Source organism: Paenibacillus sp. GM2FR (assembly GCF_002803325.1).
Classification (GTDB): domain Bacteria; phylum Bacillota; class Bacilli; order Paenibacillales; family Paenibacillaceae; genus Paenibacillus_AQ; species Paenibacillus_AQ lautus.
Window position 1 is genome coordinate 692,058 of the sequence record NZ_MKZM01000009.1, and the last position, 57,671, is coordinate 749,728.

52 protein-coding genes and 1 riboswitch (2 of these 53 cut by a window edge) are annotated in these 57,671 nt (G+C 51.1%); of the genes, 38 read left to right on the forward strand and 14 right to left on the reverse strand.

Annotated elements, in window-relative coordinates; genetic code table 11:
* A protein-coding gene (locus tag PAEVO_RS24110) for a hypothetical protein (protein WP_100540045.1) crosses the window boundary here: on the reverse strand, positions 1-396 show its 5' end (the start). It extends 453 nt beyond the left edge of the window; the window shows 396 of its 849 coding nt (coding positions 1-396); it begins with the start codon at positions 394-396; the stop codon falls past the left edge of the window.
* Positions 393-911: a sigma-70 family RNA polymerase sigma factor gene (locus tag PAEVO_RS24115; RefSeq protein WP_100540046.1), complete on the reverse strand. Its 519-nt coding sequence runs from the start codon at positions 909-911 to the stop codon at positions 393-395. Before PAEVO_RS24115 ends, PAEVO_RS24110 begins: the two co-directional genes overlap by 4 nt.
* A 325-nt stretch (positions 912-1,236) precedes the next feature.
* Between PAEVO_RS24115 and PAEVO_RS24120 the strand changes: the two genes are divergently transcribed.
* The 5 genes from PAEVO_RS24120 to PAEVO_RS24140 all read left to right on the forward strand — a co-directional run bounded on the left by PAEVO_RS24120 (position 1,237) and on the right by PAEVO_RS24140 (position 5,283).
* Positions 1,237-2,490 carry an MFS transporter gene (locus PAEVO_RS24120; protein ID WP_100540047.1) on the forward strand — a complete coding sequence of 418 codons (1,254 nt, stop codon included), beginning with the start codon at positions 1,237-1,239 and terminating at the stop codon, positions 2,488-2,490.
* 380 nt (positions 2,491-2,870) lie between these two features.
* Positions 2,871-3,191 carry a PadR family transcriptional regulator gene (locus PAEVO_RS24125; protein WP_071222099.1) on the forward strand — a complete coding sequence of 107 codons (321 nt, stop codon included), beginning with the start codon at positions 2,871-2,873 and terminating at the stop codon, positions 3,189-3,191.
* Between the two features lie 70 nt (positions 3,192-3,261).
* Positions 3,262-3,603 carry a DUF1048 domain-containing protein gene (locus PAEVO_RS24130; protein ID WP_100540048.1) on the forward strand — a complete coding sequence of 114 codons (342 nt, stop codon included), beginning with the start codon at positions 3,262-3,264 and terminating at the stop codon, positions 3,601-3,603.
* A gap of 168 nt (positions 3,604-3,771) precedes the next feature.
* Entirely contained in the window at positions 3,772-4,533 is a 762-nt protein-coding gene (locus PAEVO_RS24135; protein ID WP_100540049.1) for an ABC transporter ATP-binding protein, read from the forward strand.
* Positions 4,534-5,283 carry an ABC transporter permease gene (locus PAEVO_RS24140; RefSeq protein WP_100540050.1) on the forward strand — a complete coding sequence of 250 codons (750 nt, stop codon included), beginning with the start codon at positions 4,534-4,536 and terminating at the stop codon, positions 5,281-5,283. It begins immediately after the preceding gene.
* Positions 5,284-5,509: 226 nt separating this feature from the next.
* On the opposite strand, the gene PAEVO_RS24150 is transcribed toward PAEVO_RS24140, so the two are convergent.
* Positions 5,510-11,221, reverse strand: a complete 5,712-nt coding sequence (locus tag PAEVO_RS24150) for a WIAG-tail domain (protein ID WP_100540051.1) — start codon at positions 11,219-11,221, stop codon at positions 5,510-5,512.
* A gap of 650 nt (positions 11,222-11,871) precedes the next feature.
* On the opposite strand from PAEVO_RS24150, the gene PAEVO_RS24155 reads away from it, so the two are divergent.
* Positions 11,872-13,377, forward strand: coding sequence for an HD-GYP domain-containing protein (locus tag PAEVO_RS24155; RefSeq protein WP_100540052.1), 1,506 nt, complete (start codon positions 11,872-11,874; stop codon positions 13,375-13,377).
* A 193-nt stretch (positions 13,378-13,570) separates the two neighbouring features.
* On the opposite strand, the gene tatC is transcribed toward PAEVO_RS24155, so the two are convergent.
* Both tatC and PAEVO_RS24165 read right to left on the reverse strand, forming a co-directional pair.
* Positions 13,571-14,341 carry a twin-arginine translocase subunit TatC gene (tatC, locus tag PAEVO_RS24160; RefSeq protein WP_100540053.1) on the reverse strand — a complete coding sequence of 257 codons (771 nt, stop codon included), beginning with the start codon at positions 14,339-14,341 and terminating at the stop codon, positions 13,571-13,573.
* 23 nt (positions 14,342-14,364) lie between these two features.
* A complete protein-coding gene (locus tag PAEVO_RS24165) occupies positions 14,365-14,616 on the reverse strand; it encodes a MerR family transcriptional regulator (RefSeq protein ID WP_100540054.1) in 252 nt (83 codons plus the stop codon).
* 279 nt (positions 14,617-14,895) lie between these two features.
* Here PAEVO_RS24165 and PAEVO_RS24170 point away from each other — a divergent pair, with 279 nt between their 5' ends.
* From PAEVO_RS24170 to PAEVO_RS24200, 7 genes are all read left to right on the forward strand, one after another.
* Complete coding sequence (locus PAEVO_RS24170; RefSeq protein ID WP_100540055.1) at positions 14,896-16,500, forward strand: flavin monoamine oxidase family protein; 1,605 nt, start codon at positions 14,896-14,898, stop codon at positions 16,498-16,500.
* 20 nt (positions 16,501-16,520) lie between these two features.
* The gene (locus PAEVO_RS24175) at positions 16,521-17,072 is read left to right on the forward strand and encodes a RidA family protein (RefSeq protein WP_100540056.1); all 552 of its coding nucleotides are present in this window, start codon (positions 16,521-16,523) and stop codon (positions 17,070-17,072) included.
* 91 nt (positions 17,073-17,163) lie between these two features.
* The gene (locus tag PAEVO_RS24180) at positions 17,164-17,379 is read left to right on the forward strand and encodes a twin-arginine translocase TatA/TatE family subunit (RefSeq protein WP_012818889.1); all 216 of its coding nucleotides are present in this window, start codon (positions 17,164-17,166) and stop codon (positions 17,377-17,379) included.
* 243 nt (positions 17,380-17,622) lie between these two features.
* Entirely contained in the window at positions 17,623-17,826 is a 204-nt protein-coding gene (locus PAEVO_RS24185) for a CsbD family protein (RefSeq protein ID WP_100540057.1), read from the forward strand.
* Between the two features lie 32 nt (positions 17,827-17,858).
* Positions 17,859-18,134 (forward strand): hypothetical protein, encoded by a 276-nt coding sequence (locus PAEVO_RS24190; RefSeq protein ID WP_100540058.1) that lies wholly within the window; start codon positions 17,859-17,861, stop codon positions 18,132-18,134.
* Between the two features lie 155 nt (positions 18,135-18,289).
* Positions 18,290-18,964: an NAD(P)H-binding protein gene (locus tag PAEVO_RS24195; RefSeq protein ID WP_100540059.1), complete on the forward strand. Its 675-nt coding sequence runs from the start codon at positions 18,290-18,292 to the stop codon at positions 18,962-18,964.
* Between the two features lie 68 nt (positions 18,965-19,032).
* Entirely contained in the window at positions 19,033-19,413 is a 381-nt protein-coding gene (locus PAEVO_RS24200) for a RidA family protein (RefSeq protein ID WP_100540060.1), read from the forward strand.
* A gap of 131 nt (positions 19,414-19,544) precedes the next feature.
* On the opposite strand, the gene PAEVO_RS24205 is transcribed toward PAEVO_RS24200, so the two are convergent.
* The 3 genes from PAEVO_RS24205 to PAEVO_RS24215 all read right to left on the reverse strand — a co-directional run bounded on the left by PAEVO_RS24205 (position 19,545) and on the right by PAEVO_RS24215 (position 23,808).
* Positions 19,545-20,309: a tryptophan-rich sensory protein gene (locus PAEVO_RS24205; RefSeq protein ID WP_100540061.1), complete on the reverse strand. Its 765-nt coding sequence runs from the start codon at positions 20,307-20,309 to the stop codon at positions 19,545-19,547.
* 96 nt (positions 20,310-20,405) lie between these two features.
* Entirely contained in the window at positions 20,406-22,022 is a 1,617-nt protein-coding gene (locus tag PAEVO_RS24210; RefSeq protein ID WP_100540062.1) for a response regulator, read from the reverse strand.
* 1 nt (position 22,023) lies between these two features.
* Positions 22,024-23,808: a cache domain-containing sensor histidine kinase gene (locus tag PAEVO_RS24215; protein WP_100540063.1), complete on the reverse strand. Its 1,785-nt coding sequence runs from the start codon at positions 23,806-23,808 to the stop codon at positions 22,024-22,026.
* A gap of 154 nt (positions 23,809-23,962) precedes the next feature.
* Between PAEVO_RS24215 and PAEVO_RS24220 the strand changes: the two genes are divergently transcribed.
* From PAEVO_RS24220 to PAEVO_RS24230, 3 genes are all read left to right on the forward strand, one after another.
* Positions 23,963-24,844, forward strand: coding sequence for a carbohydrate ABC transporter permease (locus tag PAEVO_RS24220; protein WP_100540064.1), 882 nt, complete (start codon positions 23,963-23,965; stop codon positions 24,842-24,844).
* Positions 24,844-25,680, forward strand: a complete 837-nt coding sequence (locus PAEVO_RS24225; protein WP_076326017.1) for a carbohydrate ABC transporter permease — start codon at positions 24,844-24,846, stop codon at positions 25,678-25,680. The genes PAEVO_RS24220 and PAEVO_RS24225 overlap by 1 nt, the downstream gene beginning before the upstream one ends.
* Positions 25,681-25,822: 142 nt before the next feature.
* The gene (locus PAEVO_RS24230; RefSeq protein ID WP_100540065.1) at positions 25,823-27,112 is read left to right on the forward strand and encodes an ABC transporter substrate-binding protein; all 1,290 of its coding nucleotides are present in this window, start codon (positions 25,823-25,825) and stop codon (positions 27,110-27,112) included.
* A 270-nt stretch (positions 27,113-27,382) separates the two neighbouring features.
* Here PAEVO_RS24230 and PAEVO_RS24235 read toward each other — a convergent pair whose 3' ends face one another.
* Positions 27,383-27,595 (reverse strand): PLDc N-terminal domain-containing protein, encoded by a 213-nt coding sequence (locus PAEVO_RS24235; protein ID WP_100540066.1) that lies wholly within the window; start codon positions 27,593-27,595, stop codon positions 27,383-27,385.
* Positions 27,596-27,906: 311 nt separating this feature from the next.
* Here PAEVO_RS24235 and PAEVO_RS24240 point away from each other — a divergent pair, with 311 nt between their 5' ends.
* The 3 genes from PAEVO_RS24240 (at position 27,907) to PAEVO_RS24250 (ending at position 32,884) form a co-directional block, all read left to right on the forward strand.
* Positions 27,907-31,008, forward strand: coding sequence for a DEAD/DEAH box helicase (locus PAEVO_RS24240; RefSeq protein ID WP_100540067.1), 3,102 nt, complete (start codon positions 27,907-27,909; stop codon positions 31,006-31,008).
* On the forward strand, positions 30,999-31,814 hold the full coding sequence (locus PAEVO_RS24245; RefSeq protein WP_243390914.1) for a hypothetical protein: 816 nt from the start codon (positions 30,999-31,001) through the stop codon (positions 31,812-31,814). The genes PAEVO_RS24240 and PAEVO_RS24245 overlap by 10 nt, the downstream gene beginning before the upstream one ends.
* A gap of 191 nt (positions 31,815-32,005) precedes the next feature.
* Positions 32,006-32,884, forward strand: coding sequence for a M15 family metallopeptidase (locus PAEVO_RS24250; protein ID WP_100540069.1), 879 nt, complete (start codon positions 32,006-32,008; stop codon positions 32,882-32,884).
* A gap of 281 nt (positions 32,885-33,165) precedes the next feature.
* On the opposite strand, the gene PAEVO_RS24255 is transcribed toward PAEVO_RS24250, so the two are convergent.
* A complete protein-coding gene (locus PAEVO_RS24255) occupies positions 33,166-33,534 on the reverse strand; it encodes a hypothetical protein (protein ID WP_100540070.1) in 369 nt (122 codons plus the stop codon).
* A gap of 377 nt (positions 33,535-33,911) precedes the next feature.
* Between PAEVO_RS24255 and PAEVO_RS24260 the strand changes: the two genes are divergently transcribed.
* The 7 genes from PAEVO_RS24260 to PAEVO_RS24290 all read left to right on the forward strand — a co-directional run bounded on the left by PAEVO_RS24260 (position 33,912) and on the right by PAEVO_RS24290 (position 43,876).
* The gene (locus PAEVO_RS24260; protein WP_100540071.1) at positions 33,912-34,736 is read left to right on the forward strand and encodes a zinc ribbon domain-containing protein; all 825 of its coding nucleotides are present in this window, start codon (positions 33,912-33,914) and stop codon (positions 34,734-34,736) included.
* A 97-nt stretch (positions 34,737-34,833) separates the two neighbouring features.
* Positions 34,834-35,736, forward strand: a complete 903-nt coding sequence (locus PAEVO_RS24265) for a TrmB family transcriptional regulator (RefSeq protein WP_100540072.1) — start codon at positions 34,834-34,836, stop codon at positions 35,734-35,736.
* 247 nt (positions 35,737-35,983) lie between these two features.
* A complete protein-coding gene (locus PAEVO_RS24270; protein WP_207797522.1) occupies positions 35,984-36,289 on the forward strand; it encodes a hypothetical protein in 306 nt (101 codons plus the stop codon).
* Between the two features lie 122 nt (positions 36,290-36,411).
* On the forward strand, positions 36,412-37,509 hold the full coding sequence (locus tag PAEVO_RS24275) for a metallophosphoesterase (protein ID WP_207797531.1): 1,098 nt from the start codon (positions 36,412-36,414) through the stop codon (positions 37,507-37,509).
* A 141-nt stretch (positions 37,510-37,650) separates the two neighbouring features.
* The gene (locus PAEVO_RS24280) at positions 37,651-41,493 is read left to right on the forward strand and encodes a stalk domain-containing protein (protein WP_100540075.1); all 3,843 of its coding nucleotides are present in this window, start codon (positions 37,651-37,653) and stop codon (positions 41,491-41,493) included.
* Positions 41,494-41,659: 166 nt separating this feature from the next.
* Positions 41,660-41,760: riboswitch (purine riboswitch) on the forward strand.
* Between the two features lie 145 nt (positions 41,761-41,905).
* Complete coding sequence (locus PAEVO_RS24285) at positions 41,906-42,475, forward strand: xanthine phosphoribosyltransferase (protein WP_009593434.1); 570 nt, start codon at positions 41,906-41,908, stop codon at positions 42,473-42,475.
* Between the two features lie 39 nt (positions 42,476-42,514).
* A complete protein-coding gene (locus PAEVO_RS24290; protein WP_100540076.1) occupies positions 42,515-43,876 on the forward strand; it encodes a nucleobase:cation symporter-2 family protein in 1,362 nt (453 codons plus the stop codon).
* Between the two features lie 234 nt (positions 43,877-44,110).
* Here PAEVO_RS24290 and PAEVO_RS24295 read toward each other — a convergent pair whose 3' ends face one another.
* The 4 genes from PAEVO_RS24295 to PAEVO_RS24310 all read right to left on the reverse strand — a co-directional run bounded on the left by PAEVO_RS24295 (position 44,111) and on the right by PAEVO_RS24310 (position 48,066).
* The gene (locus PAEVO_RS24295) at positions 44,111-44,449 is read right to left on the reverse strand and encodes a DUF4870 domain-containing protein (RefSeq protein WP_100540077.1); all 339 of its coding nucleotides are present in this window, start codon (positions 44,447-44,449) and stop codon (positions 44,111-44,113) included.
* Positions 44,450-44,548: 99 nt separating this feature from the next.
* Positions 44,549-46,510, reverse strand: a complete 1,962-nt coding sequence (locus PAEVO_RS24300; RefSeq protein ID WP_100540078.1) for an electron transport protein — start codon at positions 46,508-46,510, stop codon at positions 44,549-44,551.
* A gap of 64 nt (positions 46,511-46,574) precedes the next feature.
* Positions 46,575-46,853, reverse strand: coding sequence for a transposase (locus PAEVO_RS24305; protein ID WP_100540079.1), 279 nt, complete (start codon positions 46,851-46,853; stop codon positions 46,575-46,577).
* A 166-nt stretch (positions 46,854-47,019) separates the two neighbouring features.
* Complete coding sequence (locus PAEVO_RS24310; protein WP_100540080.1) at positions 47,020-48,066, reverse strand: serine hydrolase domain-containing protein; 1,047 nt, start codon at positions 48,064-48,066, stop codon at positions 47,020-47,022.
* A gap of 385 nt (positions 48,067-48,451) precedes the next feature.
* Between PAEVO_RS24310 and PAEVO_RS24315 the strand changes: the two genes are divergently transcribed.
* The 12 genes from PAEVO_RS24315 to PAEVO_RS24365 form a co-directional block, all read left to right on the forward strand.
* Positions 48,452-48,640 carry a hypothetical protein gene (locus PAEVO_RS24315; RefSeq protein WP_006208082.1) on the forward strand — a complete coding sequence of 63 codons (189 nt, stop codon included), beginning with the start codon at positions 48,452-48,454 and terminating at the stop codon, positions 48,638-48,640.
* Between the two features lie 269 nt (positions 48,641-48,909).
* Positions 48,910-49,659, forward strand: coding sequence for a type I methionyl aminopeptidase (gene map, locus PAEVO_RS24320; protein ID WP_100540081.1), 750 nt, complete (start codon positions 48,910-48,912; stop codon positions 49,657-49,659).
* A gap of 436 nt (positions 49,660-50,095) precedes the next feature.
* Entirely contained in the window at positions 50,096-51,145 is a 1,050-nt protein-coding gene (coxB, locus tag PAEVO_RS24325; protein ID WP_100540082.1) for a cytochrome c oxidase subunit II, read from the forward strand.
* 86 nt (positions 51,146-51,231) lie between these two features.
* Complete coding sequence (gene ctaD / locus PAEVO_RS24330; protein WP_371860473.1) at positions 51,232-53,079, forward strand: cytochrome c oxidase subunit I; 1,848 nt, start codon at positions 51,232-51,234, stop codon at positions 53,077-53,079.
* Positions 53,076-53,696: a cytochrome (ubi)quinol oxidase subunit III gene (locus PAEVO_RS24335; protein WP_009590523.1), complete on the forward strand. Its 621-nt coding sequence runs from the start codon at positions 53,076-53,078 to the stop codon at positions 53,694-53,696. Before ctaD ends, PAEVO_RS24335 begins: the two co-directional genes overlap by 4 nt.
* A 3-nt stretch (positions 53,697-53,699) precedes the next feature.
* Entirely contained in the window at positions 53,700-54,023 is a 324-nt protein-coding gene (locus tag PAEVO_RS24340; protein WP_071222061.1) for a cytochrome C oxidase subunit IV family protein, read from the forward strand.
* A gap of 100 nt (positions 54,024-54,123) precedes the next feature.
* Complete coding sequence (gene ctaG, locus PAEVO_RS24345; protein ID WP_100540084.1) at positions 54,124-55,032, forward strand: cytochrome c oxidase assembly factor CtaG; 909 nt, start codon at positions 54,124-54,126, stop codon at positions 55,030-55,032.
* A gap of 24 nt (positions 55,033-55,056) precedes the next feature.
* A complete protein-coding gene (locus PAEVO_RS24350; protein WP_098741840.1) occupies positions 55,057-55,521 on the forward strand; it encodes a DUF420 domain-containing protein in 465 nt (154 codons plus the stop codon).
* 2 nt (positions 55,522-55,523) lie between these two features.
* The gene (locus PAEVO_RS33570) at positions 55,524-55,748 is read left to right on the forward strand and encodes a hypothetical protein (RefSeq protein WP_133120353.1); all 225 of its coding nucleotides are present in this window, start codon (positions 55,524-55,526) and stop codon (positions 55,746-55,748) included.
* 639 nt (positions 55,749-56,387) lie between these two features.
* Positions 56,388-57,089, forward strand: coding sequence for a hypothetical protein (locus tag PAEVO_RS24355; RefSeq protein ID WP_243390915.1), 702 nt, complete (start codon positions 56,388-56,390; stop codon positions 57,087-57,089).
* Between the two features lie 75 nt (positions 57,090-57,164).
* Positions 57,165-57,566, forward strand: a complete 402-nt coding sequence (locus PAEVO_RS24360; protein ID WP_100540086.1) for a GntR family transcriptional regulator — start codon at positions 57,165-57,167, stop codon at positions 57,564-57,566.
* 6 nt (positions 57,567-57,572) lie between these two features.
* On the forward strand, positions 57,573-57,671 hold the start of the coding sequence (locus PAEVO_RS24365) for an ABC transporter ATP-binding protein (RefSeq protein ID WP_100540087.1). The gene runs 804 nt beyond the window's last position; the window shows 99 of its 903 coding nt (coding positions 1-99); the start codon lies at positions 57,573-57,575; the stop codon falls past the right edge of the window.

The window sequence follows — 57,671 nt, forward strand, 5'->3', positions numbered from 1 at the left end:
GCCGTTAAACGTGAAGATCAGACGGTTTGGCGCATCCCGATGATCCACGGTGTAGGCCGGAACGCTGGAAACGGAATGGCCTTCCTGATCAAATTGAATCTTAAATACGTCCTCGGAAGCTTCCGTGCCTACGGTAACGCCGTCGGTCCGTTCGCCTCCGCCCCCGAACTGCAGAACCTGAACGATGCTGCCCACCACGGGGACTTTGGATAAGGCGTTTGCCACCGTCGGGATATTGACCACGAATAACAGGGCAACGGCCGCCGCAACAATGGAGGAGTATCTCATCAAGCGCATGGATCGTTTACGGGCAGCCGCCTTTTTCATTGCTGCGTCCATAACGCCGGTTAGCTGGGCAGGGATCTCAATGTGTTCATAGCGTTCTTTTCCTGTCATAGACGATCGACCTCTCCCTCGATTAAATATGATTTTAATTTTCCGATAATACGATAGAACCTGGTCTTGACCGTGTTTTCGGACAATGCCAGCATATCCGCCATTTCTCTAAAGCGCAGGTCCTCAAAAAACTTCAAAATAATGTAGGTTTTCTCTTCTGGCATCAGTCTGTCCAAAGCATCATATAAATCCATTTTCTCTTCCAGCGGTACGGCATGCTCTGCGGCCGCATAGTCTTGCGTTTGGTCTTCCATATAAGTTACCCGCTTCTTGCGACCGAGATGGTCGATAGCCGCGTTAATGACAATCCGGGTCATCCAGGACTCAAAATACTGCGGCGTGTTCATCCGCTCGTAAGCAAGATATCCCTTATAGGTTGCCTCGGAAACGATATCCAGTGCCTCCTGCTCATTCTTGACATAGCAATAGGCTACCCGGTATAACTTGTTTTTGCATTTCTCCATATTTTCGCTGAACTGTGTTTGCTTCGAGTCTTTCGCTCTCAGTTCACTCACCCCTAACTACTAGCGCTAGTATTTTATGTCATGGCACGAATTCGTTTTGATCTATTCCTGGTTTTAATGGGTTGGATCATGCTCAAGTACTTGAGTGCGCTTGACTGATCATTAGACCGTGGAGCAGGCCAAATAGTTTTAGCCAGGGATAAAAAAGTAACAAATTGGTGAGATATACCATCTGAATCACTTGAAAATAATCCATAATCTTAACAGAAGTCCTTAACGGTGTTACTATATTAACCATATAAAATGTACGGAGGCCAGAACATGTAGGTTTTTCTACCCTAACCAATACAACTAAATACAGAATTGGGGTAGAAAGATGAAGAGGAATTCTTTTCGGTATCTCTGGATAGGTCAGGCGCTCGCCAATAGCGGCGATTTGTTTTACATTGTCGGCTTGATGGCAATAATCCATGGGATGACAGGCTCCGCCATGTTGATGGCCATGATACCATTTGTCACGACGATGGCACGGTTTATAAGCGGGAGCTTTGCGCCCGTGTTGATGGATAAATACAGCCTCAAATCGCTGCTTGCTTCGTCGCAAATCGGGAAAACAGCCGTGTTGTTCCTGTTGTTAGTGACCTACTATGTGCTGGGAGAGCAGGAGGTGACGGTCTATGCGATTCTCGGATTCGTATTCCTCATCTCTTTGCTCGATGGTTGGGCCGCGCCCGCAAGCCATGCCATGCTGCCTCGGCTGGTGGATGCCGCGGAGTTAACGAAAGCCAACAGCTTCGTAGCTCTCGTCGATCAGTTAATCCAGCTGGGAGGATGGGCCGTTGGGGGACTGCTGGTTGTAGCTATGGGTGGCAGCAACGTGATATGGCTAACCTTTTCCCTGGCCCTGGCAGCTGCTGTCTTCATGAAGATGATTGAGGATCGGCATGAAGCTGCCCGGGAACAGAAAGGGAAAGCGGACATTTCAAATTGGAACTCCATTCAAGAAGGGTGGACACTCATTTGGAGACAGCCCTCACTCCGGGCGATACATATCATGTATGTACTGGAGACCATTGCGGGCGTGATCTGGATTGCAGCGATCATCTACGTCTACGTAGCTGATGCGCTGAATAAGGAAGAGGCTTGGTGGGGGTATATCAACGCAAGCTTTTTCCTGGGACTTATGCTGGGCGGACTGTTTGGAATGAGGGGCGCGGGGCTGATCGACCGCAACATCCGTAAATTCGTCATCTGCTCTTCCTTCGGCATCAGTCTTATGACGTTTGGTTTTGGATTGACCTCGGTACCTTGGCTGGCCCTTGTTTTCTCCGCGGGTTTCGGTATTTTTGAACAGCTCAAGTCGGTTTCTCTACAGACCACCTTGCAGCGTAGCGTATCGATTCATCTATTGCCGAAAGTGTACGCGGCTCAGAGCGCGCTGGTTTCGCTGGTATTTGGACTGTCCACACTGCTGTTCGGGTACATTACCGATGAATTCGGCGTCCGGGCCACGTATTTCATCGCAGCCATAGTGTTGTTTATCTCAGGATGTTACGCATTACGGATACGAACGAGATTGCCGGCGTTAGGGGAGGGGCCCGAACAACAAGTACGGATCGGCATCGAATAAAATAATGAATGAACAAAAGGCGAGCTTAACGCTCGTCTTTTTTACATGCATAATTGATCCGGACGCAAGTAACTGCAAGCATCGCAAGACGGTTCATGTCGACTTAAAAATCCAGTTGACAATCCATCTACTATGTATTACGATATACCCGTAGTAGGTCACACTTATTACCACGACCACGGAAAAGTGAGGTTGCGAAAATATTTTCAGGAGAAATGATTGACACTCCCTGCTACTCGGTGATACAATGTACACGTAGTAAGTAATACTTAATAGCATTTTTTTAAATGCTGTTAAGTGAAAATTTCCCTTAGTACTAAGTTATACTGAATATGAGTTATACTAATTAGGGGAGGGACGAAATAGAGGAGGTACTGAATATGGAAAATTTAACTGAAATGCTGAAGGGTTCGCTGGAAGGTTGCGTGCTGGAAATCATCAGCCGCCGTGAAACCTATGGCTACGAGATTACCCGCCGCCTGAACGAGCTGGGGTTTACCGAAGTCGTGGAAGGAACGGTCTACACCATACTCGTGCGGCTAGAAAAGAAAAAACTGGTGAACATTGAAAAGAAACCGTCAGATATGGGACCGCCGCGCAAGTTTTACTCACTTAATGAGGCTGGCCGCCAGGAACTTGAATTGTTTTGGGAAAAGTGGGATTTTTTATCGTCGAAAATTAACGTCTTGAAGTCAAACTAGCTTCATAAGATATTCCGTCCGATATTTTGGGGTGTCTTGTTCAGATTTAAATAAAAGGAGGAAACATAATATGTTGGAAATGTTCAAAAAAATGATTGGTGATAAAAAAGAGTACAAGATGATGATGGCACGGGTCGAAGCCCTGCCAGAGGACTACCAGTTTGTATTTAAGAAAATTCAAAACTACATGTGGAATTTCTCGGCGGGCAACGGGATGGATATGCTGCACATGCAGTATGAATTAATTGATTTGTTCGAAGCCGGTGCGGCGGAAGGCAGACAAGTGCTGGAAATCACCGGGGACGACGTGGCGTCCTTTGCCGACGAACTTGTGGCAAACGCTAAAACCTATGTAGCCAAGTATCGGGAAGATTTGAATCAGAGTATCATGAACCGATTGGGGAAAAAATAAATTCAATAGATCATACTGACTGATTAGCTGGTTACAAATGTGAATTGCCGCCTTCGCTATTCAGTTCATTTTTAGCCCGGTAGTAAGTTATACAGATTATCAGTCAGACTAAATAGTGAAGTGTAGGCAATCTAGCTTCCAAGGCACTTATTATAAGGAGGAAAAAATATGAGGAATGAAGCGATTTCTGTAAAAGGGTTAAAAAAATCCTTTAAAGACAAGGAAGTTTTAAAGGGGGTGGATTTTGAGGTGCGGCGTGGCGAAATTTTCGCGCTGCTGGGCTCAAATGGAGCGGGCAAGACGACGACAGTCAACATCCTCTCGACGCTGATGAAGCCCGATGGCGGCGAAGCAGGTATTTGCGGCTTTGACGTCCAGCGTCAACCGGATCATGTTCGCCAGAGCATCAGCCTGACAGGGCAGTTCGCAGCTTTAGACGGTATGCTGACCGGGCGGGAAAACCTGATGATGATTGCCAAGATGCGGGGAGTTTCCAATCCAGCACAAGTCGCCGATAATCTGCTTGCAAGATTCAGCCTGACCGATGCGGGGGGCCGCCGGGCAGACAAATATTCGGGCGGGATGAAGCGCCGGCTTGACATTGCCATGAGTCTGATCGGGACACCGGCAGTCATTTTTCTCGACGAACCGACGACGGGGCTTGACCCTGAAGCGCGGATTGAAGTCTGGAATACCGTCAAGGAGCTTGCCGGCGGCGGCACGACCATCTTGCTGACGACCCAGTACCTGGAGGAAGCAGAACAACTGGCGGACCGTATCGCCATCCTGCACGGCGGAAAAATCATCACGACCGGTACCCTTACCGAACTCAAAGAGATGTTCCCGCCAGCGAAAGTGGAGTATATCGAGAAGCAGCCGACATTGGAGGAAATTTTCCTCGCGATCATCGGCAAAAAGGAGGAGATGTAAATGAAAAGCAAAACAGGGGTATTACTGGGGCGTTTAATGCGCAACATCATGCGCAGTCCGGATACGATTATCACGGTGGCGATTACACCGATTATGATGATGCTGCTGTTTGTCTACGTATTTGGCGGCGCCATAGAGACAGGCACGAACAACTACGTCAATTATTTATTGCCGGGAATCTTGCTAATGGCTATCGCATCCGGCGTCGCTTACACTTCCTTGCGGCTGTTTACGGATGTAAAGAGTGGGCTGATGGCGCGTTTCATTACGATGCCCATCAAGCGCTCGTCGGTATTGTGGGCTCACGTGTTGACCTCGCTTTTTTCCAATGCGCTTACTGTCGTGGTCGTTATTCTTGTCGCGCTCTTGATGGGCTTCCGTTCCAGCGCTAATATCCTGGATTGGCTCGCGGTCGCTGGGATACTCGGGCTGTTTACGCTGGCGCTGACCTGGCTGGCGGTCATTCCCGGATTGACAGCAAAGTCTATGGAAGGGGCGACAGCCTACTCGTATCCGCTGATTTTCCTGCCGTTTATCAGTTCAGCCTTTGTTCCCACCGAAACCATGCCAAAAATTGTTCGTGCGTTCGCTGAGAACCAGCCTGTGACTTCAATCGTGAATGCGGTTCGAGCCCTCTTGTATGAAGGGTCTGTCGGCAACGCAATCTGGATCGCGCTTGCCTGGTGCGTCGGCATCATGGTCATCGCTTACTTCTTCGCCAGTAAAACATTTAAACGCCAGTTAGGATAAGTACACCAGGATGGGCTTAACCATATCAATATCAGTCAGCCGCTGCGATGAATGTATTGGCTATCATATGGAAGGCTGCAATGCCGGGGCAACCATCAGCGGAGTCATGGAGACCCATCAAATGTGGACTGTATCATGATTAGGAAAGAAGATATTGACGTGAAAGAGGCCCTCCCGTGTCACGCAGGGGAGAGCCTCTTTTTGGATTGCTATGTTGTTACCGGTGTTACCGTGAAGGACCGATTGCAATCCAGGACATGAAACCATAGGCGAGATTGCAGTTAGGCTGGCGGCTTACTTCAAGGACGGCGGCATCCTCGCGCTGGGATTTCAGGGAGATCTGGAAGCCCGGATTGTTGCTCATCCCTACAATGATATAGTTTATTCCGCCAAAAGGCTCCTCAAATTGGACGGTAACCTCAGTCAGCACCTCAGCACCAAATACAAATGGAGTCATTCCGAATTGCTGCAGCTTCGGCTGGCCGGCTGCGCTCCGTATAGGAGTAAAGCCCAAATGTTTCGTCGTTACCGCGCCCTGTGCCAATTGTTGTCCGGTAACCGCTCCTTCGGCCAGGTGGGCGCTGGTGACTGTGCCATCGGCAAGCTTGCTGCCATCGATGGAGCCTTCGGCTAACGTGAAGTTATCGAAGGCATCCGGTCCGAGGTGCTTGCTGCCGATGGCTCCGTCGGCAATCTGTGCGCCCGTTAGGGAGCCGTTTGCAACGTGAGCGCCGGTGATGGAAGCCTCAGCAATCTTGCTGGCTGTAACTGATCCGTCGGCTAACGTGAAGTTATTGAAGGCATCCGGTCCGAGATGCTTGCTGCTGATGGCTCCGTCGGCAATTTGCGCGCCTGTAAGCGAACCATCCGCAACGTGAGCGCCAGTGATGGAAGCCTCAGCAATCTTGCTGCTGTCTATGGAGCCGTCGGCTAACGTGAAGTTATTGAAGGCATCCGGTCCGAGGTGTCTACTGCCGATGGCTTCGTCGGCAATCTGGTTACCAGTGAGGGAGCCTTCAGCAACGTGAGCGCCGGTGATGGAAGCCTTAGCAATCTTGCTGCTGTCTATGGAGCCTTCGGCTAACGTGAAGTTATCGAAGGCATCCGGTCCGAGGTGCTTGCTGCTGATGGCTCCGTCGGCAATCTGTGCGCCTGTAAGCGAACCATCCGCAACGTGAGCGCCGGTGATGGAAGCCTCAGCAATCTTGCTGGCTGTAACTGATCCGGCGGCTAACGTGAAGTTATTGAAGGCATCCGGTCCGAGATGCTTGCTACTGATGGCTCCGTCGGCAATCTGTGCGCCTGTAAGCGAACCATCCGCAACGTGAGCGCCGGTGATGGAAGCCTCAGCAATCTTGCTGCTGTCTATGGAGCCTTCGGCTAACGTAAAGTTATTGAAGGCGTCCGGTCCGAGATGCTTGCTGCCGATTGCGCCGTCGGCAATCTGCGCGCCTGTAAGCGAACCATCCGCAACGTGAGCGCCAGTGATGGAAGCCTCAGCAATCTTGCTGGCTGTAACTGATCCGTCGGCTAACGTGAAGTTATTGAAGGCATCCGGTCCGAGATGCTTGCTGCCGATGGCTCCGTCGGCAATTTGCGCGCCTGTAAGCGAACCATCCGCAACGTGAGCGCCAGTGATGGAAGCCTCAGCAATCTTGCTGCTGTCTATGGAGCCGTCGGCTAACGTGAAGTTATTGAAGGCATCCGGTCCGAGGTGTCTACTGCCGATGGCTTCGTCGGCAATCTGGTTACCAGTGAGGGAGCCTTCAGCAACGTGAGCGCCGGTGATGGAAGCCTCAGCAATCTTGCTGCTGTCTATGGAGCCATCGGCTAACGAGAAGTTATTGAAGGCATCCGGTCCGAGATGCTTGCTGCCGATTGCCCCGTCGGCAATCTGCGCACCAGTAAGTGAACCCTCAGCTACATGCGCGCCGGTGATGGAAGCCTCAGCAATCTTGCTGCCTGTAACCGATCCCTCGGCTAACGTGAAGTTATCGAAGGCATCCGGTCCGAGATGCCGGCTGCCGATTGCGCCGTCGGCAATCTGCGCACCAGTAAGTGACCCCTCAGCAACGTGCGATCCTGTAACGGTGGCCTCAGCAATCTTGCTGCCTGTAACTGATCCGTCGGCTAACGTGAAGTTATTGAAGGCATCCGGCCCGAGATGCTTGCTGCCGATTGCGCCGTCGGCAATCTGCGCACCAGTAAGTGAACCCTCAGCTACATGCGCGCCGGTGATGGAAGCCTCAGCAATCTTGCTGCCTGTAACCGATCCTTCGGCTAACGTGAAGTTATTGAAGGCATCCGGTCCAAGATGTTTGCTGCCAATAGTGCCGTCGGCAATCTGCGCACCAGTAAGTGAACCCTCAGCTACATGTGCACCGGTGATAGAAGCTTCGGCAATCTTGCTGCCTGTAACCGATCCCTCGGCTAACGTGAAGTTATCGAAGGCGTCCGGTCCGAGGTGTCTACTGCCGATGGCTTCGTCGGCAATCTGCGCACCAGTAAGTGAACCCTCAGCTACATGCGCACCGGTGATGGAAGCCTCAGCAATCTTGCTGCCTGTAACCGACCCCTCGGCTAACGTGAAGTTATCGAAGGCGTCCGGTCCGAGGTGTCTACTGCCGATGGCTTCGTCGGCAATCTGCGCACCAGTAAGTGAACCCTCAGCTACATGCGCACCGGTGATAGAAGCTTCGGCAATCTTGCTGCCTGTAACCGATCCCTCGGCTAACGTGAAGTTATCGAAGGCGTCCGGTCCGAGGTGCTTGCTACCAATAGTGCCGTCGGCAATCTGCGTACCAGTAAGTGAACCCTCAGCTACATGCGCGCCGGTGATAGAAGCTTCGGCAATCTTGCTGCCTGTAACCGATCCCTCGGCTAACGTGAAGTTATCGAAGGCGTCCGGTCCGAGGTGCTTGCTACCAATAGTGCCGTCGGCAATCTGCGTACCCGTGAGAGAGCCGTTCGCAACGTGAGTACCGGATATCGTTTCCTTCGCAATCTTGCTTCCCGTAATTCCACCGTCCTGCACAAGTTCCGTTGTGATCGCGCCCGCTTCGATATGCTGCGAACCGATGCTGGAGATTTGCAGGTGATGGGGAAGAACGGCCCCCTCCGCCAGCTGCCTCGATTTTACGGCCCCCGGCTGCAATTGATCGACGCCAACGCTGTCCGGTTGCAGGTGGACATGACCGACAGACTGATTTCCGAGATGTGCTGCGTTGATGGAGTACGGCGCCAGGTGATGGCTCTGAATTGAGAACAATTCAATATGCTTGGAGCTCACAGCGCCTTCGGCGAGATGTCCGCTCTGGATCGATTCTCCGGCGACATGTTCAGGAAGGATGGCGCCGTTCGTGATATGTGCGGACTCGATGCTCTCTGCCTGAATGTGCCGGGCATTGACGGAGCCGGAAGCAAGATGGCGGCCGGTAACCGATCCTTCATCCATATGCTGTGATTTGACAATATCCACGCCCAGGTGGTCAGACTGGACGCTCGCTTCTTGCAGGTGCACCGCTGAAATGGAGAGAGGCTTGATCTTATCACCACTCACGGCGTTCGCTTGCAGCGCGGCTCCCGAGACTGACGAAGGCGAGAGGTGGGCTTCCGTAATGGATTGTGGCCCGATTTTTACGCCCGGGATGCTGCCGTCCGCGAACAACGCTTCCGCTGAGCGGCTTTCATCGGCCAAATGGCTTAACGTGATGGATTTTTTCTTCAAGTGATAGCCATGAATGGCTTCCTGCACGATATGTTTGCCCAGGATGGATTCCAGTCCCAGATGTGCGCCCTCTACAGCCTGCGGAGCAATTTTTTCCGAAGTAACGGCCTTGTTCTGAATGGCTTCTGAAGTCACCGAATTCGGCGAGAGATGAGTGGATTGAACAGCTTTTGGAGCTATTTTTCCAGCAGAGACACTGCTCTCAGCCAGTTTATTTGAAGTTACGGCAAGGTCTGTCAGTTTATCCGTGGACACGCTTTCCGGAGACAGCTTCGGCGAGGTTACCGCATGGTCCCCCAAATGTCGAGGCGCAATTACCCCATCGCCGATCGAGGACTCCACGATGCTGCCTGCAGCAATTTTATCTGTCGTTACCGCACCCTGTGCGAGTGTTTGTGTCCGTACGCTTCCCTTCTGCAGATGGCGGCTGGCAACAGAGCCATCGGTCAGATGAGGCTCGCGAACCGCACCGTTTTGCAGGGCTTCGGCGCCTACACTGCCTGCTGACAAGTGCTGCTGCTGAATGGCTTCATTGGCAATATTGCCGGAGGTTACGCCATGCTTAGCAATTATGGCTCCGCCAACCGATCCAAGCGCAAGCTTTTGGCTCGTCACGCTCTCGGGTGCCAGCGTCTCTTCGCCGACGGAAGCGGGCTGAAGATGCTGTTTTCCGATCGATCCGTCAGCCAGATGCTGTTCCGCTATCGTTTTGGGCTGAATGGCACGCCCTATGACGCTCTGAGGCGCGAAATGCTGAGGTAAGATGCTGCCCTCGGCAATATGCTCGGCATTTACTGCATCCGCAGCGAGATGCCGGGTATGAATGGCATCCGATGCAATCTGGTCCGATTCGACCGCGCTCTTTGCCAGATGGCGCGTTTGAACGGCTTCATTGGCAATTTTGGTAGGGAGTATGCTCTGGTCCGCGATTTTCGAAGCCGTAACCGCCTGTTCAACCAGCTTCACCGTATGGACGGATTGATCGGCGAGCTTGGAGCTTGTGACACTGGAATCAGCCAGATGGCGGGGGGCAACAGCGTTGATGCCGATCTGATCGGAACCGATGGAGCCGAACTGGATTTGCCCTGATCCTATGGCTCCGTCCGCTAAATGGCGGGCGCTGAGCGAGCCTTCCTGAATATGCCCGGCGTTGACGGCACCGTCAGCAATGAGGCCTGACCCGATGCTGCCGGCAGCAATATGCTCCGCAGTTACGGCCTCGCTGGCCAAATGTTTGCTCTCGATGCTTTGCGGTTTTATGTGAGAACCCGAGATGGTATCATCGGCAATTTTTTTTCCTGTTACGGCACCTTCACGGATTTTGGTCGAAGTGACTGCATCCTCGGCAAGCTTGGAGCTATGGACGCTCTCATTAGCGAGATGGCGTGTTTCTACGGCGCTGGATGCGATTTTGTCTCCTTGAACCGCCTGGTCTTCGAGCAGGTCGCTCGTCACGAGTAGCTGTTGAAGATGACGTGCAGTAATAGCCCCATCCGCGATTTTGTCGCTGACCACGGCGTGGTCTGCCAGCTTCTGCGAGGTTACGCTGCCATCCTTGATCTTGCTGGCATTGACGGAGCCGTCTCGAAACTTGCGCGTAGACAAGATGCCATCCATCAGATGTTCTCCTGTGACCGATAATGGCGCGATTTTTCCGGAGGTTACAGCTTCGTCGGCAAGGTGCAGACTGGTGATGCTGTAATCCTGTATGGCTTCAGGCCCGACGGCACCACGTGACAGCTTGGATGCTGTGACCGCTCTCGAAGCGATCCGGCTTTCGGTTACCGCATATTCCCCTATGTCCTCTGTATATATGAATGCACCCTTAATTTCAGGCATTTCCTTTTCCATAATCAGCTGCACATGCTCAATCTCTATCTCGGGAAGGGATGGGGGATCGGTAGGCACGGACGGAGTGTCAGCGGCTACAGCATCTTCTGTAGGTAAGCTGGAATCTTCGTCAGATATCGATAGTGGAGTGTTTTCTTTGTTTTCCTTGTTTTGTTTGTTTTCTTCTTGTTTTAATTCCATAAGGCCGATAAGATCCTCATCCAAATCCATAATGGTAGCAGCTGAAAGGATGTGGGCATCTTTATCTTTTTTGAGGCTGCGTCCTTTATTTCGCTCAAGCAGATCAAGCTCCCTTGTATGGGGATCTACCCTGTAGGGCTGGGAAGAGGAAGATGATGGGTTTTTCTTCTTTTTCTTCAAAACAACACGCTCCTTCCGAATACTCATCGTCTCCGGTATCATATGCAGCCGTTTAGGCGGCTGTCACTGGTCTTTTGGGATTCGACAAACGAAAGAGCAGCGTAACATGGAAAAGGACCCGGCCAAAGGCCGAGTCCTTGATTGAGCGCTAAAAAGCACATATAAAATTTAACCCCTGACGGCCAATAACGGCTGTACAGTCGGTTCCGTATTTGAAGTTTCTTCAAGAATCTTTGCTTCTAAAACGACAAAAGCCCTGCCTCTCTTTCGTCCTTGCGGCTCCGATGACCGCTCCAGTGTGAATCAGAAAACTGTTCCATAAAACTCTTACTCGTAGGGTCATAAAATAGGAATTTGCACTTCAACAGAGATGTAAATAACCATGTTTCGAGGAACTAACGGGGTTAAACTTCATATAACAATTACTTATTATAGCACACGTGCTCGTAATAAGCAAAGATATTCAAATGAATATTAGAATGTCATGCAAAAATGCTTGATTTTTTCCTGAAATCCAACGATATTCATATTAACAGTTTTTTCTTGCAAATTCTGCTGCTGCGCTCTTAAAATTGTAGCATCATGTCGAATACGTTCAGAGCTCATATGCCTTGCCGATGTTATCATCTGTTAATGAAAGTAGGCGTTCCATGCAACTGTATAAGTCTTTTCTTAAACAGCTAATCCGGAACTATATGATCGGGTCCATTGCAGCTGTGCTTGTTGTGGGTGGCGTATTAATGGTAACGACTCTGGAAATTCCTATTGAGGAAGGCGTGCGTCTTGTGGTCATACTGGCCATTTCGTTCATGGTGATGATTGCGTCGGAGCTGACCGTCTTTCTTCGGCATTTACGACCGATTCACGCGGGGTTTAATGAAGGGAATACGGATTTGGAAACGTTGGAAAAAGCATATTTGAGTATACACCGCATGCCGCGTTTAGCGGTATACCGCATATTCGGACCTCATCTGCTCGGTTTGTCGCTTCCGGCCATTCTGCTTACGGTTTGGATGATGGAGCAGGGAAAATTGAATTTTCCGCCGTTCTATATATGGCTGGCTTGTCTTGGGGCGGTCCTGCTAGCCAGCTGTCATGCCATGATCGAATTCTTCCTGACGATCGCTGCTATCCGTCCGCTGATTAAAGAGATTCGGCGGCAGGCGTTGTCGCGTTATGGCGTGGATTTCTCCCTTGAGGGCCATGTATTCATGGCGATTCGGACGAAGTTTCTGCTGAGCACGATGCTGATCGGCACCTTTCCGCTGTTTCTGTTCAGTCTGGCGGTGCAGATTCGTCTGGAGGGGCTTAGTCAGATCGTAGCACAGCAGTACTGGGGCTGGGCGGGATTTATATTGCTGCTTGGTGTCGGTTTTGCTTATATCGGCGCCTGGCTCTTGACCCAGGATTTACAGCGGCCGATCCGGCAGCTGTACCGGGCGATGAATGAGATTAAGGAAGGGCGTCTGATTCAGACCTCCAATCTCTATTCCGATGAGTTTTCCAATCTGATCGCGGGTTTCAATATGATGGTTCGCGGACTGCAGGTGCGCGAGGAGCGGAATCGCAAGCTGCTGGACAGTTACTTTGCCGCCCTGGCAGCGGCGCTGGATGCCAGAGATCCTTACACGGCAGGACATTCGCTTCGGGTGGCGGAATATTCGGTGTTACTCGGCCGGCTGGCTGGACTTAGCGAAGAGCAGATAGATCTTTTGCACAAGACGGCATTGCTGCATGATATCGGCAAGATCGGGGTTCGGGACAACATTTTGCTGAAGGAAGGAAAACTGACGGCAGAGGAGTTCGATCAAGTAAAGACTCACCCGGCTCAAGGAGAGAACATTCTCCTGCAGATCGAGCCTGCCGATGCCATGGCACCTTATCTAGAGGGGGTGCGATCCCATCATGAGCGGTATGACGGGTGCGGATACCCTGACGGTTTGAAGGGGAAGGAAATTCCGCTGTTCGGCCGGATTATTGCCGTGGCCGATGCCTATGATGCCATGACGTCGGACAGGCCGTACCGCAGCGGCATGAAATCCGTTGATGCCTTGAACATACTGGAAGCCGGCAGGGGAACCCAGTGGGATCCCGAATATGCGGGCATGTTCGTTAAATATATGAAAGCGGAGAAGAAGGTCATTACGATCCGCTAGTGGTAATAAGCAGGGAATCGCTGCTGGTTCAATAGAATAGGAATAAGAAAGAGGCCGTACCTGTGCAGGTAAACGGCCTCTTTATTGTGTGACTGTCGTTAACATATCACTGGACCCCAGGACAGCTAAGCAAGTGGTTGCGATCTCCATGCTGCTCCCGTCGTTTTGGCTAGGGATGAATGAAAACCGGATATCATATCATCTGGTGAGCCGTATCGATTTCCGTGCCTTCTTCATGCTCCACATGCTTCTGTTTGCGATGCATCCAGCTAGCCAGCCATGTGCTGATCTCATACAGACCAATGAGCGGGATGGCAACCATCAGGTGGGATACGAGGTCAGGCGGCGAGATCAGCGCTGCAACGATCACCAGAACGACATAGGCATACCGCCTCATCGTGTGCAGAATGGCCGGGCTTAATATTCCTATTCGCGTTAGAAACAGGACGACGACAGGCAGCTCAAAGGCAAGGGACAGCGGGATAATGATATTGAACATGAACCCGAAGTACTGGGAGACACCATATGTTTCCACGAGTTCCATTTGACTGTTGATTCCCGTCGTAAAGGCAAGACTCATGGGAAAAACGACAAAATACGCGAAACAAACCCCTATGATAAAGCATAACGCAGAGAAGGGGATAAACCGGAGAGCTGCTCTCTGCTCGCGGTTATTCAGCCCCTGATTGACGAACAGCCATATTTGATAAAGGGCAAATGGCAGGGTAGGAAGCAGCGATAATACGATGCTTATGCTCATATAGATGCGCAGTCCGTCCCATGGCGAGAATACGTTCCAGGTTACCTGAAAGGCTGGCGAGTGATGTTTCAATACGGATAACATATGGGGAGCGGCAATCAAGCCGGCAGCCATGCTCAGAATGAAGACGGCGGCCACCTGAAGGATCCGCTTCCTTAGCTCGGCGATGTGCTCCAGCATCGTCATCGTATTCTTGAACTCCATAGTCTCGTTCACTCCTTTCTACATCATCGGAAGATGGGCGTGCAGCGCTGTTTTTTCGTTTTGTTCAATTCTTTAAGTTCAAATGTATTAAATCCCTCCTGCATTTTTTGATGGATTTCCTGGATGATCTTCACATCCTCAAAAGAATATCGGCGATTCCCTCCCTTCGTACGCTCCGGAAATATAAGCTTCCGTTCCTCGTAATACCGGATTTGCCGTTCCGTCAAGCCGGTCAGTTCGCAAACAACCCCAATACTCATCACCTTACTCTCCATGATCTTTACCTCCTATGTAAGTATTGTTAACCCTGAGCTGCTGTAAATGGCTTGGGATTAAAACCGAAGAAGATAAAACGGCAATAATTTGGGCTTATTCATTTTGTTTGGAAGGATTTATGACATGATTTTATGAAAAACAGGGTGAAAAAGCAATCACTTTTCAAAAATAAAAAAATCATGTAAGAATTCCTGACAAGTTTTAAGTCAAATCTTGTTTTCTCTGCTAAGATCGGCTCATGAATCCAATCACACAAACTAGCGAAGGAGTGAACGAGGGTGGCTACAAAAGAACAACCAAAAGAGATGACCCGGAGGCAATTTCTGACGACTGTTGGCAAGGTGGGCGGCTCTGTCGCTGTCTTCAGCTTGATGGGTACGATGGGGCTCCTTACACCGGAAACGTTGAAAGCAGCGGGATATACGCCTCCCGGGAAGGATGACTTGAACTTAAGCGGCCGCGGCGGCAAGAAGATTATTATTCTCGGCGCAGGGATCGCGGGTCTGACGGCGGCGTATGAGCTCGGTCTTGCAGGTTACGACTGTACGATATTGGAAGCGAAAAGCTTCGCCGGTGGGCGCAACTGGACGATCCGCAAAGGAACCTCCGTGGCCGAGATCGGATCCGGCCGCCAGACGTCCCGCTTTGATAACGGACTGTATTTCAATGCAGGTCCGATGCGGATTCCGCAGTTTCACGTCACGCTGGATTATTGCAAGAAGTTTGGCGTAGCCATCGAGCCATTCAACAATGTGAATGAGAGCGGCTATTACTATAACGAGAACGTGGGGGCTTTATCGGGGCAGCGCGTCCCCAAGCGTGCAGCCAAAGCCGACGTGCGCGGATACGTGGCCGAGATGCTGGCCAAAGCCGTGAATCAAAATGCGCTGGATCTGCCGCTGACGGCGGAAGAGAAGCTGAAGCTGGTCGATTACCTGAAGGCCGAAGGAGATCTGAATCCGGACCTGTTCTATAAGGGATCGGAGCGCGGCGGATATAAGGATGAACCGGGAAGCCGCCTGGATGCGGGTGTGCTCCGGGATCCGTTCGATTTGAAGGCGATCATCAATTCCGGCTTCGGGAAATATTTCAGCAACGAATACGGTTACGACCAGCAGATGATGATGTTTCATCCCGTAGGCGGCATGGACGCCATCGTTAAGGCATTTGAGAAACGGGTAGGCAGCCGGATCAAGTACCGGGCCGAGGTGAAGGAAATTCGCCAGTCTACCTCTGGTGTGCGGATTGTGTACGCGGACGGCCATTCCGGCAGAGAGCAGGAAATCCGCGGCGATTACTGTATCTGCACCATACCGCTGACGGTGCTGAAGAAGATCCCGGCCGACTTCTCGCCGGAGATGTCCAAAGCGATCAGCAGCGTTGGCTACGCCTCCGCCGGTAAAATCGGTTTGCAGTTCAAGCGGCGCTTCTGGGAAGAGGACGAGTATTTGTACGGCGGCAGCAGTTTGACGAATATGGACATCACGCAAATCTACTATCCGCCGACAGATTATTTTGGGAGGAAGGGGATCCTGCTTGGCTATTATGCGTACGGAGGCATCGCTGATAAACTCGGCGGCATGTCGTATGCCGAGCGCGAGAAACTGGCGTTGACGCAGGGTGCCAAAATCCATCCGCAGTATCCGAAGGAGTTCGAGGCATCCTTCTCGATCGACTGGAAGAAGACCAAATACCAGGAGGGGGGCTGGGTATCCTATTCCGCCAATGATAGGAAAACCTACTACCCTACCCTCTGCAAGCCGGATAACCGCATTTACCTGGCAGGGGAGCATATCAGCTACATTACGGCCTGGCAGGCAGGCGCCATTGAGTCCGCCCGCGAGGTCGTAACCGATATCCATCAGCGCGTGATGAAAGCATGAATAGAAGGGAGACAACTCCAATGAAAAATAAAATGAAGACGATCCTGGCGCTGGCCATGCTGTTCAGTGCCGTGAGCGTGACCGCGTATGCGGATAACGCTTCTGCCCATAAGAAGCCGCCCAAAGCCATACCCTCCCCAAAATTTTACGGCAGTCCTACCTCCTCTATTTCCAGCGGGGTTATCGTACCCGAGGGAGCTTCCTATCTCTTTACAAGCGGGACGGTTCCGCCCTTACTGAACAAGGATGGCAAGACGGTTTATGAGCGCTATGGCGATACGAAAACCCAGGGGATCGGCATCTTGAAAGAAATCGAGAAGCAGCTGAAGGAGCAGGGACTGACAATGAAAGATGTCGTTTATTTGAGAGTGTACCTGACCCCGGATGCAGCCAAGAACGGAACCTTTGATTATACCGGTTGGTTTGATGCTTACGCCCAATTTTTCAATACGAAGGAGAATCCCATTAAGCCTGCGCGTTCCACCGTGGGAGTAGCCAGCCTCGTGAACGCCGATTGGTTGATTGAGATTGAAGCCGTCGCCGTGTACCCAAGCAAGGATAAGAAGAAGTAAGTTGTTATGATTCCATGAAACGAGCCGATCCAAAGCGGCTTCGTTTCCAAAAAGCACAGTCACCATCACTTATTAAAGGAGTTGGGTCCTTATGTTCCAAAATGTCGGCTTTGTCGGATTGATGATGATTTTGATTGTCGTGCTCATTCTGTTCGGGCCTTCCAAGCTGCCGGAGCTTGGCCGGGCGGTGGGCCGCACGTTATCTGAATTCAAAGCTTCCGCAAGAGAGCTGGTTGGGGAAGATAAAGAGGAGGAAAAGGACAAGGAGAGGGAAAGGGAAGGGGCGGTCATCAAACTGAAGGGATGATGTGGCAGTTTTTGTTTCTTGGGATAGGAAAGAAATGGGATATTCATGCGGAAGTAAAGGGCCCCCGTGGATCTATTGAGATCTATGGGGGCGCTTTTTTGAATGCTGATCTTTGGGGAGCGGTTCAAGATTGAACATCGTGATGAATCGTTTGCCAGGATTCAGAAAAACTCCTGAGGGGTATACACAAGTACAGGCAATTCTACATTTCATCATTCATTACTCTAAGAGGAGCTGATATTTATGGATAGCAACGTATTTAAAGGGAAATGGAAACAGATGAAGGGTGAAGCGAAGAAGCAATGGGGCAAATTGACGGATGACGATCTTGATGTGATCGACGGCGAGAAAGATAAATTGGTTGGCAAGCTGCAGGAACGTTATGGGCACACGAAGGATGCGGCGGAGCGTGAATATACGGATTGGAGTACAAGATACCGCGACTAGTCCATAAGACGATAAGGGAGGCAGAACGAATCATGTTGGAATCCCGGGTTGTGACCGGCAAGGTGATCGATATTCGTGACGGCAAGGTGTTTACCTTACACGGAGACATGGTCAGCACCTATCATTTGGGATACTATGAGATGATGAATGAGGAATTTCTCCCTGTCACGGACAGTCAGCAGGCGGCAGCGCCCACCGCGGGCCTCATGGCGGAGGAAACTGCCGAATCCTCCGGCTGGCTCCGCAGAGAGTGGAAACCGCTGACCAGTTTCATAACCGCTTGGAGAAAGAGTGCAAATCGAGCCTGATTTGCACTCTTTTTTTGTTTTTTTAGGCGTGGTTGTCCAGATCATGCGCCATGAGAAATTCATGTGAGTTTTATATTTAGAAAGTCATATTGACTTGGGTCCGATGCGGTGTAGAATGAGGTCAAAAGGAATCATGAACGGAGGGTGGGTTTGAGGTGGGAATGGTTGCACTCGTAGTTGGGGCCACGGGGCTTGTGGGGCGTATGGTAACCGAAGAACTGCTGGGCCGCGAGGAGCTTGAAGAGGTTCGCGTGCTGGTACGAAGTCTTCCTGATATTGCGCATCCCCAGCTGAAGCCCATCCTGGTGGAATGGGATCGGCTGGATCGGTACAGCGAAGCTTTTTCCGGCGTCCATAGCGTGTACTGCTGCCTGGGAACAACGATCAAAAAGGCCGGTTCCCAGCAGCAGTTCCGCAAAGTGGATGTGGATTATGTCATCAAGACAGCCGAGTTGGCTAAGCGGCACGGGGTGAGACAATTTATGGCGGTCAGTTCTGCGGGCGCCGATCCGAAGGTGCGTAATTTCTATCTTCGGACCAAGGGAGAGGTTGAAGAAAAGCTGGCCGGGATCGGTTTTCGGGGGCTGCATCTGTTCAGACCGTCATTATTGCTGGGCGAGCGGCCCGAGCGGCGGTTTGGAGAACGGATGGCATCGGTTCTCATGACTTCCCTCGACTTTGCATTCAAAGGTCCGAAGCTGGCTCCATACCGGGCCATACCCGCGCGGAAAGTAGCCAAGTCGATGGTGAATATCGGCTTAACGGATATGAAAGGCCACCATGTATACACCAATGAAGTCATCCATGTTCTCGGCGAGGCCGCCGATTAAATTTGCCAGAGTACCCGTAGCAGATTACAATGTACACAGATAGGAATACATAGAAAGGGTGACATATCATGAGTAAACATATCATATCGACCAACAAAGCCCCGGGAGCCATCGGACCTTACAGCCAAGCTGTTGAAATCAACGGATTCGTATATACTTCAGGCCAGTTGGGCCTGAATCCGGAAACGGGCGAGTTCGGCGAGGGGGTTCAGGAGCAGGCGAAGCTGTCGCTCAACAACGTAAAGGCGATCCTTGAAGCTGCCGGGACAAGCCTGGATCACGTGGTGAAAACCACGGTATTCCTGAAGGATATGAACGATTTCGCGGTGGTCAACGAAGTCTACGGCAGCTTCTTCTCCGAGCCGTACCCTGCTCGGAGCGCCGTTGAGGTTGCTCGTTTGCCGAAGGACGGACTGGTTGAGATTGAAGTCATCGCCGTTAAGCAATAAGCGTTATTATCAGATGTTAAAAAGGAGCTTTGCCTGCATTGGCAAAGCTCCTTTTTTATGCACTATGAAAATTGCGTATTGAAACTAATCTCCTGGATGAGCAAGAACTGTGCTTTTTGTTAAGACCCGGTTTAATACCGGGATCGTCTCCGATTGCGCGTAAAGAAGAGCCATATAGCATATACGAGCAGGACGATAGAGAGTACGAAGGCGGTCATTAAGATGCTGTCGGTCTCCCGATGCTCGGCCGCGATCGCGATGTAAGCCCAGGTGAAGACCAGCGGCACGATGCTGTCCCGGTAACGCTGGCCGATCAGGAAAGCGAGTAAAGCACCGATGCAGAGCAGCACAATCCCCAAAGTGGTCTCGCGCAGGCCGAAGAGGCTCCAGTCATTCTTCTGAAACACGATCCCGACATTGACGATAAAGGCAGGGCACACCCAGCCGATATATAGGCTGAACGGCAATTTCAGACAGAACTTCTCGCCTGACGTCGGATAGTCTATCGTATGCGTGCGCACATATAGAACCCACAGAGTTAACAGCAGTAACAACATCGCCACGACAGACCATTCAATGTACAAATAGTGCCATAATACAAGCCAAGCCATATTGAATACGCAGCTGACTATAAACCATGGCCCGATGGATCTTACGGAATCGCGGTTTCCGGTGTCACGACGCAGCTGGTAGATGACAAAAAAGAGCAGCAGCACATAGATGACGGACCATATGGAAAAGGCATAACCTGCGGGAGTGATCGCCGTATAATACATATCCGATATCTCCCCGGTTGTTCTGCCTCCTAGGGGCAGCATGCCTGATAACACATTCACGGTGATTACCCCGGCGAAAAACAGCAGATTCCACCAGCGGTACGGGTTGGTGCGGTACATACAATCTCCTCCTGATATCAGTCTGGAATATATAGAATATACCCAAAAGAATGAATATCAAGCCAGCGAACCGAGTAAAGGACGCTGGCCTTCCCCTCAACTCATATGCTTCTTGCGGTATTCGTTGGGCGTGAAACCCTCCATCTTTTTGAATACCTTACTGAAATATTTCTCGTCTTGGTAACCGACCATCTCCGCGATCTGGGCGATCCGGATCTGGGGATTGAGCAGCAGTGTTTTGGCTTTGTTGATTCGAATCCGCCCGAGAAAATCCGATAACGTCACGGCGAATTCCTGTTTGAATTTACGCGAAATGTACTCTCTGCTAAGAAAGAACTTCCCCGCAATTTGCTGAAGGGAAATCTCCTCATGATAGTGCTGCTCCAAATAGCGGGCAATGTCATGAATGATGTGGTTGTCCTTGGAATGGATCTGGGTAAGGACCCGGGATGCCGCATTAAGCCTTCCGCTGATCTGTTCGCGCCAGCGGTCCCAGCAGATCATTCCGTCCTCGCTGTAAGGAAGCGCGGAGGGGAGATCCTGCGAGATTTCAGCGTCTTCGACGGGTTCCTGCGTGCTTTTCACTTCATTTTCCGTCCAGTGATACTGGATCCAGTCCCACTCCGAATTCCACCTCACCAGATGCTCCGGCGATACGAGATCCCTCTCGCGTACATCCTGGAGCCACTCTTCCGTGGCTGTCTCAATGCGCTCTTTACTCCCGCTGAGTGCAGCCAACTTGAATTTCTCCTCGTAAGAGGAGAGACGCAGGGTGCGCGAGCCTTCGCTTTCAACGGCACGTTCGCGATGGATGCGGCATTTGCCGGTTAATAAATTGCGGCTGCACAAGGCTTGGACGGCATTTAGATAAGCCTTCGGCAGATCATCGGGAAAGGCGCCTGCTTTGGCGGCACCGAAATGGCTCCGCCTGCGAAGGGTGGAGAAGAACCCGTCATTGATTCGTTCCAGCACGTCGTTAAAGGGAAGCCGCGGATTCCAACAGAGCAGAATGATTTCCCCGGGTTTGTCGATGTGTCGAAAGGCAACCCCCTGATCCATCAACAGCTCATTGCAAATATTGATGAGCGTGAAGGATAGCAGATGGCGCCTGTTGCGGAATTTGGACAGCAAAGCTTCGTCAAATTGATCATCGCGCAGCACGGCAACGTTATAGGTCAGGCCGATTACCGGCAGCGTCATCCGGTTCCGCAATTGAGAAACCACGCTGTCCCTGTTGCCGTAGCCGTTAACGAGATCCGAGAGCAGGCGGTCCATATAGAAAGGGGTCATCTGATTCATTTCGATATTCTGATTGGTTATCTGCTGCCGTTTCTCTTCCTCGAGCTGCCAGGTTTGAACCGCTTTGGCCAGCGCCTCGTTCAAGCTGTCCGGTTCAACGGGCTTGAGGATATAGTCAATGCCTCCCGAACGGATCGTATGACGCACATATTCAAAATCATCATATCCGCTAATGACGAGCACTTTAATATCCGGTTTCGTGGTATGCAGCCAGGTGAGCAGCTCCAGTCCGTTTTTGCGGGGCATTCGCATGTCGGTCATGACAATTTGCGGTTTGTTCTCCTCGATTAGTCGCACCGCTTCCTCCCCGTCAGCGGCCTGATCGATTTCCGTGATGCCATGCCGCTCCCAGTCTGCCAGAAGCCCTATTGCCTCCCGCACATGCTGTTCGTCATCTACGATCAATACTCTCATTCTACTGTTCACTCTCCCATGCGTTGATATCGAGCGTGACCCTGACGCCGTGAGGCACGACATTCTCTATTGTTAATCCAGCCTTGTTGTCGGAGTATAAGTTCAAACGCATCAATACGTTTAAGAGCCCGATCGAATCATTGCCGGCATCGTTACGGTCAGGGTGGCCGTACGCCGTCGCTAGCTTGGTTCGAATCGAAGCGAGCTCTGCCTCTTCGATGGATGACCCGTTATTTTCAACGACGACCATCAAGCGGCGATCTTCCGAGATGCGGGAAGACATGGATATATGGCCGACGCCGGCGTGTGTATTCATGCCATGCTTGAAATAATTCTCAACAATCGGCTGCAGGATCATCTTCGGAACCGGAGCCGTAAGGCTCTCCGGATCCAAATCCCAAGTAATGTCCAGCTGGTCCCTGAACCGCTGCTTCTGCAGCTCAAGGTACAGCCGCACATGGTTGATCTCATCCTGCAGCGTTACTTTCCCCTCGCTGTTGCGCATATTGTAGCGCATCATATTCGCCAGCGAAGAGAGCAGGGAATAAATTCGCGGCACATTATGCTGCAGGGCCAAGGTACCGATCGACTGGAGCGAATTGTATAGGAAATGCGGATCAATCTGGGCCTGGAGTGCCTTCAGCTGATTGGTCTTATTGGCGATTTCCAGCCGGTACTCACGCAGGATCAGGTTGTTGATGGTGTCCATCATGGTTCGGAAGCGGCGGGAAAGAATCCCGATCTCATCCGGGCTTGTAACGTCAATATCCACGTCAAGCCGCCCGGTTTTCACCTGATTCATATAGCTTGTGAGTTGTTTAATGGGTCTTGTAATTCGAATGGATATCCATAGGGTGCCAAATATGACAATGAACAGTGCTAATATCGCAATAATCGCGTTAATACTCGTTAGTTCTGTCGAATGTTTGTACAGCGTTTGATGCGGGATTTGTTTGACAAGCGTCCAAGGAGCGTAAGGCAAATCGAGCTTCTCGTAAACGATCATCGCGTCTTCGCCATCGTAATATCCATTATCCGCTTGAGCGATTTCGCCCATTAGCACAGGGTCGTCCAGACGTTGCCCTCTCTGCTGCGGATCCGGACCATAGATGATGCTTCCCTTGTCATCAATCAAGTATAGCTGTTCTTCCCCTTTAGCATACAGTTGGTCGCAAATGGCCAAAATACTGTCAAGCTTCACATCGATCGCCATAAGGGCATATTGGTCGGGTGACGGCACGTTGGTGATGGATCGATAGAAGGTGAAAACTTCAAAATTCAGAATGTCCGCAGGCCGCGGAGGGAAGCCGTAACTGTGCACCTGATGGACGGGCTCGATGGCCGTATTGCCCGGGCCAAACTCTTCTATTTTACGGTACGGCGCCTGCCGGAATTCCCTGCGAGGCAGATTGCTGGATACCTGGGTGGACTGACCTGTCAAATGATTGTGCAGATAAATTTGATGCACGTCCTGCGTGCCCGTTTGAATGGCCTGCAAGGTCGTATACAGCTCGGCTACAACCCGGTGATTATCGGGATCTAAGGCAAGGTTGCGCAGAAAATGGGGATCGGAATATACGGACAGGGAGGCGCGGTCGATGCCGCGCAAATAGTTCATCAGATTGGTGGCTCCTTGATAAATCAACCGTATATTTTCATCCACTGTCTGCTCCTTCACGGACTCGCGGGTATGCGTAAACGTAATGAGCAGCGAGAGCAGGAGCGGAATGGTTGTGACAGCGAGCATGAACGTGATCAGCCGGGTCTGGATGCTGCGGTATTTCATGAAGGATCACCCCCTGGATTATCGAATGGGCATAAGCGCGTATGGTCAATATTTTACACCTAACGGTTCATGATTCTCCGTGTTTATTGTTTACAGGTTACCGCATAATGGCTGTACATCATACAACAACTTAACGAAAAGGGGAGATCAAGGGATGAATCGAAAAAAATCTTCGGCGCTGCTGCAGCAGTTTCTTTTCGTGGGACCCTCCACTATTTTTTTCATCCTGATCATGATCATTCCGTTCCTTCTGGGTCTTTATTATTCCTTCACGAACTGGAATGGCGTGTCAAGCAAAATCGACTTTGTCGGCTTTGATAATTTTGTTACCATTTTTACCAATGATGATAAATTCCGTGATGCCTTCTGGTTCACAACCCGGTTTACGGTGCTTGGGGTCATCCTGACGAATCTACTCGGATTTTTACTGGCATACTTCCTGACCAAGCCGCTTAAAACACGGAACGTGCTCCGGACGATCTTCTTCATGCCAAACGTCATCGGCGGCTTGCTGCTCGGCTTCATCTGGCAATTTATTTTTGTCAAAGGATTCGCGGCGATTGGCAATGCCACAAACCTGGGATTCTTTAACCTGCCGTGGCTCGGCACGAAGGGAACTGCCTTTTGGGCAATTGTAATCGTTTTCGTATGGCAGACGGCCGGTTACCTGATGGTCATCTACATCTCCTCGCTCAACAACGTGCCGAGGGATATTCTTGAGGCAGCCGAAATCGACGGCGCGAGCAGAGGACAGGTACTGCGGTCCATTATTATACCGCTTGTCATGCCGGCGGTTACGGTATGTTTGTTCCTGGCGATTTCCTGGTCCTTCAAAATGTTCGACTTGAACCTTTCCCTGACCAAAGGCGGACCGTTCGGCTCCACAGAGTCGGTGGCCATGAATATTTACAACGAGGCTTATACGAATAACCGTCTCGGACTCGGAACGGCGAAGGCAGTCATCTTTTTCATCGTGGTTGCCATCATAACAAGTCTGCAGGTTCGATTCACGAAGAGCAAGGAGGTTGAAGCGTAATGGAGACCACGAGAAAATACCGGCTGAACACCATGGCCACCGAGATCATCATGATCATCGTAGCGTTGCTCTTCCTGGTCCCGTTCTACTTCCTGTTCGTGAACTCCGTGAAAACCTTCGGCGATCTGTTGACGGACTCAGCAGGGCTTCCGACCACTCTTGAATGGAGCAACTATTCACGGGCGTGGGATATCACCAACTTTCCGCAGGCGTTCTGGAACTCGCTGGTCGTTACGGTTGCCAGCAATCTGCTGCTGGCGATGTTAAGTGCCATGACCGCTTACCAGATGGTTCGACGGAACACGCGTTTTAACCAGATCATGTTTGCACTGTTTGTAGCGGCGATGGTCATTCCGTTCCAATCGATCATGATTCCGCTCGTGAAAGTGACGGCAACGCTTGGCATTAACAACAGCTTGTACGGGCTCATTATTTGTTACCTGGGCTTCGGGGTTCCGCTGAGCGTGTTCCTGTTCCATGGCTTCGTGAAATCGATTCCGATGGAGATCGAAGAAGCCGCAACCGTGGATGGATCCAGCGGCTACGGCGTATTTTTCCGGGTGGTATTCCCGCTGATGAAGCCGATGTTCGTTACGGTCATTATTCTGAACACTTTGTGGATCTGGAATGACTATCTGCTTCCATCCTTGATCCTGCAGTCCGCAGAGCTACGGACCATTCCAATTGCTACTTTTGCCTTTTTTGGGCAGTATACGAAGCAGTGGGATTTGGCTCTTCCAGCGCTGGTGCTGGGGATCATGCCGGTCATTATTTTCTTCCTGGCCATGCAGAAATACATCATTGAGGGCATTACGCAAGGAGCGGTGAAGGGGTAGCCGTCAAACGGTCAATTCCTTCCCCCTCAAAGATCAATATAATACCTGATTTAACGAAAATAGGTTGATTATACTGAAAAAGTAAACGCTATCAACGAATGCAGCACACGATGTTATAGAAGAAAAAAAGGGAGGATTCACAATGAAGAAATACGGTAAGCTGCTCCTGGTCATGGTTCTGGCGTTCTCCACGCTGCTTGCAGCCTGTGGCGGCAAAAATGAGGACAATCAAGGCGCTGATGGTGGCGCCGAAGGCGGAACGAAAACGATTAAGATTTTCCAATTTAAAGTCGAAATCGCCGAGGCTCTGAATAAACTGAAAGCCGAATACGAAAAAGAGCATCCCGGCATTAAGCTGGACATTCAAACCGTTGGCGGCGGCTCTGATTACGGCGCGGCGCTGAAAGCGAAGTTCGCTTCCGGCGATGAGCCGGACATTTTCAACGTTGGCGGATATCGCGATCTCGAAACGTGGTTCGAGAATGTCGAGGATCTGTCGGACCAGCCATGGGTGAAGGACGTTGTTGACGTTGCCAAAGAGCCTATGACCAAAGACGGTAAACTGTACGGACAACCGATGACCATCGAGGGTTATGGATTTATTTATAACAAAGACTTGTTTGAGAAGGCAGGAATTACCGAGCTTCCTAAGACACTCACGGAGCTTGAGGAAGCAGCCAAAAAACTGCAAGCGGCCGGCATTACGCCATTCGTGAACGGATACCAAGAGACCTGGATTTTGGCCAACCACTTGCTGAACATTCCATTCGCCCATCAAGAAGATCCGGATGCATTTGTCAAAGGAATGAATGAAGGCACGGAGAAACTGGTAGGCAACGCGAAATTCGACGAATGGATGAGACTGTTCGACCTTACCGTTCAATACGGGCAGAAGAACCCGCTGACGACGGATTACAACACGGAAATCACGACCTTTGCCAGCGGTGAAGCGGCCATGACCCAGAACGGGAACTGGACGCAAGTGCAAATCGACGGTATCAATCCGGATCTGAACATCGGCCTTCTGCCAATGCCGATCAATGACAATGCCGAAGAGAATGACAAGCTTCCGATCGGCGTGCCAAACAACTGGGTCGTGAACAACAAATCGAAGGTGAAGGATGAAGCCAAGGAATTCTTGAACTGGCTTGTCACTTCGGAGACCGGTAAACGTTATATTACGGAAGAGTTCAAGTTCATCCCGGCACTGACCAGCATCGAAGCGAACAGCGAGACGCTTGGCGACCTGGGCAACGATGTCATGAAATACAGTAAAGAGAACAAAGCGCTTAGCTGGGAGTTCAACAAATTCCCTGACGGCGGCATGAATGAATTCGGCAGTCAGATGCAAGGTTATGTGGCTGGCAATGTGGACAAGAACCAATTGTTCGAAGGCATTCAGAAATCATGGGAAAGCTTGAAGGCGAAGTAAGCACGAGAGTGGCGCTCTATATAGCTATACCTTCGAAATGATCCATTGACGTGAATAGAGGCTGTCCCCAAGTATATTGTCTCTTGAAAAACAGCCTGGATTTTCATTCATGCATCATAAAAGGTCGAAGACAGACTCATTTAGAGCGCTGGTCTTCGACCTTTTTGCTTCTTGTTGCAACATACTTCAGTTTTGGGGACACCGTCTTTATCATTGATAAGCATGAACCTCGTGGCTAAAGGGAGAAGAAGAATCGGAGCATGGTCACCATTAATAATGATTGCGGATTAGCAAATAAATAATCAGACCGACAACAGGGAAGAACAACAAGCCCAGCACAACCAGAATCGCAAATTCGGGGCTGCGGCCTTTTCGCCGGGCGTCATTATAACCCCATACGCAGACGGCAATGTGAAGAAGGAAGAAGAAAAGTCCCAGCAATAAAGTCAAAATCCCGATAACACCAACACCAACAAAACTCATAATGAAATACCCTCCCGAGCTCTAAATGTATGATCTACATACGGTCGATCGGCAGAAGGGTCGCAAAAAAACGAAAAGATTTGGAATTTTTCTGCTGGAGCAACCGAAGATTGTATAAGAATACGGATATTTTATTAACCTATATAGGAGAATTCTGCAATACATAGATCACAACGAAATAGTAAATACATGGTATGATAAAGATTGACGTTATTTTGGCGTGGGAACGATTTCGCATCGTTTTGAAATGTTGAAGCTATCGTATAAGATAGTAATAATATCTATAAAGCAGGAAAAGACGGGAGACAACGATGAATCAACCGCTCTATGGCGTATGGTTAGGTGACGTATTCTTTTGTTTTTCCGGTGAGGTTTCGGAACCGAGAGTGGACGCATGGAGCCGCGTGGTCCGTACCTTTCGCAGACCGGATGGAACCCGTCCCTTCGCTAACGCTTCCCTCCGGCTTGCCGAGCTCAGGTATCCGGCCAAAGTCCTCGGATCGAAAAGCACACGGCGTCCGGAACGGAAGACACTTGGCGGACGGACGATGGAAGGGCTTGCTCTGACACCGGGAGACGCATTTCAATTGCTGATCTCGTTGGATCCTGAGTATTATCAGGCTCAGGGTCTAAGCGTCGGTGAAGAAATGGAATATTGGGTACAAGCGAGCAGATTTGCATTGGAGCTGCTACTGCAAGGGAAGTTTGCACCAGGCACGGCCGAGGTGCCTTCCGTGGGCAGACGCCGGACTACGATGCAAAATATAAAAGCGGTATGGAAGCCGCAGCTTTCTGCCGAGGATGCAGCGCGCTTTCTGCAGCTGGCAGCGAATATCCCGCCAATTGCCATTGGGACGCCTGCAGCTCTTGCCGGATTCGATCCTTCTACCCGTGAGGAAGCAGGGGCTATTGTGCTGTATTCTTTTCTGTGCAGCGTGATCGACAGCCAAGCCCGGGCGGCTGTCCGTGAATCGGAGGATAAACTTCGGACCTATCTGGCGAACTACCGGCGGGGACAATCACCACTGGCGGAGCTTTGGTGGAACAGCCTATTGACCGTCAGTCGGGATATTCCCATTCAAGGGACGGCTGAGGAAGTCAGCGAGCTGGAGGAAGCCGTTGAACGTATTGGAGGGACGGCGTTCCCTTATGCCAGCGGGGAGGATCAGCCTCCCGAGAACGGAACCATTGGACTTGGGCTGCGGCTTGAGCCGCCCCTGGATGAGAGCCACAAGGACTGGAAGGTGTCCTTTTGGGTACGAAGCCAGGAGGACGAAGGTTTATTGATGCCTGTCCGCAGCATATGGGGAAATCCCGAATCCGATCAGCTGATCCGTGGACGGATGTATTCCAGGGCGCAGCTGCAGCTGTTAATGAAGCTGGGAGAAGCGGCAGAGCTGGCACCGGAGCTGGCCGCAGGCTTGTATGGGCGTGCTCCCGAGAGCGTGTCGCTGTCGCTTGACCGCTTGTCCACGTTTATGAAGGAATCGGTTCCGAAATTAACGGCGAGCGGAGTCACGGTTCAAATGCCTTCACGATGGAGCAGGGAAGGGCGCCGCCGCGTCGGCTTATCTCTCAAAATGATGCCGGATGCAAGACCATCCGGTGAGGCGCATCCGCTGCCGGTGTTAGGCATGGAGCATCTGGTCAGCTTTCAGATCTCCGCAGCGATGGGAGGCCAATCCCTGACCCGCGAAGAATTGAAGTTTCTGGCCGAACAGAATCTGCCTTATGTCCAGTTCCGCGGGGAATGGGTTGAGGTGGATCTGAAGGAGATCAACCAAGTGCTGCGTTTCATGAAGCGCCATGAGAAGGGCGAGATGGAGCTCGCGGAATGGATGCACCTTAGCGCTGATATGGATGGAGAACGCCTGTGGAAAGGTCTTTTTATCGAAGAAGTGGAGACAACGGGTCTGCTATCTTCCTTACTGGATGGTGAAACGGCCCGCAAGCTGCCGTCCCGCCCAATTCCTTCCTCGCTACATGGCGAACTGAGACCGTATCAGGAACGGGGGTATCAGTGGCTTAGCGTGATGCGCGATTTGGGATTCGGTGTTTGCCTTGCCGACGATATGGGACTTGGAAAAACTGTGCAGGTCATCACTTGTCTGCTGGAGCGTCTCAATACGGAATCCGCTGGCGGACCGGTGCTGATCATTTGCCCGACTTCACTTCTGGGCAACTGGCAGCGGGAAATTCAGCGTTTTGCACCGGATCTGACCTTACATGTGCACCATGGCGTTCGACGTCTGCGTGGAGAAGACTTCCTGCAGGAAGCGGCCAATCATGATATCGTGTTAACCACCTATCACTTGGCGGGAAGAGACAGCGGTGATTTATCTGCGATCCAATGGTCGAGCGTGGTGCTCGATGAAGCACAATATATTAAGAATTACCGTACGAAGCAGGCGCAGAGCGTCATGAAATTATCTGCGCCACACCGTATTGCCATGACCGGAACACCGGTGGAGAACCGTTTGGCGGAGCTGTGGTCGATCTTTCATTTTCTCAATCCGGGATATCTCGGCTCCTTTAACACCTTCCGTCAGCGCTATGCGCCGGGAGAGGGGCAGCAGGAGAGATTCCGTGAGCTTCATAAGCTGGTATCTCCATTCATGCTGCGCAGACTCAAGAGCGATCCGGATATCCGCAAGGATCTGCCGGAGAAGCTGGAATTGAAATCGTATTGCCCGCTGACCGAGGTTCAAGGCGCGATGTACCAAGCGGTTGTCGATGAGATGATGGGACAGATCGAGAGCCGGACGGGCATGGCTCGCAAGGGACTTGTGCTTTCCTCCCTCACTAAGCTGAAGCAGATATGCGATCATCCGCAGCTGCTTCGACGCGACGAAGGACGCGCGGTGCGTGCGGAGTCCTCGGGCAAAATGGAGCGCATGCTTGAAATCCTCGACAGCATTTCGGATGTCGGTGAATCCGCGCTGATCTTTACCCAGTATGTGGGCATGGGTGAGCTGCTGGTAAGCATGCTTGGACGTAAATACGGGAAGGAACCGTATTTCCTTCATGGCGGGGTGCCCAAACGGGAGCGGGATGAGATGGTACGGGCATTCCAGGCAGGCGAGGGGACTGAGTTCTTTGTTCTGTCGTTAAAAGCCGGGGGCGTAGGCTTGAATTTGACCCGTGCGAACCATGTGCTCCACTATGACCGGTGGTGGAACCCGGCGGTCGAGAATCAGGCGACGGACCGTGTATTCCGGATCGGTCAGCACCGTAACGTTCAGGTGCACAAGCTGATTTCGCAGGGAACGCTGGAGGAACGGATTGACGAGCTGATCGATCAGAAGAAGGCGTTGTCCGAGCAGGTTGTCGGGTCGGGCGAAACCTGGCTGACGGAAATGTCGGACGGTGAGCTTCGCCAGTTGATCGAGCTGCAAGAGCAAGATTGGATGTAACCGGATGGCATTCGGCGCGTGAAGCAGCCGAAAAACATACTGAAATGGACGCCAAGGAGGTGTGGGCAATGGAATCTGCGGAATCGGCCGGACGGATCAGGCTGGAGATCGAACCGGGATGGTTAAAGGGGAAAGTAGATGAGGCCGTCGAATCATCAGGGACCTGTGAAGTCAGCATTCAGGTAAAGACGCTGAACCCTGCTGCCCGTGAGGCGGTGCTGGCTTATCTGGAGGAAGACCCGCAGGCGTTGTACCGCCTGCTTGCAGGACAGGATGCTCCATGGCTGGACGAGCTGGCGCCGTCGCCCCTGCAGGGCGAAGAGCCGGCCGCCGATGCCCGCTGCACCTGCGGCCAAGCGGCCTGCGGGCATGCCGCAGCCTTGCTGGCTGCCGCGGCCCAGCGGCTTGCGGCAGAGCCGCTCCAGCAGCTGACGCTGCTGGGGCTACCGCGGGAAGCGCTGCTGGCCGGCGTCTTCGACGCCTGGGCTAAAGCAGCCCCGCCGCCGGCAGGCGGCTCTGCCGCAGAGCAGGCCACCCGCGCGAAGGAGAAGGGGCCGTCCGGTCCTTCTCCGGGCGAATGGGTGGCCGAAGCGGCGGCCGAGGGCCGATTGCACCGGCCCGGCCCGCAGCTTAGCGAGCTGGCGGTGCAGCTGTCACCGCCGCCTCCGGCAGATCAGCTGGGCCCCGTCGGCGACTGGACAAGCTTACTGCCTGGCGTTCGCGGCGCTTCCAAAGCGCTCGGCGTGATAGCCCGCGGAGCGGCCAAGCAAGCCGAGCAGAAGCGCCGCAGCTTGAAGTCGCCGTAGGTATGGGAATCCATCCATCACGGAATTGAATGAATTTGTTAGAAGCGGCGCCATAAATCGGGGCAATCTGCCGGATATCTGACCTAAACGGAGATGATCCGGCTTGATTCGACAGCCGCTCGTTTGTCCTGCTCATTCTGAATAAGGTACAATGAGTGCAGGACAAACCGTGGGAAAGGAAGAAGCAAAAGATGAATGCATTTTCGGGAAAACGTACACGATTTACAAGCGTAATGCTGTCATCCTTGCTGTTAGCAGGGGCCATTCTGGCAGGCTGCCAATCGGATGATGCGGGTTCCGGTAAGGAACAGGGTCAGGAATTGCAGTCGCCGGCAGAGGGCCAGGAAGGAAACACGCTTCCAGAGGGCGACTCGGGCAATGGTGAGACAGGGGCTGAGAATCAGCCGGCGGATCCGGTCATGGCGAAGCGCAGCGAGAATGCACTTCAGGCCACGATCCAGGAGAGCGGCGGCAAGCAGGTCGTAACCAATGCAGAGGCCGTTACGGTTGTTGTAAATAAGCAGCGCAGCTTGCCGGATGGTTATGAACCAAGTGATCTCGTGGAGCCGAATGTTCCCTTTTCTTTTGATGAGCCGCATGAAAAACGGCATCTGAGAAAAGAGGCGGCGGACGCGCTCGAGGAATTGTTCGATGCGGCCAAAGCGGACGGCATCGAGCTGCGTGCCGTATCGGGATACCGTTCTTATGGCCGTCAGAAAACGATATACGAGAATAATGTTCGTACCAAAGGGGAAGCCGAGGCTAACCGTGTGAGCGCGGTGCCGGGTACGAGTGAGCATCAGACAGGCCTTACGATTGACGTGTCCAGCCCAAGCGCAGGCAATGCGCTGGAAGAAACGTTCGGTCATACGGAGGAAGGGCAGTGGCTGGCGCAGCGTGCGCCGGAATTCGGCTTCATCATTCGTTATCCGGAAGGGGCCGAGGATATTACCGGCTATGTATACGAGCCGTGGCATATCCGTTATGTAGGCAAGGATCTGGCGCCGGATATTGCCGACAGCGGCTTGACGCTGGAGGAATACTTCGATGAGGCGAACATTAAACTGTAAGCTGTGCTATTAGTCGTAGGATAAACGGGACTTTTTATCCTTGTACCCCGGCTTGCGAATCTATAAAGTAGAACAGGACCTGCGCAAGGCCGGGCGATGTTCTTGTTATACGAATGAATCCCGGAGCGGCTTGGCTCCGGGATTCATTCGTATTTTAAGAAATAAGAAAGCATAAACTTCAGAGGTTTACCATCCTGATCTAGCAAGGAAAACTTTCGCTAAATGCGGTCTGTCTTCTGAGAAGATACATCGAATGCGTTTTTCTTATGGACTGACTGTCTTTACTTATTTAATGGCGAGTCTTCATAACCGGGATCATCATAGCCAGTGTCGTTTAGCTTGCCAAGGATGTTCATGTCCTCAATGGTTTTGCGGGTGCGTTCATCTCCATGTTCATGGAGAAAGTGGTAGAGGTTTATCGTTCGTTCATCGTATTGATCGGCAGCATCATCATGATCTGCCGACTTATAAGGGACGAATGTCCGTTTAAACGCATACCGATCGCTGCTGCTGACTTCATAGAGGAGCCCCCTCAGCTTTGAGACCTCTTCATCATCCATATATACGACATATTCGTTCGTATCGTTCGGTACATCCTGGATCAGATTGTGATTGACTGAAACATAATACGTCTTTTTATCGTTTGTCATATTAAATCCCTCCAGACTTCGGCAGCTAAGGGCTGCACGGAATAGGACGCGGCTGTAAGCCGACAGTATCCGGCATGGTACTGTCCAGTTTTCTAATCATATACACGTTCGGGACCTGGATGAATCAGCAGCGGAGTTGGAAGGGGCTTCCTTTTTCACATGGGGCAAGGAATTTGGTATGATAGAATCACCATGGCGGCAGTATACTGGACGTTGAGGAGCATATCATCACGATGAGTAGTATGCGATCGGTAAAAACATGGGGTAGCGGGGTTTATGGCTAGCTAAAAATCGTTAATAACCTTAATGAAGAGAATATGACAATGTGCCGGCAGCCCGCCGGTGAATCGGGATATGAGAAAGAGGAGGATTCATAAATGAATATTTTACAAAAGCTCAAGGATGGAGCCAACCGCGCAACTGAAAAGGCTCAGCACGTGGTGGAAGTGAATAAGCTCAACAGCCAAATTTCCGAAATCGAACAGCAGAAGAACTCATATTACTTACAGATGGGTAAAGTATTCTATGAGGGCTACCGTCAGCAGGATATGACGATGGCAGAAAAAGAAATGGTCGAGCTTGCACAAACCTGCGATGGATTGCAGGAGCAAATCGAAGCGATTCGGAACCGCATTGCGGTCCTCAAGAATGAGCGGGTCTGTGAATGCGGGCGGGTGGTCGCGCTGGACGCGAATTTCTGTCCGTATTGCGGAAACAAGCTTGCTAATTTGATTCACCCCGAGAAGTCTACAGCGGAAGAACCAAGGGAGCCTGAGCGCAAGATCATGTTTGATAAACATGAATATGCAGCGGCTGAAGAACAACAACAGGAACAGGACCCATTGCATACGTACGATTACCGTTCGAATCCGGATCCATACGAGCCGGACATGTATGAACCGGAGCCGGAACGGCAGCACGAGGACATGGAGCCGTCTGAACCTGAGGTTGATCCGGAACAGCTGCGAATCGAGCAGGAAGAGCAGGAGAAGGAGCGCCGTCACTGGGAAGAACTTGAGCGGGAGCGGGAGAGGCAGCTGGAACTGGACCGCCGCATTCGTTTCTGGCAGGAGAATAACCAAAGTCAGGACTATGTTGGTGATGAAGAGGAGACGCGCGATATGGTGAAGTGCCAGATTTGCAGTGTCGACCTGCCAAAAGGCTCGAAATGGTGTCCGCGCTGTGGAGCTGAACAGATTTAAGATATAGGGATTCGGACGATCATGCCCTTGCGCGAGTATGAATAAGACAGTGTGAATGATAGAGCAAGCGTTCGAGCATCTTGGGAGGACTAATATTATGGAACAATTGCTGCATCATTTGCGGAATTTGGGATTTACGGAGATTGAATCGAAAATTATGGTGGACCTTGCTGAGTATGGGCCGGCGGGTGGTTATGAGGTAGCTAAACGACTTGGAGCTTCGCGCTCTAATGTCTATGCAGCCATGCAGCGTTTGGAGCGGCAAGGGGCACTTGAGCGAATGGACGGGGAACCCGTCCGTTACCGCTCGCTGAAGCCGGAGGAATTGACGCGGATGATATCCAGCCGTGTGGAGGCATCACTCGCTTTTGTTGAGAAGAGCTTGCCGCGAGGAAGCGGTACGGCTGCTCCCTTTCTCAGTATGGAGGGAGATCAGGCGGTGCTTGATGTGCTCGTCCGGGAATTGAAGCGAGCGAAACAGGAGATCGTGGTTGACGTCTGGCGTGAAGAAGCGTCGCTTCTGCGTGAACCGCTGGCAGAGGCGGAGGCTAGGGGAGTCAAGGTGCTATGGGCTTGTGACGGCCCGGACCAGGGACTCTCAAGAACGCTGGCGTGGTCTGGGTGGAACGGCCTTGCAGAGCGCAGAGGAGGCGGCCGGAAATTTTCCTTTGTTGTGGATCGGCAGTGGTGCATACTAGGGATGCGCGGCGGGGAATATGATACAGGAGCGGTCATCACGGAGCATCCGGTACTGGCGGAGCTGCTGCTGCACCATTTTACTCAGGAGATGGTATTGTTCCAGCTGGAACAGGATATGGGTGAGCAGCTGGAAGCCCGTTATGGAGAGCACTTCGGTCTAATTCAGAGCCAGTATCTTAATGCGGAAGCCGAGACTGAGGCTCAGGAAGACCAGGCTGCGGAATCGAAATCCAACTCACTGGCGGATTATGAAGCTGATTCTGACCCAATGGACGGGGATACCAATCGAAATACGGCCTAGGGTCCAGGCTGAGCTCATGAGGAATCCCCTCCAGAAGTGACTTTTATCACAGTTAGGCATCATGGTTCATCGTACAATGTAATAAACATATTAGATAGGGACGCCGGGATTTATCTTGGCGTTTATTTGCTTAAGATCACTTAAGATCAGCAACAGGCTGGAATGAAAGTTGCAGCTGGCAGGAGTGCATGAATGCAGCGGTTATAAATCGCAATCATGACAACCAAGAGAAGGGGGATGAATGAGCATGGAATGCATCGTTCATTTTACAGTGGGACATAAGGAAGAACCTAAGAGGCTTCGGGGATTGATTTTTGTTGATAAAGGAGAGAACCCTACAGGTCAGCAGCTGCTCGATATGTTTCATGAAATGGAGTACAAGGTGGTACCTGACCCGCATGATGAACTTCTCTTTAAACCGGAGAATCCCACGGAAAGTTATACTTATATACGTGTGAATGAGCTCGATATGGGTCAAGAAAAATATACGGAAGACCGCAATCTGAAATCGCTGCTGAACGAGCTGCTGCCTAAACAACGCACGGGCTTGTAGCGGCCTGCTGGAGATCATACTGATGCTCGCAAAGAAATGAATAAGCCCATCTGCCTTCCGCTAACGTCCGCTGGGATTTGTAAAATCCGCTTGTTATAATGGATGTACGGAAGGGGATGGAGATGTTTATTTTTGCAGGAATTGCGGCATTGTTCATTTATGGCTTGCTGGTTTATTATATTGGCCGAAGCGTATGGAGCTGGATGAAACCGGGTCCATCCATGGTACTCAAATGGATATACATAGTCGTGCTGACCGTGGTATCGACATCGTTTATTTCGGGGCGGTTCTTCGGTAACCTCACCGTCCTGAGTGTGATAGGATCGTATTGGATGGCTATTTTCTATGTCCTGATCATCCTTCTCCCGTTGATGCACATCATGCTGTGGCTGCTGAGAATGACGGCATTGCGAAGAGATGGCCTGGAGAAGGCGGCTGGATTTATCGTGTTGGTGCTAATGGTCGTTGTGATCGGTTTCGGTTCGTTTAATGCTTATAGCCCAACGGTCCGCGCTTATGATATTCACGTGGACAAAGAGCCAGGCACACTTGAGGAGCTGAATATCGTCATGGCGTCCGATATGCACTTCGGCGTCCTGTCAGGAAAAGCCCACGCTGCACGCATGGTGAAGGAGATCAATGACTTAAAGCCGGATCTGGTATTGTTACCAGGCGATATCATCGATGACGATCTGGATGCATATTTACGCCAGGGGATCGATCAGATTCTGACCGATATCCAGGCAACGTATGGTGTGTATGCCTCGCTTGGCAATCATGACCGATTCGAAGGTGAAATTCCGGAACTGATCGCGGCTCTTGAGCATAGCGGCATGACGGTGCTGTATGATGAGAAATTGACGGTGGAGGGCCTGACGCTGGTGGGCAGACGGGATAAACAGGATCAGGAGCGGGCCGAATTGTCCACGATCATGGAGGGGGCTGATTTGTCCAAGCCAATCTTTCTGCTCGATCATCAGCCAAATGCGCTGGAGGAAGCGCAGCAGCAGGGCGTGGACCTTATCGTTTCTGGGCACACGCACCGTGGGCAGGTATTCCCAGCACATCTGATTACGGAGGCCATGTTCGAGAATGATTGGGGGTATCTGCAAAAAGGCCGGATGCATTCCATCGTGTCCTCGGGCTACGGTTTCTGGGGACCGCCGATTCGTCTGGGTTCCCGGTCCGAGATTGTACAGATCCATGTTACATTTCAATAGATGAATTTGTTGGACAAAGCCACCTGTGAGGTGGCTTTTTTTCATGTTAGATATTTTGGGAAAATATTGTATCCAGAAGGGATCGGATTATTGTATGATCTTTGCTAGATAAAACACTTTGTGTGTAGGGGGGTTAATGGGGTGGTATCGATTAGGTTTAGAAAGATTGGAATGATGGCATTAGCCGCTGTACTTGCGGGGAGTGTATTTGGGGGAGCAGGCGAAGCTAAGGCAGCAGCATCAACGGCGCCTATTCCAAGTAAAGAGGGGCTCGTTGCCAGCAACGGATTGCCTATGGGTCAATCCATTACGATTGCCGGAGGGCCCGATCAAGTGGCTGGCCTATCTTCGTCATTGGCTACAGAAGGACTGCGCCAACCAGGCAGCGTAGCTTGGCTGCCCGATGGCTCCGTTGTCGTATCTGATACGGCGAATCATGTCATCCGTAGAATTAAGGACGGGCAGAGTACCATTCTGGCAGGGGCATCCTTGTCCTACAAGCGCGACGGCGGGGGACTCCCGATCGGCGGCCTGCTGGATGGCCAGGGAGAGCTTGCTTTTTTTAACCGGCCATCCGGGATTGCGGTGGATGGAAAGGGGCAATTGTACATAGCCGATTCAGGCAACCATGCGATTCGAAAAATCGATCAAGATGGCAAAGTGACTACCATAGCGGGCAGCGGACGGATTGGGCTGAAGGACGGCAAGGCTCAAGATGCCTTGTTCCACGAGCCTCAGGACGTTGCGGTTACCGAGGACGGCATTCTGTATGTGGCGGATACGCTGAACCACGTGATTCGGCGGATCTCTCCGGATGGGGAAGTAACGACCATTGGCAGCCCGTCCACCCGAACTGTTCAGGTTCGCGCCGGAGTCATCGCATTGGCAGGGGACTACAAGAACGGATCGCTTGCTGAGGCGCAATTTAACGAGCCGGCAGGTCTCGCGCTTGACGGTAAAGGCAATTTGTATGTCAGCGATTCGGGCAATCACGCGATTCGCTATATCGATTTCGGAAAAGGGACCGTTTCGACGGCTGCAGGCAGCGGTCCGTCATCCGATGTCTACGCCAAGGACGCGTTATATGCAGATCCGGGCTATCTGGACGGAGCTGCGGGTGCAGCCCGCTTCAACTCGCCTCGGGGACTGGCATGGAGCGCGGATGATGGGCTTCTCATTGCAGATTCCCATAATCATGCCATGCGTCAACTGAAAGGCGAAAGCGTAATCACCATGGCCGGCGGAACCAGAGGTTACGCGGATGGAATTGAAAGCGAGATCCGATTCAACGCGCTGGGGGATATTTGGGTCGCTTCGGATAGTGGGGAGCTGTTCATCGCGGACCAACGCAATGGGGCCGTCCGGGCATGGTCCAGCTATAAGACGCCTGATGCCTGGCAGCCAAGCCAAGGGATCAGCGCAGCTTACGGGGATCAGGTGGCCCAACTGGGCGACTTGGCCGTTATGAAACAGGGCCAGATCGTGGTGCCTGTCAGAACGTTAGGCTCGCTGCTCGGAACCCGATTGAGTTATGATGCCAAGAATAAGGAAATGACATTAGCCCTTGGCGAGGATGTCATCACGGTGCAAGCCGGAGATCCCAATATGACCCGGGATCAGGCGGGCAAAGAAGTTTCCAGAGCGGAGACGGAAGTTGAGCCGTATATCGCCAACGGTCAGATGATGGCTCCGCTGCGAGCGGTGGCCGAGCTGATGGGCAAGGATGTCCAATGGAACGCCAGTGACAAGCTGGTTATCATCCGGGATTTGGCTGAACGAGAAACGAAGCCGGGTGACGTTAGCTTCAGCACTTCGAACTTTACTCCTCGACGCATGCAGATCGTGGATATCACCGGTTCGGCCAAGATCCGTTACGGCGGATATGCGCAGGTGGATGCCTACAAGGGGATGATGCTGGGCGAAGACGATGAAATTGTTACCGGCTCCGGCACGGGAGGCGCCAAGCTTCGGATCCTGGATACGGACGATGTCATCACTTTAGGCAATGACACAACGTTGGTGGCCGAACAGCTTCGCAAGGCTGGTATCTCCAACGTAACTCGGCTGAATCTTGAGGCGGGGCAGGCTTACTATGATGTAACCGACCTGACCCGGTCGAGGGATCGTTTCGAAGTGCGGTCTGGTTATGTGACGAATAACGTGCGAGGCACGCATTTTATAATCACCGTCAACCCCTTAACAGGAATGACAAACGTAGTGACGGCTAGCGGGAAAGTAAGCTCTTCGATGGTGCCGACAGGCACAGAAGGGTCCCTGCCATCCGGCACGGTCACGATTAGTCCTACGCAACAAATAACGTTAGGCGGTTCACAAGCGGGACGGCCCCCTGTACAATTCATCGATATGGAGGATTTGATTGGGAACGCCTCGCCGGAAATCATTGCTCAGCTCATTAAGAATAAGAACGACATCGACCGGGAGAACGAGGAGCTCCTCGAGAAGAAGCGGCAAGAATTACAGTCCGGACAAAGCGGAACCGGGGATTTGGACTTGAATATGAAATCGCCGGAGGATTTGTCAAGAATCACAAATAACTTGGATCAAATTATCGGAAACATTGCCAAAGAGGCTCTTGATAAGAAGAAAGTAAGCAAAGAGGAATTAGAAAAACTTATTAAAGAAGCAAACCGGGATTCGGAGAAGAAGCTTGATCTTGGCCAAGTGAAAGATTTGGATAAACAAGCCGGACTCGACCCTGCTCTGGAGCAGGCGCGCTTGGAAGCACTGAAGCGTAAGCAGGAAGAGGTTAAGAAGAAGCAAGATCAACAGCAGGATCTGCTGGATCAGCTGCAGCAGCATCTCGGCGATATGCTGGCTAAGATCGAGCAGCAGAAGAAACAGCAGGATGAAGCGAACAGGAAAGCACAGGAAGAAATGAAAAGGAAGGCTGAAGAGCAGCTTCTTCAATCCTTAAGCGCAGAGGAGAAGGCACGTTTTCTCCAGGGCAAGAAAGAAGCGGAGCAGGAGAAAGGCGTTCGGCAGCCGACGCCGGTTAGTCCGGTCGGCGGCTTAGGATCCGGAGGCAGCGTATCTCCGCCTGTAACCGGTCCGCCCGTGACCGAGCCCCCAGTGACTGAGCCTCCGGTAACGGAACCTCCTACGACGGAGCCGCCGGGGACCGAGCCTTTCGTGAAGGTTGTATATAGCGATGATATGAGCAGTGAACTGTCGGCCCGCCCGGACAATTATTTTGGATCCATTCATTTCGAGACGAAAGGCTTGGCCGATGACCTGGAAGTTCAAGTCAGGGTGACGCTGACAAGGGATGGAAGTCCGGTCGTGGGTCTGCCTGTCCGTCATGGCGAGCAGACGGTGGAATCCAACGCAGAGGGTAGCTTTACCCTGCAGTCTGTTGATGGCACCGGCTTTAAGTTAAGCGAGGTCGCTTCGCCGGATACTCCGCTGGAGTTCTATGCCGAACTGCTGGAGCCGGGCAGCTATACGGAGAAGATTGAGCTGTTGGAGATGAAAGACGATTCATTGACACCGCTTGGAGAAAGCGTCCGTTCCATCCAGGTCAGTCCCTTTTCGCAATTCGAATTCGTTGGCGAAGGGCCGTTTCCGGCAGCCCTTGATATGTATTGGGGATTTTATTCCAAGGCGTACGGACTGAGCGAGGATACCCGGGTTGGCTATGAATTGACGATACTCGATGACCATGGTCAGCCGGTAAGTCTGGGCGTACTCGGATTCCGAATGAAGCCGCATGAGCCGGGAACGATTCCGACGGAGGGGTATGAGATCGCAACTCCCGATAGTGATGGGGTATACCGAGTGAACGCAGGTTTAACCGCTGGCGACATGGAGCTGGAAGGGAATGGGAGCGATATCTTGTTCCGTTGGCAGCAAGCTCATGTCGGGACTTATACGCTCCGTATCCAGCTGGTTGATATAAACGGCGATGTATCAATGCCCATCGGTGATCCTCTGGAATGGATCATAAACGTTGTGCTAACAAATTAAATGGCCTTGCAGGCTGTCCCATGAAACATATGGGGCAGCCTTTTATTCGTTTTAATTGACCAGCCGTTTATTATTTCCGTAAATTTTCACTTTATTTTTTCATAGAGAATGCGTTATACTTCATTCATTCGGAAATATAACATTTACACGTAAGCATTCTAAGGAATTTGGATATCATACATTTTCTCGTATAGGTGCAGGAATCGGCCTGCATGTCTCTACCCGATCACCGGAAATGATTGGACTACGGGTTATAGCAGCAGCGGACAAGCCAGGTCATTTCCATTTGATCTCTATGGCTCACGGTGCGTTTTTGCTGCTTATGCCCACTTGTTTCTTTCCCGGCGAATCGGTGAAAGGAGGAAGTGGGCTTTTTTGCTTGGAATGTGAACAAATTTTAAGGGGGAGCATCATGCAATTACTGCAGAACAAAGTGAAAGAGGAAGGCATTGTATTAAGCGGACAGGTACTTAAGGTGGATTCGTTCCTGAACCACCAGATGGATCCGGTATTGATGAAAGAGGTGGGAAAGGAATTTACGCGATTGTTTAAGGAAGCGAACGTGACTCGTGTATTGACCATTGAATCCTCCGGCATCGCGCCCGGCATTATGACCGCCCTTGAGATGGAAGTGCCTCTCATCTTTGCACGGAAGCAGAAGTCGCTGACCCTCCGTGAGGATATATTCGTGGAGAAGGTGTATTCCTTCACCAAGCAGGAGACCAACGAAATTACGGTCGCGAAAAAATTCATCAAGCCTGGCGATAAAGTGCTGATCGTCGATGACTTCCTTGCCAACGGCGAGGCGGCATTCGGGCTTGCCCGAATCGTAGAGCAGGCGGGTGCCGAAGTAGTAGGCATCGGGATCGTCATTGAAAAAGCGTTCCAACCAGGAGGACGCTTGCTGGCCGAAGCGGGTTATCGGGTAGAATCGCTCGTACGGATTGCATCACTTGAAGATGGCGTAGTGACATTCGCATAGACCGAAAGCTAACAATTTATTGGGGGGAATCAAGAAGCCATGGAACAACAGAAACAAGCGGTGCAAGAACCGATTTTTGATAAAAATCGGAGTCCGGGTAAAACCTTTTCGCTGGGTTTGCAGCATGTATTGGCGATGTACGCAGGGGCTATCATCGTACCGCTTATCGTTGGCGGGCAGCTCGGCTTAACGACGGAGCAGCTGACTTATCTCATCGCCATCGACCTGCTTGCATGCGGGGTCGCAACCTTGCTGCAGGTATTCGGCAACAAGTACTTCGGTATCGGTCTTCCGGTCATGCTCGGCTGCGCATTCCAGGCCGTAGGTCCGATGATCATTATCGGACAGCAGCATGGGATGTCGGCCATTTACGGAGCGATCATCGCTTCCGGTTTATTTGTCATTCTGTTCTCCGGCTTATTCGGTAAGCTGATTAAGGTATTCCCGCCTGTCGTTACAGGCTCTGTTGTTACGATTATTGGTTTGACGCTGATTCCCGTAGCCTTGAATGACCTTGGCGGCGGTCAAGGCAGCGAGGATTTCGGCAGTGCGCTCAACATTTCCCTTGGCTTCGGCGTTCTTGCCTTCATTATCATCATGAATCGGTTTGCCAAAGGTTTCTTGCGTTCAATTTCAGTGCTTCTGGGTCTTATTCTAGGCACCGTGGTAGCCGCATTTTACGGTGGAGTGGATTTAACCCCGCTGCGCGAAGCTGGCTGGTTCCGTGCTCCGCAGCCCTTCTTTTTTGGTACGCCGGAGTTTAAGCTCGTTCCGATCATGACGATGATTCTGGTGGCGATTGTCAGCGTTGCCGAATCGACGGGCGTATTTATGGCGCTTGGCAAAATCGTGGATCGTGACATCACATCTAAAGATCTGTCCCGTGGTTACCGTGCGGAGGGCCTTGCGATTGTGGTAGGCGGTATTTTCAATTCGTTCCCTTATACCACATACTCTCAAAACGTGGGTCTGATTCAGATGAGCCGTGTGAAGACGCGCGACGTGATCGTTGTGGCGGGGGGCTTGCTGGTTTTGATCGGATTTGTTCCGAAGATTGCGGCTATGACGCAGCTGGTACCGACTTCGGTTCTCGGTGGGGCCATGGTAGCCCTGTTCGGCATGGTTGTATCTTCCGGTATTCGGATGTTAGGAGATCAGGTAGACCTTAACCGTCACGAGAATCTGTTCATTATCGCGTGTTCCGTCGGCATGGGCCTGGGTGTGACAACCGTACCGGGTCTGTTCGCGAGTCTGCCTGACAATCTGCGTATTCTTGCCGATAATGGCATTGTGGCAGGCAGCTTGACAGCGATTGTGCTGAATCTGATCTTCAATGGTTTGAGAAATACGAAGCCCACTCGCACAGATCAAGGGGAAACAGCAGAAGGGCATGCTGCATAACCAATGCTCCTGAAGCAGCCGGATAACCTCCGGCTGCTTTTTTTAAGATAAGACAGTATCATCTTCAGAAGCTTACCCTCGTTATCTCGCAAGAATAATTTCTGCGATTAGAGGTTAACTTCTGGGAAGAGGACGTCGATAGACCTTTTTTTTGATCCGGTTCCATAGGTTCCAACCCAAAATGGCTGCCTCCCTAGAGTGGAGGCAGCCATTTTTAAGTGAGTTCCCCAAGCTTTATACGCGCTGCATTTGTTTCTCTGCAATATTGCCGATCCAGGGCAGCTTGAACCATTTTCCCTGAATGGCGTTGGCCATAAGCACCAGCCACATCAAGACGCCGACCAGCGCCAGGAGGGCGGAGGCCAAAAGGCCGATGATGGGCACCGCGCTCGACAGCAGGTGAGCGACGGCCAGGACGCCAAAGGCCAGCAAGGACTGCAGAGCATGAAATATGACGTAGCGGCTTCTTTTTTCTAATGAAAGAAACAGAATTCCTCCGACCATGGGAAAAAGATAGCACAGCGTAGCCGCCAGATTCTCGGGAAGTCCTGTGGACGATTTGAAAGGGGACATCTCATCAACTCCTTGTCTTAGACCGGTTCTGGGGTAGGGCAAGCTTTATACCTTACCTTATGAGCCGATGGGACAAAGTATGATGGTTAAATCCCGAACTTATTTCATTTTTAATTGCAGCAGATACTTCACGAGAGCATCCTGCTGCTCCTGCGTGAACCCGCTGCTTTCGTCGACCCAATACTCATGTCCCTGACCGGTGACATGGGTGTCTCTCAGCCTTGAATCCTTGCGGTTCGCCTCGACGACCTGCAGTCTCAGCTTACGGTCTATCAGGGCTTTCAGGCTGTTGTAAGGGTCCGGGTGAATCCCTTTCATAAGCGTCTGCGTTACGCCGGTTTGCGTCAGGTTAGGCCCGACCGCCACGCCGCCGTCGTGCAAATACGGTGCGGACCATCGAAGACCGATGAGCCCTTTGACTTTATAACCGCCGTCCGACGGCTTATGGCCGAAACCTAACTCGATCTGCTCGGGGTCGATATCGTCCAGCGGGATTTTGGTTATCTTGGCGTCCGGTGGGATCGGCACAGGCGTATCGGGCGGGTAGAACTCCGCTTCGCCAAAAACGTTCTGCGTACGCTGGAAAGCCTTGGCCCTTGCAGGCTCGGTACCGATTTCAGCCGCGCGCATAATGCGGTTATTCGTAAAGAATCCGCCAGCGTGACAAGTGATGCATTGCGCCTTTTTAAATACTTCCGCTCCGAGATTGATTGTCTTGGCATCGGAGGTTTCCTTAGGATCAGTTTCAGGCGGACGGATGGTATTTTGATAGGCGGACATGGCATTCACTTGCTCCCCGGCTTTGAATCCCGGCGAGCTGATGTACAGCCCGTTCGGTGCGATGGCTGAAACTTTCGGGAAGTTTGGAATCTTAACTGCCTCATTCACGCCGGGGGTTCCGGGGTTGGGATCCAGCCGGTTAAAGAATTCGGTTGGCTTCAGCCCGCTGCTCGGATCATAGCGAAACTTACGATGGGCTGCATTTTGCAGAATGGTGCCCACATAAATCTCTTTGTCGATCCCCCATAACGGTTCGCTAACCTCGGTTTGACTCAGGGTATCCGTGTTTTGGGCGTGAACATTGTTGCTGAAGGTGCTAAGTCCCTTGAAGGGACCCACGGTAGCGAAGCCGCTCCAGCTGTAGGGGTGATCGCCCTTCGTAAACATATCGGGAATTTGGGTTACGTCGCTGACCAGATCCACGGTTGTATCGAAAGTGCCGGGCATCCATTTGACCAGATTTTCGTCAACGGCTTTCTCTAGCAGGGCGGGGTCCGGCAGCGCTTCGGTTTTTCCTTTGGAGTTAACAACCGTACGCTGCTCGTTCTTTACATAATCCACCAGGTTCGCAACGTCCGTATGGGTGAAATATGCCGCGCTATTCGGCGCCAGCGCCAGCATTAAACCGAGGTTCAGGTCGGAGTTGGGCGCACCTTCGACGATCATTCCCGTCTCACGGTTGACAGTTGCATGGCAGGCCATGCAGCTAACGCCGATCCGGGTTTTGCCTTCGGCATATTTAAACGTGATGCCAACGGGGGCATAGGCTCCCTTGGCTACATCAAAGCCAGTATCGATCTTGTCCCCCTTACGGAAGGACTTGCCGCCGACGGTGACATCCTGATCAAGTTCGACTCGTAAATTGGTGGTTCCCTTTCCCTTCAACTCCGCGAGGGCTTTGGCAACATTCTTCAGCTTCATCGGACCGTCGACTATCCCCAAAATATCGGTTAGGAATACCTCATTGCCAAAGGACTCCTCATACAGTGTACGGCGTCCTAAAGCAAGCAGTTCTTTCGTCACCTCCACCGCGCCATTGGCGGCTGTTAAACGGGGATCTTGATCCTGAAGGGCGGTACCGGGAACCGTAAGCGTTTTGCCCCAGATATCATACTGGCGAATGAAACCTCTTTGCTGGGCTTGAAGCTGCGTGGTATTCTCCAATTTATGTGCCGGCGGTATATAGGCGTATTCCGGCTCCACGATGTAAGCAATAAGCCATAGGGCTCCTACGATGGCGATCGGGATCAGCCATAACAGAAACCGTTTCGGTATTCGCATGTCATATCACCCTTTTATAAGCAGGTCTGATGAATCATCTCTTCACTGCCGATATGCAAGGGCTTTAATCTACTTCCACATCATGCCGCAGCGGAGATTCGGCATTCACCTGTTTATCAGGACCTTTTTCCTTCGGAACAAGACGCTCATCTGTCATGCCTCGATGGTGGTTTTCAAAATCATACTCCGCCAGCCGCCACTCCGTGGAGCCCTTCTGCGGATCGAACGGGAATTCGTCGCCTCGTTTCAAATATTCCTCCCGTCCCCATTCATTCGTGTATGTTCCGTCTACTTCAACCTCTTCTCGGGAAATAGGGTGGAGATCCTTGTCTTTACCGGACATGTCACATGCTCCTCTCAGGCTTGATTTTAGAAATGATTCATATCGCATAAAGTAACCAGAAAGAGGAGGTACTATCCGCTGTAATTTGCATGTAAGTCAGATTACGGACTCGGGAAAGAACGGAATCCTCCTCCTGGTGTAGGGAAGGGCAGAAGTTGAGGATCTTTCAATTGTATGGCGGTGACGCAGCGGGTTTTGATTTTAAATTATCAAGAATATAGCGCTCCAGCAGAAACCGCGGGTTCTTCCAGCGGCTGACTTTGCTGTCGGCTGTAAATACGACAACCGTATCCAATTGGGGGAAAAGGTAGATTTGCTGTCCTCCATGGCCGTGTGCAAGCGCAAAGGGAGTCCCGTTCTGAATGCCGGTCCACCACTGGAATCCGTAATCGCCAAAGCCGGGATAGCCCTTAACCTGTGGAGCGAGTGCTTGCTTAAGCCATGATTCCGGGATGAGCGTGGTGCCTTGCCACCGTCCTCCATTCAGGCAGCAAAGACCGAATTTGGCCATGTCGCGGGAGGTAAGACAGAGGCCGACGTGACCCATGCTGTGGCCCTCGGGGCTTGGGGACCAGGCAGCATGGCGAATCCCGAGCGGCTCGAATAAATGTTGTCTGGCATAGGCGTAAGCGTCCATTCCGGTACCCTCGCTAATGGCTACGGAGAGCAGATGGGAATCCGTGCTCCGGTATTGAAAGAGGCCCATTTCCTGTTCAATGACAGGAAGGGATAGCGCGAAGCTTGTCCATTTTTGGTTGCGGTGGAATCGGTGAATGAGCGGTTCCCCTAGCTTTTTACCGGTTTGCCATGCAAAGCCTGAGGTCATCGTCAGCAGATGATGAAGGGAAACCTTTTGCAATAGCGGATGGGCTCGTTCGGGAACATATCGTTTGAAGATATCGATTGCAGAGGAATTCAGATCAGGCAATTCGCCGCGAGAGCGGGCGATGCCGCATAACACCGACGTAAAACTTTTGGTAGCCGACCTGAGATCATTCAGCGAGGAAACGCCATGACCGTTGTAATAGCGTTCGTAGATGAGTTTGCCGGCATGGAGCAGGAGAAAGCTGCGCATTTTCGGGTATTGTTTCTGAATGATCAGATCGACCTGATCAAGCGTATCAGGGCGAAGCCCTGCTTCTTGAGGATCAGCGGCAGGAATAGGTGAGCCTAAATCGACGGGGGAGTGCAGGATCGACTGTGAGTTCGTCATGATCTGTAAGGCCTCCTTGTATTTGAATATGTTATTCTGAGTATCAATTTGTGATATTCGTTGATTTCTGGAGTCGGCGGGAGGTTCGTTTGAATGTATCTTAACCAATTCCGGGCACAAAGGATGACCTGATGAAAAAACATAGCACAAGAAAACATTTTTTGGGAAAGATGAAACAAACAGAAGAATATGATATAATATATTAATGATTCAGTTGCATGCTGTTAGGGTATGTATAGTGTCAGGTGCATTGGTAAGTTGCTGAATATCAACCTAATGGTCACCGTAAGAACTGCAATATGGCTTCAACTTAATGAGGTAGATCTTTTCGGCATTCTCTTTAAACGGAGTAATTTTATTCCACACGTTTTGGGAGGGATCCATCATGGCAACGAAAGGTCACAATGAGGTTAAGGAAAGTCTGCGGGAAATGACACGAATTTTCCGGCCTAAAGATCCGAAAAAATTTGTAAAGGAGTATGTCCGGAAGTACCATATTATGGGGGGCTATGAAGAAGAGCTTACTCTTGTTGTTGAGCATGAACTTGGCAAGCTGAATTCCTCCGTTTCGTAACCTGTAACAGCACCTGGTCTATAGAAATATCACCAACACGCATCGCATCTTCACCTTGTTAATGACTAATGATATGAACCATTTAGAGTTTATGGTTAAACCGTTTTTGGGACAAATGTCCCGAAAACGGTTTTTTTGCGTTGGCCTGTCTCTTTTAAGTCAACAGGCTCATACTTCCTCGAAAGTCCATTTCCTAGGGGTATTTTGCATCGGTCCCTACATATATTGTTAGCAATCGATCCGTAAAGGATATAAGGGAGTGGACAGATGTGAGGACACAGCTCAGACGGAAGGAAGAAATCGGATATATCCGCGAGGCGGGACGTATATTGGCTGCGTGTCACCGTGAAATAGCGAAAGTCATCAAACCGGGGATCACGACGGGTGAGATCGATGCCAGGGTCGAGAGGTTTTTGGAGAAGAACGGGGCTTTTCCCGAGCAAAAAGGATATAAAGGATTTCCATACGCAACTTGTGCTTCGGTCAACGAGGTGGTGTGCCATGGATTCCCCGACCAGCGGCCGCTGGAATCCGGGGATGTTGTGACCATTGATATGGTGGTGAATAAGAACGGGTGGCTGGCGGACTCCGGCTGGACTTACGCGGTAGATAGGGTTTCAACGGAAGTAAGCCGGCTGATGAAACACACCCATGAAGCCCTGTTTAAAGGGATCGAGGCCGCCCGGCACGGTGCAACCTTGGGCGACGTGGGTCATGCGATTGAGCAGGTTGCCGAAAGGGAAGGCTACGGGATCGTTAGATCGCTTGTCGGTCATGGCATCGGCCGTGCCATCCACGAGCCGCCCGATGTGCCGAACTATGGAGTTCCCGGAAGGGGACTCAAACTCAAGGAAGGAATGGTCATTACCATCGAACCCGTTTTTACCCTGGGCCCCTCGGGCGCCGTGTTCTGGGGGGATGATGGCTGGACCATTTCCAGTGCGGATGGATCGGTGGGTGTCCAGTATGAGCATACGATTGCCATTACGCGTGGAGAAGCGGTTATCCTGACGGATTAAGATTCCGAAAAATATACCATAATAATAGGAGGTTTTCTTCGTGAGGCTGTCTGGGCTTTTCGAAGAACACCTCCTTATAGCATGGGTGTCCAGATAAATGGGGGAAGGCTGCATATAGATTCAAAAAGGCGGAAATGACTGTATATATAGCTATGAAGGCTGTCGCTGACGGGGTGTGAAGAATGTCGAATGATGGGTCACAGGAGGGGAGATACAGTTTGAAAGCGATTGCAAAATCAGTAATGGCGCGACTTTGACGACTTTTCGAACAATTTGTGAACTCCCTGTGAATGATTGACAAAAGCAACCCATGAACTTATATTTAATAAGTGATTGCTTTAATTGACAGGATTACTTCATCCGTGATTGTGCAGGTAGATTACCGCTGTTTGCGCCGGATGGTAGTCTACGAAAATCGGAAAAGTGGGGTAGATCAATGATGAAACGGTGGCAGGCTGTAAAGCGTCTTCTTCCTTTGATGGCCATGTTTGCTTTGGTGTTATCCGGCTGCGGCCGAGAGGATTTGTCGGTCTTAAGACCACAAGGTCCGGTAGCACAAGGTCAACTGGATTTAATTAAGCTCTCCATTTCGATTATGATCGTCGTAATGGTTGTGGTATTTGGAATCGCCGCATACGTGCTTGTTAAATTCCGTCGAAAGAAGGGACAAGATGAAATTCCTGAGCAAGTAGAAGGTAACCATAAGCTGGAGATTATTTGGACGGCGATTCCGCTGCTCTTGGTACTCGTGCTTGCAGTTCCTACTATTCAAAAGGTATTTGCTTATGGAGAGAACGACTGGAACAATCCAGATGCAGTTAAGGTGGAAGTTACTTCTCACCAGTTCTGGTGGGAGTTCAATTATCCAGACTACGGCGTAAGAACCGCTCAAGAGCTGGTTATTCCTGTAGGCAAGAAAATTGCTTTCCAATTAAAAACGAATGATGTGCTTCACTCCTTCTGGGTACCATCGCTCGGCGGCAAGATGGATACAAACACAGAAGGCAGCGTTAACTACATGACTCTGGTTGCTGACAAAGCAGATACATACATTGGTAAATGCGCAGAGTTGTGCGGTCCTTCTCACGGCTTCATGGAATTCCGGGTGAAAGCGGTTGACGATGCGGCATTTGACAAATGGGTTGCGGCATTTAAAGAACCTGCTGTGCTTCCTGCCGATGCGGCACTCGCCGAGAAATTCAAGACCAACTGCCTTTCTTGCCACGCTGTGGGCGACCAAGGCGGAGCCATGGGTCCTAACCTGACCGGCATTGGATCACGTGAGACGATTGCGAGTATCTTGCTGAACGACATAAGCGGCAAACCAGGCACAAAGCCGACGAAAGACAACCTGGTGGAATGGCTGATGGAGCCTCAGGCTGTAAAACCTGGCAACACGATGCCTAATCCGAAGGATCTCGGCTTCAGTGACGAAGAAATCGAGCAGATTGCCGATTACTTGGCCAATTATAAGTTGGATTATTAATACAGCAGCAAGAACTTTAAAAGGGGGTACAAACCTTGGCTCACGCTCATGCTCAAAGCCATAGCGTCAAACGCTACACGGGGTTAATGGATTGGCTTACAACCGTTGACCACAAGAAAATCGGGATATTATACCTGATAGCGGGCGGCTTCTTCTTCGGGATTGGCGGTATTGAAGCGATTTTGATTCGCTTGCAGCTGATCAAGCCGATGAACGATCTGGTATCGGCTCAAGTATTTAACGAATTGATTACAATGCACGGAACGACAATGATCTTCCTTGGCGTTATGCCAGTTATCTTCGCCTTGATGAACGCGGTTATTCCGCTTCAGATCGGTGCACGTGACGTCGCATTTCCATTTTTGAACTCGCTTGGATTTTGGACGTTTTTGTTCGGTGGACTTTTGCTCAATCTTAGCTGGATTATGGGCGGCGCGCCTGATGCGGGCTGGACATCCTATACACCGCTTTCCACAAATGACTACTCGTCCACGCACGGTGTAGACTTTTATACCATAGGTCTTCAGATTGCAGGTCTGGGTACGTTGATCGGTGGTATCAACTTCCTGGCTACCATCATAACGATGCGTGCACCTGGAATGTCCTTCATGAGAATGCCGATGTTTACATGGACGGCTTTCATTACATCGGCCATGATCCTGTTTGCATTCCCTGCAATTACAGTAGGTCTCGTATTGCTTAGCTTTGACCGTTTGCTCGGTGCCAATTTCTTTGATGTTGCGGCTGGCGGTAGTCCCGTATTGTGGCAGCATATTTTCTGGATCTTCGGTCACCCTGAAGTTTACATTCTGATTTTGCCGGCGTTCGGTATTATCTCCGAAGTTATTCCGACATTCTCCCGTAAACGTTTGTTCGGATACAGCTCCATGGTATTTGCAACCATCCTGATCGCCTTCTTGGGCTTCATGGTTTGGGCTCACCATATGTTTACGACGGGTCTTGGACCTGTAGCGAATGCGCTCTTCTCCATCGCAACGATGTTGATTGCCGTTCCTACCGGTATCAAAATCTTTAACTGGCTCTTTACGATGTGGGGCGGTCAAATCCGCTTTACCAGTGCAAACCTGTTCGCGATCGGTTTCGTACCGACCTTCGTTATGGGTGGGGTTACCGGCGTCATGCTGGCATCTGCTCCTGCAGACTTCCAGTTCCATGATACGTACTTCGTTGTAGCTCACTTCCACTACGTTATCGTTGGTGGTCTGGTATTCGGTTTGTTTGCCGGATTGCATTATTGGTGGCCAAAAATGTTCGGTCGCGTACTGAACGAAACGCTTGGAAAATGGACGTTCTGGTTGTTCGCCATCGGCTTCCATATGACATTCTTCGTACAGCATTTCCTTGGATTGCTCGGTATGCAGCGGCGGATTGTCTCATATCTGCCGAACCAGAATTTTGACGAGCTTAACTTTATCAGTACCATCGGCGCAATCTTGATGGGAATCGGCGTTTTGGCCTTCTTGGCAAACGTTGTGATTACTTCGAGAAAACCGGTTGGTGCTCCGGCCGATCCATGGGAAGATGGCCGTACGCTCGAGTGGAGTATTCCTTCTCCACCGCCAGAGTACAACTTTAAGCAAATTCCGCTTGTTCGCGGCATTGACGCTTATTGGAAAGAGAAGATGGCAGGCAATAAAGAGATGACACCATCCGAACCGGTGGGTCCTATCCACATGCCTTCGCCAAGTATCCTTCCGTTTGTGATGTCACTGGGTCTGTTTATCGCGGGTCTTGGTTTCATGTTTAGCACGGAGGACTTCTCGAATTCGTTCATGAGCTTAATCTTCAATAAATATATCGTTCTGATTGTTGGTCTTCTGATTACGTTCGCGGCAATGATCGCTCGTTCCCTGTACGATGATCATGGATATCACATCGAAGTTGAAGAACTGGAAGGGGAGGGTAAAGCATGAGTCACGCTGAACATGTAAACGGCGAACTTCCTCACGAGCCGGAGAAGGCAACACTCGAAGGCCGTAATAAGGTTCTTGGTTTCTGGCTCTTCCTCGGTGGAGAGGCCGTGCTCTTCGGTACGTTGTTTGCAACGTTCCTGGCGCTTCGCGGGCAGAACAACGAAGGCCCAACCGCAGCCGAGCTGTTCTCTCTGCCGATTACGGCAGCAGCAACGCTGATTTTGCTTGTCAGTTCCTTGACCAGTGTGTTCGCCATTCAGGCGCTCCACCGTCACAATATCGAGAAGCTGAAGTTGTGGCTGATCGTAACCGTTGTTCTGGGTCTTGGGTTCCTTGGCCTTGAGATTTATGAGTTCTATGAATATGTTGTGCATGAATCGTTTAACATGAAGACGAGTGCATTCTCGTCTGCATTCTATACGCTGGTTGGCTTCCACGGTGCCCACGTTGCTTTCGGGGTTGTGTGGATCAGCCTGTTGATCGCTCAGCTGTACAGAAAAGGGTTAACCGTGGTTACAGCACCTAAGGTATATGTTTCTGCCATGTACTGGCACTTTATCGACGTTGTATGGGTGTTCATCTTCTCGGTCGTATACCTTCTTGGAAAGGTGGGCTAAGGAATGACTGCGAATCAACAATCTAATGAGGGGCCTACAGTTAAACACCGCCATCGTGTGGAAGGCCCTGAGAAACACATTGTTGTCTTTATTTTCTCCATTGTCCTGACTGCGATTGCTTTTGCGGCCGTCGCAGCCGGTGGCATCAACACAGCATTTACGATCATCATTTTGCTGGTTATGGCTGTGTTGCAGGTGTTCGTGCAAATGGGTTACTGGATGCACTTGAAGGACAAAGGGCATCTGATGCCAATCCTGTTTATGATTGGCGGGTTCTTCGTAGCTAGTACCTGTATTGTCATGGCACTGTTCTGGGTTTGGTGGTAAAATGAAAAAGAGGTGGGCTACTTCAGCCCCCTCTTTTTTTAAATCGTAGGCAGGTGTCACAATTTCGACAGAATTTAACCCGTTATGGGGAGGTTTTTGCATGCTGGGCTTAGAATATTTTAGTTTTGCAGATAAATGGAGTCCCTTGTTCCTGGCATTTATGCTGCTCGTAACAGCAGGCTACTTCCTGTTGACCGGGCCGCTGAGCAGTCGATTCGAAGGGAGTGCTCCGGTTTCCGCTGGAAGGAAAACACTGTTTGTAGGTGGTATGCTTGCGTTCTATCTTGCCCAGGGTGGACCCATTGAACTGCTGGGGCATACGATGTTCTCGTTTCACATGGTCAGTATGGCAATGTCCTATTTAATGGCGATGCCGCTCTTGATTCTGGGTATTCCTGTTTGGATGTGGCGGGCCTTCGATAAGGTCAATCCGTTTAAGAAGCTCGGTTTCCTTGCGCGTCCGATTGTTGCCGCGGTTCTGTTTAACGGCTTGTTTTCCTTTTATCACATCCCGGTTATCCATGATTTTGTTATGTTGAATTTCTGGGTGCACCGTTTGTACTATCTAATCCTGTTTATCGCCTCGCTGCTGATGTGGTGGGCCATTATTAACCCCATCCCGGAGAAGGACAAGTCCTCAGGGCTTTTGAAAATGGGCTACATCTTTCTCAATATGGTCTTGCTGACTCCGGCGTGTGGGCTCATTATTTTCTCAAGCGAGCCGATGTACGCAACCTACAGCGATCCTGTGGTATGGGCGAAGGCAATGGGATACTGCGTAGCTAGTGATACCTCGGCATTGCTCAGTCAATTTGGCGGACCTGAGTTCTTCGGCTATCTGGAGCCTGCGATTGACCAGCGAGTGGGCGGGATCATCATGAAGTTTTTCCAAGAGATCATTTTTGCCTCGATGCTGGCCTATGTGTTCTTTCATTGGTACAAACGAGAAAATCAGGAAGACGATCCTTTGCCTAGCGAGATTCCTCCCGGCAAGCTCAATCAGGCGTAAGAGGATTATTGAAGGGGGATCCATATGGATTGGTTTTTTATATTTCCCACGGTCAGTACAACGTTTATTGTCATCAGCGCCGTGCTGGTAGCGATTGGCTGGGGTCTTATTATTAAGGGGAAGCGCGAAGCCCACAAGAAAGTGATGATCTGGGCGGCCGTCGCTGCGGTCATCTTCTTTATCATCTATTCCTCGCGCACCGTATTCATCGGCAACACGTCATGGGGGGGTCCCGATGATCTGCAACCGTATTATCAGGTATTCCTGGTCTTCCACATTGTGCTGGCTACCGTAGCCGCGGTCTTCGGAATTACGACATTGACCCTCGGCTTTAAGGAGAAGTATTCCAAGCACCGCAAGTGGGGCAGAGTCACGTCGATCATCTGGTTCTTTACCGCCATTACCGGCGTAGCCGTGTATACCTTGCTGTACCTGTTATATCCGGGCGGGCATACCCAGCCTGTGTGGAAAGTGATATTTGGAATGTAAGCGTGGGAGAACACCCGTCAGAGAAATCTGGCGGGTGTTTTTTATATTGGGCAGGCCGGCTCATTCAGGAGCATTGTGAGGGCAGAGGTGGGGGAGTGAATCCGTTCCGGTCGCTGTTGAAACCAGGAAACTGGGATGAGATGAGAGGGTTGTTTCCCGGTTTCAAAGGCGAGCGCCAGGTCTCCTCCACGGCTACACTCCCCTTGTGCAGAGAAGCTCTTGAATGAGCCGCGGCAAGGGAGAGTAACACCCGGCAGGAAGCCTCTGACGGGTGTTTAGAGTGTGAGGGCAGAGGTGGGGGAGTGTAACCGCTCCGGTCGCTGTTGAAACCAGGAAACTGGGATGAGATGAGAGGGTTGTTTCCCGGTTTCAAAGGCGAACGCCAGGTCTCCTCCACGGCTACACTCCCCTTGTGCAGAGAAGCTCTTGAATGAGCCGCGGCAAGGGAGGATGGCACCCGACAGGAAGCTTCTGACGGGTGTTTAGAGTGTGAGGGCAGAGGTGGGGAGTGAATCCGTTCCGGTCGCTGTTGAAACCAGGAAACTGGGATGAGATGAGAGGGTTGTTTCCCGGTTTCAAAGGCGAGCGCCAGGTCTCCTCCACGGCTACACTCCCCTTGTGCAGAGAAGCTCTTGAATGAGCCGCGACAAGGGAGAGTAACACCCGGCAGGAAGCCTCTGACGGGAATTTTTTTACAACTTCTATTGACACTGTTTATATACACACTATATACTGTGTATAAAGATATACACAGTGAGCACAGTAATCACACTAAGCACAGTAAAACTTAAACTGCGATGATAACAAAATGAATATATGAAGAAATGAAAGGGTGAGACGCATTGCAACAGGTTTTCCATAATGCGATGAAGATCGTAAAGAAAGACTTCGTTAGCGACAAGCTGCAAATGGTATGGACCATGCTGTTTATGGTGTATATGGGATTTGCCACAAGCGTTATCATTGACAATCAGTTTGAACATTTGAATGAGTACATCAACCCACTGATTGACTTTCTATTGGTATTCTACGCTCCGTTGTTGGGGTTTCTATTTAGCAGGAGGTCTTTCCGCTATCTGAACGAGGATTCGTACACCCGGATGCTGTATTTTTACCGGAGTATACCGGTACCGGCCTCGGCCATCTTCGTAAGCCGGATCATGTACTCGCTGATTGCTTTTGTCATAAACGGCATCGTATTATTTGGAGTCATTTATGCGATAGGCAATCATATTAGAGCCGCAATGGATTTCCCGAGCTATATTGCATTTATACTGACCTGGATCGGCATCGGATTTTTAATAACGGGACCCTATATTTACTGGGAACATATGTGCAGTGGTAAGAGGTACTTCGGAAATTCCCTTCTGGTGATGGCGCTAACCTCCGGAACGGCCGTTATGCTTAGCTTGCTGGGCTACAGCATTTTTTGGTTCGTTGTGAGAGCCTCCATGAAATGGGGCCTGTTATCTCCGGTCATGTGGGGATCGCTGATTATTGGACTGGCGGCTATGCTGCTTATGAGCAAATTAACCTACATTCGGCAGCAGACCCGGGATTTATCATGAAGGATATGAAGATGAATCCGTATGGCATTCTAATGGAGCGGATTTATGTACTAAAGAAAAGCGAGGTGGTAAAAGGTGCGACTTCTGATACAGATCAATGAAAATAGCGCAGAGCCTTTATATCACCAGATTGAAACACAGCTGCGCTCGCTCATTATTAGCGGTCAGATCGAGGAGGGAACGTTATTGCCATCCATTAGGGAATTTGCCGGGAATCTGAAGTGTAGCGTTATTACGGTGCGCAGGGTGTATCAGGATCTTGAGAATGAAGGGTTGCTGCGAACGAGACAAGGTACGGGAACTTTTGTTGCTGGTGTCGGCGACCAGGCCCGTGAACAATATAAACGCGACGCGGTGATTGAGGCGTTAAGGATAGCAGTGGATAAAGGGCTTTCCGTTCAATTTAATGAAGATGAATTGAAAGAAATGTTCATGGAAGTTGTTCGGGAAAAATATGACGCAAAAGGAGGTCGCTAACATTCCATGGAACCGCATGTTATTGAATTTCGTAATGTCATAAAACGACGGAAAACGAAAACCATCGGTCCGATCCAATTATCGATCCCTCAAGGGTATATCGTT

Coding starts and splice junctions, on each gene's coding strand:
- PAEVO_RS24120 (WP_100540047.1), top strand. CDS start 1,237: ATGAAGAGGAATTCTTTTCGGTATCTCTGGATAGGTCAGGCGCTCGCC.
- PAEVO_RS24140 (WP_100540050.1), top strand. CDS start 4,534: ATGAAAAGCAAAACAGGGGTATTACTGGGGCGTTTAATGCGCAACATC.
- PAEVO_RS24215 (WP_100540063.1), bottom strand. CDS start 23,808: ATGAAATACCGCAGCATCCAGACCCGGCTGATCACGTTCATGCTCGCT.
- PAEVO_RS24295 (WP_100540077.1), bottom strand. CDS start 44,449: ATGTCCCCTTTCAAATCGTCCACAGGACTTCCCGAGAATCTGGCGGCT.
- PAEVO_RS24125 (WP_071222099.1), top strand. CDS start 2,871: ATGGAAAATTTAACTGAAATGCTGAAGGGTTCGCTGGAAGGTTGCGTG.
- ctaG (WP_100540084.1), top strand. CDS start 54,124: ATGCTGGGCTTAGAATATTTTAGTTTTGCAGATAAATGGAGTCCCTTG.
- PAEVO_RS24290 (WP_100540076.1), top strand. CDS start 42,515: ATGGAACAACAGAAACAAGCGGTGCAAGAACCGATTTTTGATAAAAAT.
- tatC (WP_100540053.1), bottom strand. CDS start 14,341: ATGGAGTTCAAGAATACGATGACGATGCTGGAGCACATCGCCGAGCTA.
- PAEVO_RS24155 (WP_100540052.1), top strand. CDS start 11,872: ATGCAACTGTATAAGTCTTTTCTTAAACAGCTAATCCGGAACTATATG.
- coxB (WP_100540082.1), top strand. CDS start 50,096: ATGATGAAACGGTGGCAGGCTGTAAAGCGTCTTCTTCCTTTGATGGCC.
- PAEVO_RS24165 (WP_100540054.1), bottom strand. CDS start 14,616: ATGGAGAGTAAGGTGATGAGTATTGGGGTTGTTTGCGAACTGACCGGC.
- PAEVO_RS24235 (WP_100540066.1), bottom strand. CDS start 27,595: ATGAGTTTTGTTGGTGTTGGTGTTATCGGGATTTTGACTTTATTGCTG.
- PAEVO_RS24315 (WP_006208082.1), top strand. CDS start 48,452: ATGGCAACGAAAGGTCACAATGAGGTTAAGGAAAGTCTGCGGGAAATG.
- PAEVO_RS24175 (WP_100540056.1), top strand. CDS start 16,521: ATGAAAAATAAAATGAAGACGATCCTGGCGCTGGCCATGCTGTTCAGT.
- PAEVO_RS24335 (WP_009590523.1), top strand. CDS start 53,076: ATGAGTCACGCTGAACATGTAAACGGCGAACTTCCTCACGAGCCGGAG.
- PAEVO_RS24300 (WP_100540078.1), bottom strand. CDS start 46,510: ATGCGAATACCGAAACGGTTTCTGTTATGGCTGATCCCGATCGCCATC.
- PAEVO_RS24230 (WP_100540065.1), top strand. CDS start 25,823: ATGAAGAAATACGGTAAGCTGCTCCTGGTCATGGTTCTGGCGTTCTCC.
- PAEVO_RS24240 (WP_100540067.1), top strand. CDS start 27,907: ATGAATCAACCGCTCTATGGCGTATGGTTAGGTGACGTATTCTTTTGT.
- PAEVO_RS24350 (WP_098741840.1), top strand. CDS start 55,057: ATGGATTGGTTTTTTATATTTCCCACGGTCAGTACAACGTTTATTGTC.
- PAEVO_RS24340 (WP_071222061.1), top strand. CDS start 53,700: ATGACTGCGAATCAACAATCTAATGAGGGGCCTACAGTTAAACACCGC.
- PAEVO_RS24200 (WP_100540060.1), top strand. CDS start 19,033: ATGAGTAAACATATCATATCGACCAACAAAGCCCCGGGAGCCATCGGA.
- PAEVO_RS24275 (WP_207797531.1), top strand. CDS start 36,412: ATGTTTATTTTTGCAGGAATTGCGGCATTGTTCATTTATGGCTTGCTG.
- PAEVO_RS24255 (WP_100540070.1), bottom strand. CDS start 33,534: ATGACAAACGATAAAAAGACGTATTATGTTTCAGTCAATCACAATCTG.
- PAEVO_RS24260 (WP_100540071.1), top strand. CDS start 33,912: ATGAATATTTTACAAAAGCTCAAGGATGGAGCCAACCGCGCAACTGAA.
- PAEVO_RS24180 (WP_012818889.1), top strand. CDS start 17,164: ATGTTCCAAAATGTCGGCTTTGTCGGATTGATGATGATTTTGATTGTC.
- PAEVO_RS24130 (WP_100540048.1), top strand. CDS start 3,262: ATGTTGGAAATGTTCAAAAAAATGATTGGTGATAAAAAAGAGTACAAG.
- ctaD (WP_371860473.1), top strand. CDS start 51,232: ATGGATTGGCTTACAACCGTTGACCACAAGAAAATCGGGATATTATAC.
- PAEVO_RS24285 (WP_009593434.1), top strand. CDS start 41,906: ATGCAATTACTGCAGAACAAAGTGAAAGAGGAAGGCATTGTATTAAGC.
- PAEVO_RS24250 (WP_100540069.1), top strand. CDS start 32,006: ATGAATGCATTTTCGGGAAAACGTACACGATTTACAAGCGTAATGCTG.
- PAEVO_RS24205 (WP_100540061.1), bottom strand. CDS start 20,309: ATGTACCGCACCAACCCGTACCGCTGGTGGAATCTGCTGTTTTTCGCC.
- PAEVO_RS24270 (WP_207797522.1), top strand. CDS start 35,984: ATGGAATGCATCGTTCATTTTACAGTGGGACATAAGGAAGAACCTAAG.
- PAEVO_RS24225 (WP_076326017.1), top strand. CDS start 24,844: ATGGAGACCACGAGAAAATACCGGCTGAACACCATGGCCACCGAGATC.
- PAEVO_RS24210 (WP_100540062.1), bottom strand. CDS start 22,022: ATGAGAGTATTGATCGTAGATGACGAACAGCATGTGCGGGAGGCAATA.
- PAEVO_RS24310 (WP_100540080.1), bottom strand. CDS start 48,066: ATGACGAACTCACAGTCGATCCTGCACTCCCCCGTCGATTTAGGCTCA.
- PAEVO_RS24220 (WP_100540064.1), top strand. CDS start 23,963: ATGAATCGAAAAAAATCTTCGGCGCTGCTGCAGCAGTTTCTTTTCGTG.
- PAEVO_RS24190 (WP_100540058.1), top strand. CDS start 17,859: ATGTTGGAATCCCGGGTTGTGACCGGCAAGGTGATCGATATTCGTGAC.
- PAEVO_RS24305 (WP_100540079.1), bottom strand. CDS start 46,853: ATGTCCGGTAAAGACAAGGATCTCCACCCTATTTCCCGAGAAGAGGTT.
- PAEVO_RS24355 (WP_243390915.1), top strand. CDS start 56,388: ATGAAGATCGTAAAGAAAGACTTCGTTAGCGACAAGCTGCAAATGGTA.
- PAEVO_RS24265 (WP_100540072.1), top strand. CDS start 34,834: ATGGAACAATTGCTGCATCATTTGCGGAATTTGGGATTTACGGAGATT.
- PAEVO_RS24185 (WP_100540057.1), top strand. CDS start 17,623: ATGGATAGCAACGTATTTAAAGGGAAATGGAAACAGATGAAGGGTGAA.
- PAEVO_RS24135 (WP_100540049.1), top strand. CDS start 3,772: ATGAGGAATGAAGCGATTTCTGTAAAAGGGTTAAAAAAATCCTTTAAA.